The following is a 55,933-nucleotide window of genomic DNA, read 5'->3' on the forward strand; positions in this document are numbered from 1 at the left end:
CAAAGCACGTAGTGTTCATGGATTTCTAGGAGGGATTTACGCGTCCTTGTGTGCATATCAACTGATCCATAAAAATAAGCCAACAATTCAAATTATGAAGTCATCGGCTTAAGCAGGATTCGGGTTAATATACTTAATTAAGCGACATCCATGTCATCAAATATTAAGTAAATTAATATTCTTAAATCCTTTAAATACTATTTTTAAACTCAAACCTTCTGAATAAACAGCTCTCGATCAAAACGATACTGCGGGAAGAACACGCCATCTTTGGCACGTTCACCAGCACCAATCACCATCACCGGATATTGCTGATCATTCAGGTCCAGAATTTCACGAACCATTGGTTCATCGAAGCCTTCCATCATACAGCTATCAAAACCATAAGCACGTAAAGCCAGTACCAGATTTTCACATGCTAGTGCTGTGGTTTTACTTGCCCAAAGTTTCGCATCAGCAGGGCTAAATGCAGACACTGGCATTTGTTTATCGAGTGTACGTGCTACTTTGAAAGCAACTTTCTTAAAGTTACCAAAGGCATTCAAATAACCGGTCTTGTAGTTGTATGGAATGTACTTATAGTACTTTTTAATGGCTGGTGGAGCCTCAGGAAATGGAAACTCGCTGATATTCAGTTTAGCCATTTCATCTACACGGTCAGTACGTGCCACACAGACAATCAGTTCTGAAGCCGTTTTAGCAGCAAGCTGGCTCATACATGCTTTAACCAGACGTTTTTTCTTGGAGGGGTTTTGCACCACATAAAATGTCCACGGCTGCAGGTTTGAAGAGTTTGGTGCCAGCAAGGCCAAATCCAGACAGGCATCGAGAACCTCGGCAGGAATTGGCTTTTTAGTGAATTTACGTACAGAACGTCGGCTTTCGATGACCTTTCGGAAATTGTCTACATCAATATCCTGAGGTGCAGGTTCGTAGTAACGTTTCTTTTCAGGATTTGAACTATCGGTTGTTTGAGAAGTCGTTTGGGAGTTTTCATTAGTCATAAGCTAGATTCTTTCAAAAAAATAAAAGATTGAGGCAGTCTAAACTGCCTCAATTAAAAGATAAGTTTCAGAATTAGTTGAATTGTGTGAAATCAGGTTTCCGTTTTTGCATAAAGGCCTGAACAGCTTCTGTCATTTCAGGTGAACCGACACGTTTCATAAATATCTCAGCTTCATCATCAATACATTCGATAATTTCAGCCAGATTATGTTTCATTAATGCTTTGGTCTGCTTAATGGAAGCAAGTGGTAAAGCAGCCAAAGTTTGTGCCTGTTTTTCAGCAGCAGCATAGACATCTTCCTCAATGCTATTTACCAGACCTGCGCCCAATGCTTTTTCACTATTAAACCGTTGTGCCGTAAGCAATAGCTCAGCCGCTTTATGATAGCCAGCTTGTTGTACTAACAGCTTACTTGAAGCACCTTCAGGAGACAGGCCAAGACTAACAAATGGAATCTGGAACAGGGCAGTATTGTCACTATAAACCAGATCAGCATGCAGCAGAATCGTTACCCCGATCCCAATCGCAACGCCACGAACAGCTGCAATTAAAGGCTTGGAAAATTTTGCAGCAGACTTCAACAGGACAAAAGGAGGGGTATCGCCAGCCTTAGCTTGCAGAGGTGTCTGAATAAACTTCATGAAGTCCTGCATGTCATTGCCGGCACTAAAGTCTGCATCCTGACCACGTAGAATCACGACACGCACACTACTATCCTGATCTGCTTCATCCAGCGCCTGTGCGATCCATAGATATAGTTCGCCGTAAAGCGCATTTTTTGCCTCAGGGCGGTGAATGGCTAAGGTCAATACGCCATGGTCTAAATTCGCATTTAAATGCTGATGCGGTTGTTGAATACAGCTCAGTGTCATCGTACTATCCTTGCTTTATTAATATGAATTTATTGGCGCTTATTATGTCGCAAAAAATTCCCTGCGGCATAACTGATGCGTTCATAAAAGTAAGATGTGCTATGAAGTATAAATTTGATTACCTGGTGTTTATTGGTCGTTTTCAACCTTTCCATCTGGCCCATATGCAAACGATTAAAATTGCCTTGCAGCAGAGCCAGCAGGTGATTCTGGCATTAGGCTCAGCACAGCAAGAACGTAATATTAAAAATCCATTTCTGGCCACTGAACGTGAAGAAATGATCCTGTCGAATTTTTCTGAAGCAGATCAGAAACGGATTAAATTTGTCCATGTCATTGATGTCTATAATGATGAAAAATGGCAAAAACTGGTGAAATCGCTGGTGTCTGAAGTAGTTGAAGCAGAAGCAAAAGTTGGTCTAATTGGACACTTTAAAGATGAATCTTCTTATTATTTAAGTTTGTTCCCGGAATGGGAAATGGTGGAACTGGATAGCTTGGTTGGCGCTATATCCGCCACTCCTTTACGTGAAGCGTATTATCGCGGTGAAGTGGTGGAATCGGCTTTTCCTTTAGGCACCAGTGAGTTTTTACATAAATTTAAAAATAATGAGATTTATCAACAATTGGTCAACAAGTTTGAACTAAATGATAAAACAAATCTGGGCTAAAACCGTTTTAAGGTAGTGAGTTCATTTGATTGTTAAGGATGAACACAATGAATCTATTCCTGAAAAATATAGCTTATGCGGGTGCTCTATCTGCTATATGTATATCGGCTGCGTATGCTAAAAGCTGGACATTGACGCCTCAAAGTAGTGTCGGCTTTAGCATTAACTCCTTGGGTTTGAATGTGGTAAAGGGAAATTTTCAAGAGTTCAAGGCAACCATGCAGTTTGATCCCGATCGGCCACAACAGTCATCTACTGAGTTCACTATGCAGGTGGATAGCCTGGAGGTTTCCAAGCCCAGCCTTAAAAATATGATTATGGGTGAGGACCTGTTTCATGCATCGCGCTATAAAACAGTCAATTTCAAAAGTACCCAGTTTAAGCCAAATGGTACGAATCGTTATCAGGTCATGGGTCAACTCACTCTAAGAGGGGTTACTCGACCAGTAGTTTTCGATACCACTCTGACACCGAACAAGGGTAATCCTAATCTACTCGATGTGAAATCAACCACGGTAATTAATCGCTCAGATTTTGGGATGAAGAAAGCCACTGCAGGCGTGGGTGAAAAAGTTAATATTCACCTAATGGGACAGTGGAAAACCCAATAATCTGATATTCAATTTCTGTGAATTCGGCAGGACATCATAGAACTGCTTATTGAATTGGATTATTCATACATTGTTCTGCCTGTTCCAGAATGACTTTGGTTAACTGTTTTAGAGCGGGAGACTGCTGTTTCCAGTGATGCCAATATAAAGGTACATCACAACAGCATTCAGGCAGTATTTCGATCAGTGTCCCATTTTGAATCCGGTCCGCAATTTGATAGTCCGGCACCAAACCATATCCTAATCCTGAAAAAATAGCATCCGCAAAGGCGGTCGAGGAGGGGATATAGTGAAAAGGAAAACATTGCTGGTTTAAACCAAATTGAGCTAACAGTAGATGGCTATGTAAATGATCCTGATCATTATAAATTACAGCAGGTGCCTTACGCAGTGATTCCCGGTGAATGCCTTGTTTAAACCAGGAATGCACAAAAGCAGGTGTTGCGACCATTCTATAATGCATCTGCCCGATAAAATGAGCCTTACAGCCCGGCATGGCTTCACTCTCACTGCTAATGCAGGCATTGACTTGACCCTGCTCCAGAAGCTTATGAGTTTCACTTTGAACAGCGACCTGAAGATTCAAAGTGATTTTCTCTGCAAGCAGGGTGGTGTTCAGACAGGGAAATAACCAGGTCGCGAGTGAATCTGCATTTACCGCAATATGAATCGAGCTGAATTCTGCTTTATTTTGACCATTTAATTGCTGGATCAATTGCTGCTGTAACAGGCGTTGATGCTGCAAATAATTCAGTAAGGTTTGACCAGCATTGGTCACTTTACAAGGACGCTCACGTAGCACCAAAACTTGCCCCAAATCTCTTTCCAGATTTTGCACTCTTAAAGTGACTGCCGAAGCCGTTATATTTAATAATTTTGCGGCAGCATCAAAACTTTGGGTTTCTGCAACAGCCAGAAAAGCATCACAGTTTTTAGAATTAAGTGGCATAGCTTACCTAAATAAAATTTAGTCTAAATGATATTTTCTTAATTATATTTAATTGAAAAGAATAACATAGATAATGATCCCCATCTTTATAATTCCATGATATTCCAATGTTAAATGCATATATACAAGGTCTTGCAGTAGGCTTTAGCCTGATTATTGCCATTGGTGCACAAAATGCTTTTGTATTGAAGCAGGGCTTGAAACAGCAGTATGTCTTTGCGATCTGTATGTGTTGTGCCTTATCTGATGCAATATTAATTTTTGCCGGTGTTTTGGGGTTTTCACAATTGATGCTGGTCAATCCGCACTGGATCAATATGGCGAAATATCTGGGTGCAACTTTTCTGGCGATCTATGGCGCTCAGCATTTTTATCAGGCCTGGAAGAATGAGCAGCGTCTGGACACAGATCAAAAAGATGTGCCTTCTTTATATAAAGTTTTGCTGATCTGTTTGATGCTGACCTGGCTCAATCCGCATGTTTATCTGGATGCACTGGTCTTGATTGGTTCCATCTCCACCCAATATTCCAATGCGCAGATACAATTTGCCTTAGGAGCGATTAGTGCGTCCTTTGTATTCTTTTTTGGACTGGGCTATGCAGCACGTTATTTGCAACCTATTTTTCAGCGTCCAAAAGCCTGGAAAATACTGGATGTACTCATTGGCTGTGTAATGTGGTCAATTGCAGTTTCTTTAGTCAACTGAATTATTCTTTGCAGCAACTCTAAAGAAAAAGGCATGATATTTCTGATCATACCTTTTTTTGATTTTATAAAAGACCTTAAGCAGTCTGTAAAGCTTTCAAATCTTCTAAAACCTGTTCAGCATGGCCAGCAGCTTTCACCTTACGGTATTCTTTGACCAGTTTGCCATTATGGAAAATGAAGGTAGAGCGTTCAATGCCCATGACTTTCTTGCCATACATATTCTTTTCTTTAATGACATCAAAGTGTTTGCATAACACTTCCTCTTTATCACTGATCAGATTGATAGTCAGATTCTGTTTTTCAGTAAAGTTCTGGTGCGCTTTAACCGAATCACGTGATACGCCCAGAATAGTCGTATTGAGTGCATCGAACTGATCTTTTAAACAAGAGAAACCGACTGCCTGAGTAGTACAGCCAGGTGTCGAATCTTTAGGATAAAAATAGATAACCAGCCATTCTGCATTTAATTGGGCTAGATTAATTTCACCTGTAGTGGTTGAAAAAGTGTGCTCAGGTAAGCTGATCTCAGACATGGTCTCTCCAATTTTTCTAAATTTTTTCAAAAAAATAAGCCACATTATAGTGGCTTATTCTAGAAAAACATCCGTCAGGATTATTTCTTTTGAGCGGCTTTATTGGCTTCTGCAGCAAGTGAATTTAATTTACCTGCGAGCTGTGGGCCTACACAAGACTGCACATTCTGGCTTTGTTTTTTAACAAAGTCTAAAGTTGCAGGGTTTTTCTTCTGGTTAATGGTGCTTTGAATCTGCCATTTCTGAGCTTGAGTCAATTTACCTTCTGCATCTACTTCACATGTACAAAGCTTATTCACATCAGACTGAGTCAGTTTTTTGTACTTCACTGCCTGTTTGTATGGAATAGCACAGGCTTTAATTAAACCGTCACGTACATTTGAACTGCTTCCAGCATTTTTCATGGCAGTTGTGTATTCTTTTTTCATTGCCTCAAATTCTGCTTTTGCCTTAGCTTGATCATTATTTGCAAAAGATGCAGTTGAAAATAGGGCAGACAAAGAGAGTAGGCTAGTCGCAAGTAATTTGGCTTTAATATTCATAATATGGATTTATAACCTTGATCGATTTTAAAGGTAATAACGTGTCGGGTCTTCAACACCTGCATCAGCAAAACCTTGCTTGCGTAAACGACAACTGTCACATGTTCCACACGCACGTCCTTGGTCATCTGCTTGGTAGCAAGATACCGTTTGACTGTAGTCTACGCCATGTTCTAGGCCTAAGCGAATGATATTTGCTTTGGATAAATGTAACAAAGGTGTTTCAAATTTCAGGGCCTGACCTTCGACACCAACCTTGGTTGCAAGGCGTGCCATGTTGGCAAAAGCTTCGATAAATTCCGGGCGACAGTCTGGATAACCTGAATAATCCACCGCATTAATCCCGATCACAATTGCCTCAGCACCGAACACTTCTGCAGCAGCCAAAGCATAAGATAAGAAGATGGTATTTCGTGCAGGCACATAGGTTACCGGAATACCTTCCTGCAATTGGTCTGGTACCTCAATGCTATGATCAGTAAGGGCTGAGCCGCCCAGGTTACCTAAATCAATATTGATGACACGATGTTCTACACCCGAGCGTTGAGCCAGCGCACGAGCTGCATCAAGTTCTGTAGTAGAGCGTTGGCCATACATAAAACTTAGTGCGATACATTCATAGCGTGCCTGCGCCCAAGCCAGACAGGTTGTTGAATCTAATCCGCCAGATAACAATACAATGGCACGAGGGCGCATAACAAATACTCCAATATAGTAAATTTACAAAAATTAACGACCAGTTTCATCATTCCATAACAACTTGTGCAGCTGCAGCTGGAAACGAACAGGGAGATGGTCTTCTAAAATCCATTGAGCCAGATCACGTGCCAATTGTGGCAAGCGCGCAGCTCCTTTTTCAACTGCAAATGCAGGGGAGAACCAGACCGTACTGACTTTTTCATTCAACTGGTACTGTTCTACCTGCTGTTTTGACCATTCATAATCTTCACGATTACAGATCACAAACTTAATCTGGTCATGCTGAGTTAAATGATCCAGATTTGTAAGCAAATTTCGTGCAACTTCACCTGAAGTTGGTGTTTTTAAATCCAGAACTTTAGATACCCGTGCATCCACTTTAGAAACATCTAACGCACCGCTGGTTTCTAAAGAGACTTCACAGCCTAAATCTGCAAGTCGCTGCATCAGGGGCAGGGCGTTCGGCTGCGCTAATGGTTCACCACCGGTCACACACACATAAGGCGTTTTAAAATCAAGCGTGGTCTGAATGATGTTATCTAAAGATTTGCGCTCGCCACCTTCAAAAGAATAGGTAGTATCGCAATAGGTACAGCGCAGTGGACATCCGGTTAAGCGAATAAATACGGTCGGTAAACCTGCAGTATTGGCTTCACCTTGTAATGAATAGAAGATCTCCGTAATGCGTAAGCCCGCAGACGGATCAGAAACTGGAATTGCGGAAGATCGAAGCGTATTCATAACAACATTAACCACTGAAAAATAAATAACAATGTATAAAAATAAAAATCCCTACGATCATTGCTGACCGTAGAGACGAGGAGCGGTTGAAGCTCCGAGGAACACAAATGTACCCTCTAAGTTAAGACATCTTAGTCTTCGCGTAGCAGATCGTTCAGGCTAGTTTTAGCACGAGTTTTCGCATCTACTTTTTTCACGATTACAGCTGCATATAAGCTGTATTTACCGCATTTAGATGGCAGGCTGCCTGATACCACAACAGAACCAGCAGGTACGCGACCATAATGAATTTCGCCAGTTTCACGGTCATAAATCTTGGTAGATTGACCAATGAATACGCCCATTGAAATGACAGAACCTTCTTCAACGATTACGCCTTCAACGATTTCAGAACGTGCACCGATGAAACAGTTATCTTCAATAATAGTTGGATTAGCTTGAAGCGGTTCAAGAACACCACCGATCCCTACACCACCAGACAAGTGAACATTTTTACCAATTTGAGCACATGAACCTACAGTTGCCCAAGTATCAACCATCGTACCTTCATCTACATAAGCACCGATGTTCACATAAGAAGGCATCAGTACCACGTTTTTCGCCTGGAAAGAACCTTTACGCGCTACCGCCGGAGGAACAACACGTACGCCAGCAGCTTTAAACTGCTCGTCAGTCCAGTCAGAGAATTTAGTATCTACTTTGTCGTAGAAGCGAAGATCACAAGCTTCCATTGGTTTGTTATCGTTTAATTTAAATGATAACAATACCGCTTTCTTAATCCATTGATGAACAACCCATTCACCTTCGATTTTTTCAGCAACACGTAAAGTACCATTGTCCAGGCCAGCAATTACTTCCTCAACTGCTTGACGGATTTCAGCAGGACAGTCTGCTGCTGTGAAATTCGCACGGTCTTCAAACGCTTGTTCAATGATTGTTGAAAGCTGAGACATGATCTTCCTTCCAGAAAAAAATTTCCGATATTTTACACTATATTGCTCTAAAAAGATGGAAAACTAGGAAGGGTGCTGAATTAAATTCGCAAGTAAAGTGATTAGTATCCTTTTCGTATTTTAGATATGTACAAACATTGTTTAAAAAAGGCTTATCATTCAACAAGAAAAATTAATATGTATCAAAAAATAACAAAAGCTCAGCAAAACACGAATAAAAAATATTCATTGACTCCTTTATATTGAGCTCATCACGAATAACTAATGATGAAAAAAAAGTTCTTTTGAGGAGAGAAATAATGAAAGCTTTATATCAACTTTTAGCAGTATCCGTTCTAGCTGCCACAGCTGGATCTGTCATGGCTGCTGATGAAACAATTGTAACAGATGAAGGCGTAGCTGAATTCTCTTTCTTTAAACCTGCAGCTGTTCGTGCTGAAGTCGGTACTACCGGTTATGGTGGCGCGATCTCTTGGAATGCTAACCCTTATGTAGGTGTTACTTTAGGTTATAACGGTGGTGATATTTCTTGGTCAGATGATTTATCAGTTAATGGAACAAAATATGACCTGGATATGGACAATAACCTGACTTACTTAAATGCTGAAATTCGTCCTTGGGCGAACTGGTTCTATATGGCAGCAGGTGTGGCTTATATCGATAATGATTATGGTCTACGTGGTCGTCCTGGCACAGATGGGGAAATCAGAATTGATGGTTCTACATTTGGAGCAGATGTAGGTGATGTAGTAGGTAGTTTATCTTATAAAAATAATATCGCACCTTATGTAGGCCTTGGCTTCTCTCCAGCAATTACTAATCGTTGGGGGGTATTCGGTGAAATTGGTGCATATTATAACGGTAACCCAACTGTAGAATTATATAATACAGGTAGTCAGGTAGCAGAAAGTGTAAATGGCCGTCCAATTACAGATGCAATTGATGCTGAAAGAGAAAAAATTCGTACAGACAATAAATACGAATGGCTTCCAGTAGCAAAATTGGGTGTAAGCTTCCGCTTCTAAATCATAGCTGCTTAACCAAATAAAAAACGAGCTTCGGCTCGTTTTTTATTTATTAAAAGCTATTGAAAATGATAGCCCAACTTTATACCGACCACCCAAACATCGTTATCATCTACTGCGGATAAGCCCACGAACTGGGGTATAGCAGCGTTTGTATCTGTTTTAGGCTTCTGGAATTTTAAATAATACAGTCCTGTAGCAATATCCCAGTGTTTTTGAAAATTCTGAAAATAGCCCAAACCCACTCCCCAATAACCATTACTCGAATTCAAGGTAGAAGCTGGATTTCCCGTACCTGAGTCCCATAAGATTTCAAAAGAATTAATCATAGAAGAAGGCCATTGATGTGCGATTCCAAGTTTGGCTGACCATTGATCCTCCTGATAATCGATCATCTTGATATCTTTTACTTCAGGAAACTCCAAAGCGGCATAATCAATCACTGCACCGAATTTCGGTGGTTGAATGACGAAATCTTGCCAATTTACCCAGCGTAAACTCGCATAAAAAATATTCTGAGGGGGAAGTCCGCTCTGAATATCTAAATTAATAGATTGAGGTGTTTGTACTTTCGTAAAGCTTGACGACGTAGGTATACCGACTGTAATTGATTCTGTGGTTTCCAGTTGATGGTTTATGGCTGAACGATAAGTTAACGCTGTTCTAAAGAAATACTCAGGAATTTGATAGCTTATTCCAGCGAGCCAACCCCAGGCAGCATTTTGTTCAAGCTGAACGTGATAACCATTAAAGACCGAAAAAGATTCACCTACCAAACTTAGATTACCTTCTAAGGTCTGATAACTCAGTCCTGCATAGAGATTCCAGTTTCGATCAGGCTGATATCCAAGAATGGAAGTCAGATTATGACTATCAAACTCAATATCGGCTGTTTCAATCTCTGTAGGCTTACCTGCAAAAATTGGACTATATTGATATGCAACATCCACATGGAAGGGCTGATCGTAAATGAGTCCCCAAGAGATCTGTGGGTGAAGCTGTAATTTTAATGCCGCATTGGCAACCAGCTGATTATTCGCAAGTTGACCCGTGGAAAAATCCTGAATACCTAATTGTTCTAATAATTTGGTATGCTGCACCTGACCGCTGACATTGGGATTTGTCCAGGCAAATGACACTTCGGCATAATGATCCTTTTCAAAAAAGGACTGGATGGTTTGATTGGATTGCTCAAAAGCTGCTGCAAAACTTGTCCCGGAAAAAATCAGTCCACATCCCAAGAGGGAAAATCTGTAGCTCATCATTAATATAATTTATTGAATTATACTGTAATTATGCTTGATTTTTAATGAAATAATCTACTGTTAAAATTAAAAAAAGAGGCAATACGCCTCTTCAATTTAGAAAGCATAATCCATATTATTCATCTGGATAAGCCACTTTTTTAAGTGCCTTGATGTCTGCATCTGGTGAGCATAAAGAAATAAACTCATAACCATAACCACGTAATAAGTGGCCTTTACGTACGGCGATCCAGGTAGTATTTACTCCGAAAATATCGGTTTTAATCTGTTTCAGACGATAGTCACGTTCTGGATCATAAGCCAGATCATTGACAATGCCGACACCCATGTTGAGCTCGACATAAGTTTTAATCACATCGGCATCCAGAGCTGACATGACAATATCAACATCTACACCGGCTTCTTCAAAGGCTGAGTCGATTTTAGAACGGCCTGTGAAACCACCATGATAAGTAATAATCGGATAGCCAGCGAGGTCTTCAATACGTATCTGTTCTTTGCTATTTAGCGGGTGATTTTGCGGCGTAATAATACTGTGCTGCCAGTTATAATAAGGCACACTCGCCAGATTTTCTTCAGTCGTTAAGGCTTCAGTCGCAATCCCGATATCTGCTTCACCCTGAAGTAGCATTTCAGTAATTTCCATTGGACTGGCTTGTTGCAAAATCAGATGAACTTTCGGAAATTCTTTTTTGAACTGATTCACGATCGGCGGTAATACATAACGTGCTTGGGTATGCGTCGTTGCAATCGTTAATGTACCTTCATCGACCTTGTTAAAGTCATCTGCAAGACGTTTAATATTGTCTGCATCAACCAGCATACGTTCTACAATACCAAGAAGTGCCTGACCTGGTTCAGTCAGTCCTAATAGGCGTTTACCTTTACGGATAAATAGCTGTACACCAAGCTCATCTTCTAAATCTTTAATATGCTTACTGACACCTGACTGCGAAGTGTAAAGCGCGGCTGAAGCTTCAGTTAAGTTAAAATTCTGTCTAACAGTTTCTCGAATAATTCTTAATTGTTGGAAATTCATAATTCTTTACCCTATAAGAGGATGGGGCATTTTAAAGCCCCATCTTGCAGTCTTACGCGACCTGGTTTTCAAATAAATGCAGATTTAATGCACTCAACCAAACAGTTTGATCCGGACGGAATTGATGAGCGCGGGCTTCTTCTGGTGTCAGTGAAATTTCAATCAGATTGCCTTGGCGGTCATTCAATTCTGCAACGACTTTTCCTGCAATCCAGAGTTCACGAATAAACGTGGCCTGAATCGCATTCTCTTGTGGTTGGGCATGAATACGCAGTTCATCCGGGCGAGCGAAGACAATGACATTACCCTGAGCTGCCTGATTGGCGGCATCGAACTGGATACGGTCTTCACCTAGCTGAAGTATGCCGCCATTATTCTGGCCTTCGAAGCGGTTGGCTTGTCCCAGGAAGTCAAACACGAATGGTGTTTTCGGTGTTTCATACACTTCACGTGGTGAACCGATCTGTTCCACATTACCTTTGTTCATCACCACGATCTGATCAGCAACTTCTAAGGCTTCTTCCTGATCGTGAGTGACGAAAATTGAAGTAATGTGCAGTTCATCATGCAGGGTACGTAACCAGCGGCGCAGTTCTTTACGGACTTTGGCATCTAGCGCGCCGAACGGTTCATCCAGTAACAGTACACGTGGCTCAACGGCTAGTGCACGAGCCAAAGCAATACGCTGACGCTGACCACCAGAAAGCTGAGCCGGGTAACGGTCTGCTAGGAAACCTAACTGAACCAGATCAAGCAAACGAGTCACGCGTTTTTTAATTTCTGCTTCCGATGGACGAGTAGAGCGTGGACGGACACGCAGACCAAAAGCCACGTTATCGAATACGGTCATGTGACGGAACAGGGCATAGTGCTGGAATACAAAACCCACTTCACGTTCACGAACGTGAACATTGGTTGCATCCTGACCTTCCAGAATCACCTGACCACCGTCAGCAGATTCCAGACCTGCAATGATACGCAATAGGGTAGTTTTACCACAGCCTGACGGGCCGAGCAGGGCAACCAGCTGACCATCCGGGAAATCCAGAGAAATGTTTTTCAGTGCATGGAATGCACCAAAGTGTTTTTCAATATTTTTAACTTGAATACTCATGTGGGCATTCCTTAAGAAACTGTTGAATCGTCATTACGTTTGTCTTGTTTTTCCTGGCGCAGTTCGACCCAGGTTTTCAGAACCAGAGTCACAATTGCGAGGAGAGCCAGGAGCGATGACACGGCAAACGCAGCGCTAAAGGTATATTCGTTATATAGAATTTCGACGTGTAGCGGCAAAGTATTGGTTTCACCACGAATATGGCCAGAAACCACTGATACTGCACCGAACTCACCCATGGCGCGGGCATTACACAGAATTACGCCGTAAATCAGACCCCATTTGATATTTGGCAGGGTCACTTTCCAGAAGGTTTGCCAGCCAGATGCACCGAGTACAATCGCAGCTTCTTCTTCTTCAGTACCTTGCGCTTCCATTAAAGGGATCAGCTCACGTGCTACAAAAGGTACGGTAATGAAGATCGTTGCTAGAACAATCGCAGGAACGGCGTAAAGGATCTTGATGTCATTATCCATCAACCAGCCACCCATCCAGCCTTGAGTACCGAAAATCAGTACCAGCATCAAACCTGCAATAACAGGTGATACCGAGAAAGGCATATCGATAATGGTGGTTAAAATTGACTTACCAGGGAAGTTAAACTTCGCTACTGACCAGGCTGCAGCTACGCCGAATATTACATTCATTGGTACCGCGATCACAGCCGTTAGTAAAGTCAGTTTGACCGCAGATAAAGTATCTGGATGAACAAGGGCTTGCGTATATACGCCAACCCCTTGTTTAAATGCTTCAACAAAGACCAGAACCAAAGGCAGGATCAGGCAGCTTAAAAAGAAGATCAGTGCAATCGCAATCAGGGTATAACGTACCCAGGTCGGCTCACGAGTCGCATCGCGGGATTGCAGCTTTTCAGCCAGCGCATTGCTGTTGGTATTTAAACTCATCGTGCAGTTCTCCCGGTACGGCGGCTCGCCCAAGCTTGCAATAAGTTAATCAGGAAGAGCATTACAAAGGAAATGAGCAGCATCACTACAGCAATTGTGGTCGCACCTGCATAGTCATATTCTTCCAGACGGGAAATAATCATTAAGGGTGCAATTTCAGTTTCAAAAGGCTGGTTACCCGCAATGAAAATGACCGAACCATATTCACCGACACCACGTGCAAAAGCCAATGCAAAACCTGTGATCAGTGCTGGCAGTAGAATCGGGAAAATAACTTTAGTGACGATCTGAAAACGGTTCGCACCGAGTGCAGATGCTGCTTCTTCCAGTTCAGTTTCTAAATCAGAAAGAACTGGCTGTACCGTACGGACCACAAAAGGAATACCGATAAAAATCAAGGCCAGGGTAATACCGATCGGGGTATAAGCCACCTTGATGCCGATGGGATCCAGATATTGACCAATCCAGCCCGTCGGTGCATATAAAGAAGTCAGAGCAATACCGGCAACTGCAGTTGGCAGGGCAAAAGGCAGATCGACCAGTGCATCGACAATACGTTTGCCCGGAAAGCTATAACGCACCAGACACCATGCCAGTAACAGGCCAAAAACTACATTAATCAAAGCAGCGATAATGGCTGAACTAAAGCTTAGCTGTAATGATTTCAAGATACGTTCAGAGCTCAGGATTTCCCATAAGCCTTCCCAGCCAATGCCGAGTGATTTAATAAAAACGGCAGAGAGCGGGATCAGAACGATTAATGACAAATACGCTAGGGTAAAGCCTAGAGAAAGACCAAATCCTGGCAGCACTCGGGATCGCTGCGACATGATTACTCCTCAAAAGAGAGAATGCTGGTTAAAGTTAACCAGCGAAAATTAGAAAATAGAATCGGCACAAGCATAATTTGCAGGGACTAAAATGCAAATTTAAAATAATACTTGCTCTCATCAACTTTGCTGATATGGTGCATAGCCTTTTCTGAAATCAAATATTGTTCAATTTCAGGGAAAGAACCAAAACCGGAAGCAACATTGACATGGCCTACAGCTCCCAGATTAATCGGTTTGATCTTCCAGGCTTTCGCCAGAACCTGAGCATCTTCAAAACTTAGCCATGGATCATTTTCACTGATCAACAAAGTCGTTGGAGCCTGAATCTTGAGCTGCTGAAAATAGGCGCTGTAATCCATCTGGCTATCACGGGAAAAACCATTTTCCCCAAAACGTGCCGGATTGGCAGGTGCAACCAGAACCAGATTTTTGACTTTAGTATTCAGTTCAGGATACTGGGCCAGTGCTGCCACGCTGGTCAAACAGCCAAAGCTATGTGCCACAATTTGTACATCATCTGGAATGGCTTGCAGGGTTTTAACAAATTCTGCGACCCATACATCCAGTACCGGATGATTCCAGTCTTTTTGCTGCACCCGGGAGCAACGCATGAGCCGGTGTTGCAGGCAGGTTTGCCAGTGATTGTATTCACTGCCACCTACACCGGGAACAATAAGCGTATGAGTCATGTCGATGCTCCTGTATGAAATCAGCTTAAATTATTTTTTGCGCTGTTAGCTTTAACGATCTGGTCAAAAACACCACCATTTTCAAAGTGGGCTTTCTGTACTTTATCCCAGCCACCAAACTCCTGATCAATAGTCACCAGTTTTAATGGCTTAAAGACTTGGCTATATTTCGCCAGTATTTTTTCATTACGTGGGCGATAGAAGTTACGTGCTGAGATTTCCTGACCCAGTGGTGAGTAAAGGAAGTTTAAATAACCTTGTGCCAAGTATTTGTTGCCTTTTTTATTGGCATTCTTTTCAACAATCGCCACGGGTGGCTCAGCCAGAATTGACAGGGAAGGAGTCACAATTTCAAACTTGCCCGGTTGTTCACGAAGGGCTAAATGTGCTTCATTTTCCCAAGCCAGTAATACGTCACCGATGCCACGTTCAGCAAAAGTGGTAGTTGAACCACGCGCACCTGAATCAAGTACTTTGGTTTGTTTATAGATTTTACGAACAAATTCTTGTGCAGTTTTGTCGTTACCGCCCGGTAAGTGTTTTGCATATGCCCAAGCTGCTAAATAGTTCCAGCGTGCACCGCCTGAGGTTTTAGGATTTGGTGTGATAATCGCTACACCCGGTTTTACCAGATCACCCCAATCCTTGATGCCCTTTGGATTTCCTTTACGTACCAGGAATACAATAGTAGAAGTATATGGTGTTGAGTTTTGTGGTAATTTTTTCTGCCAGTCTGCAGGTAACAGTTTGGCTTTTTCAACCAGTACATCAATGTCAGCGGCTAATGCCAAAGTTACGACATCGGCATCCAGACCATCAATCACGGCACGTGCCTGTTTACCTGAACCGCCATGTGACTGTTTAAAGTTGATGCTTTGGCCAGTACGGCTTTTCCAGTATTTACCAAATTCTTTGTTGACGTCTTCATAGAGTTCACGCGTCGGATCATAAGAGACATTCAGAAAGTCGCGCGCTGCAGCAGAAAATGAAGTTGCTGAAATAACAGCAGCCAGAACCCCTAGTTTTAGTTTTGTTGAAATGCTCATGTGAACCTCAAACTCTTACACGTTTTGTAACATGAGTGAAGAATAAACCTATTCTTTATGCATAAAAAATAATTAAAAATGAATTTTATATGAAAATATAAGATAAAAGATTTTATAAGTATTTGAAACAACAATAGCCTTATTCAATAAGGCCATTGCATAGACATTTATTATTACGATTTTGTGCTATTTGCCTTTACGATCTGATCAAAGATACCGCCATTGGCAAAGTGTTTTTTCTGTACCTTGTCCCAGCCACCAAACTCTTTATCAATGGTCACCAGCTTCAGCGATTTAAAGACATTGCTGTATTGTTTTAATACTGCCGCATTACGTGGACGGTAGAAATTCTTTGCAGCAACCGTTTGACCCGCAGGTGAGTACAGGTAGTTCAAATAAGCTTTAGCCAGATTTTCATTGCCATCTTTTTTAGCATTCTTTTCAACGATTGCCACTGGTGGCTCAGCCAGAATCGACAAAGAAGGGGTGATGATTTCAAACTTGCCTGGCTGTTCACGAATGGCTAAATGTGCTTCATTTTCCCAAGCCAGCAATACATCACCGATACCACGTTCAGCGAAAGTCGTTGTTGAACCACGTGCACCTGAGTCGAGTACTTTAGTTTGTTTGTAGATCTGGCGAACAAAGTCTTGAGCTTTAGTATCATTACCGCCTGGCTGATGTTTCGCCCAAGCCCAAGCTGCTAAATAGTTCCAGCGCGCGCCACCAGAAGTTTTCGGATTTGGCGTAATGATTTCTACGCCCGGTTTCACCAGATCGCCCCAGTCTTTGATGCCTTTAGGATTACCTTTTTTCACCAGGAAAACGATGGTTGAGGTATAAGGTGTCGAGTTTTGCGGGAATTTTTTCTGCCAGTCTTTTGGTAGCAAGCCGCGTGCTGCAATCTCATCGATATCTGCAGCTAGAGCCAAAGTCACGACGTCCGCATCCAGACCATCAATGACAGCACGTGCCTGTTTGCCTGAACCGCCATGTGACTGTTTAAAGTTCACATCCTGACCAGTAGATTTTTTCCAGTAAGCACTGAATTCTTTATTAAAGTTATCGTACAATTCGCGAGTTGGATCATAAGACACGTTTAGGAAGTCTTTTGCAGATACGCTAAAAGCGGTTGCTGAAATAAGTGCTGTCAATACCCCAGTTTTTAATTTACGGATGTTCATATTTGCCTCAAATGTTTCTTTGTTTTGTTGGATGGGGCAAGAATAGCTGGAGATTTTTTGCATAAAAAATAATTAAAAACGAATTTTATGTGAGTAAAACAGATATATAGACAGAGCTTATATTTCATCGCTTTATCCGTCACCAGAGAGGCCTTAAAAGCATGCTGTATTTAAAAAATGCTCAACCCGTCAAAGATATAGATGTGCTGGATCGTGCCTTTCATTATGGTGATGGCTGCTTTACTACCGCGCGCATCCGTCGAAATCGGATCGAGTTAGCAGACCGTCATCTAGCCCGTTTAAGGATGAGCCAGCAAAAAATAAGTTTGCAGGCTGATCTGGACCTGATTGAAAAAAGTTTGCAAGCGTTATTGAAATCAGAAGATGAATTGAACGGCACCTTAAAGATTGTACTGAGTCGTGGTATAGGACAGCGTGGTTATAGCCTGCCAGAGCATCCGGCAGATCTTTGGGTGTTCTATTATCCGAAAACTGTACAGGACTTCAGTTATGAGCAGATTCAGACAGGTGTATTGCAACAGGCTATTGGTCTCAATATGCCAAATCTGGTGGGGCTAAAAACCTTAAACCGTCTGGAACAGGTGTTGCTTAAACAGGAAGCGGATCTGCATGGCTGGCCGGAAGCACTGGTAACTGATGTGCAGGGCACGATTGTTGAAGGGGTGAGCAGTAATTGCTTCATTCGTATAAACAATACATGGATTACACCAGAACTTCGTTATAATGGCGTCTTCGGTGTGATGCGTGCAGAAATTTTGCAACGTATGCATGATCAGGGCATTATCTGTCAGCAGCGTGATGTGGAAATGGATGAAATTCCCCATATCGACAGCCTGTTTTTCTGCAATGCGCTCAGTCCGATGAAAATTGCCACTCAATTTGAGCAGCGTGCTTTAAATGTAGATGCTTGTATTGAACTTTTTAACCGTCTTCGATTGAATCAGATGCCTTATTAATATGTCAGCTTCCAAGTCTAAAACCAAAAAGAAAAATAATGCCAAACGCCCTGGTTTCATGAAAGGGATAGTTTTATTTCTAATCGGGATACTCTTGGTTCTAGGGTTGATCCTGAAAGCTAGCCTATGGAAAGATTATCCTGTAGAAGGTCAAAAACAGTTACTGGCAATTAGTAACGGTGAAACCTATTCTGGATTTATTGATCGGCTGGCCAAAGAAAATTATGTCAGCTTTCCGATTATTTTAAAGCTGTATCAGCGCATCATGATTCATGACACCATGAAGGCGGGTGTTTATGAAATTCCTCAAGGTATGAGTATCCGTGCAGTGCTGGACATGATTTCCAATGCAGAAAATGCTCAGATGAACCGGATTCTGGTCATCGAAGGCACGACCTTTAAACAGCTGATTGATGCCTTAAAGAAAGATGATCTGGTGACTAAAGAAGTGGTGAATTTGCCAACCGATCAATTGCTCAAAGAACTTAATATTCCATTCAATCATCCTGAAGGTCTGTTCGCTCCAGATACCTATTTCTTTGCCAAAGGCGAAACGGATCGCAAGATTCTGACTGATCTTTATCAGCGCCAGATGAAGTCTCTGGATCAGGCTTGGGAAAAACGTGCTTCAGATCTGCCATATCAGAATAAATATGAAGCGCTGATCATGGCATCGATCATTGAAAAAGAAACCAGTCTGGATAGCGAGTTACAACAGGTGTCTGGCGTATTTGTGCGCCGTTTGAAAATTGGCATGCGTCTACAGACAGATCCAACCGTGATTTATGGTATGGGTGAGAATTACAAAGGTAATATCACCCGTCAGGATTTGCGCACTCCAACACCATATAATACCTATACTATGGCTGGCTTACCACCAACACCGATTGCCTTGCCAAGCAAAAAGGCCATTGAAGCAGCGATGCATCCGGACAATTCACAAAATATTTATTTTGTTGCAACGGGTAATGGTGGGCATAAATTCAGCAGCAGTCTGCAAGACCACAATAGAGCAGTGCAAGAATATCTCTCTGTTTTACGTTCAAAAAATAAGGAATGAGCATGTTTATCAGCTTTGAAGGCACTGAGGGTGTAGGGAAAACCACACTCATTCGTCGTATCTATGATGATTTTATTGCTCAAGGTAAAGAGGTCGTGCTGACCCGCGAACCGGGCGGTACGCCAATGGCAGAACAGATCCGTTCACTGTTGTTGGCCGTAAACCATGAAGAAGCGATGTGCCATGATACAGAGTTATTGTTGATGTATGCGGCACGAGCCCAGCATCTGGCACAAGTGATTTTACCCGCTTTAAATGCTGGAAAAATTGTCTTATGTGATCGCTTCAGTGATGCCAGTTTTGCCTATCAATGTGCAGGACGTGGACTCAGTGAAGACAAGCTGAATCTGTTAAATCAAAATTTTGTGGAACGTATGCCAGATATTACGTTCTGGCTGGATGCACCGATTGAACTGGGTATGAATCGCGCTCGTGCCCGAGGTGCGCTGGATCGGTTTGAGCAAGAGAAAGTTACTTTCTTTGAGAAAGTTCGCGCTGGATATGCAACACTATGCCAGCGTCATCCAGAGCGGATTAAATGTCTGGATGCAACTCAAACACCGGATCAGGTGTTTGAACAGGCGCTGTCTTATTTAAAATAATTTTATTCTAAAGATATTTTTGGCATACTTTTCTCTAGTTATTTCAAGGAAGAATCTTCTATATTGGAATAAATCAGGAAGATAAAACATGATGAAAAGTACAAGAGAAGAAATCATCCAATTTTTACAGCAGGAATTTCCGCAGAGCCTGGAAAAGTGTCAGATCGAAGCTGTAGTGCCTGAGGGTGCAACCATACTGTATCGAGTCAGTGAACAGGAACTGCGCCCCGGTGGTACGGTATCTGGCCCTACTATGATGACCTTGGCTGATCTGGCTTTATATATCGCGATCCTTGGCGAGATTGGACTGGTTGGCCTAGCAGTGACCACGAACTTGAATATTAATTTTTTGCGTAAACCTTCAGGCGGAGTCGATCTGCGAGGGGAAAGTAAATTGATGAAAGTGGGGAAGGCGCTCATTGTGGGAGAAGTTTGGATTTATTCGATTGATCAGGAAGAGCCGGTTGCCCATGTGACAGCGACCTATTCGGTTCCACCACGTAAAGAACCCATACACTCCTTAAAATGCTGATTAACTCATACAAATCATATGCTTTATTTAAATCCGGATTATTCTAAAAACTTAAAAAAATCACAGCCAAAGAAAAGGCAGATAACATTTAAAAATATGATCTGCCTTATTTATATCTTTAAGCATTCACCAAAGGAGTTTCTACTTCAAAACTTGGTGGAATTAGTACAGTTTTACGTAGTTCAGGCAGCAATTCTGGATAATCCAGGGTGAAATGCAGGCCACGGGATTCTTTACGTTGCATGGCACAACGCACAATCATCTCTGAAACGAGTACCAGATTACGCAGCTCGATCAAGTTTTTGCTCACCTGATAATCCTGATAATACTCGGTAATTTCTTTTTTCAACATCTCAATCCGGTGCAGGGCACGTTCTAGACGTTTAGTCGTGCGGACGATACCGACATAGTTCCACATGGTCTGACGCAGCTCGTCCCAGTTTTGCAGAATAACCACATCTTCATCAGGATTGGTCACCTGAGAATCATCCCATTCTGGTACTTCAGGGATAGCTTGATCTGCCTTGAAATTTTCCTGAATATGTTTGGCAGCACTCATGCCATATACAAAACATTCTAAAAGTGAGTTACTGGCCATGCGGTTAGCACCATGTAAGCCAGTATAGGACGTTTCACCAATGGCATAGAGCCCGACAATATCAGTCTGGCTATTTTCATCTACGACCACACCACCACAGGTATAATGCGCAGCAGGAACCACAGGAATCATTTCCTTAGTGATGTCGATGCCAAGCTCTAGCAGACGTGCATACAGGGTCGGGAAATGTTCCTTGATGAAGCCTTCATCTTTATGGGTAATGTCCAGCCAGACATGACGAATGCCCAGACGTTTAATCTCATAGTCAATTGCACGCGCCACAATATCACGTGGTGCCAGTTCTGCTCGCTCATCAAAGCGCAGCATAAAACGCTCACCATCAGGTAGGCGTAAATACGCGCCTTCACCACGCATAGCTTCTGTAATCAGGAATGAACGGGCTTGTGGATGATATAAACAGGTCGGATGGAACTGGTTGAATTCCATATTGGCAACCCGGCAACCGGCACGATAAGCCATCGCAATCCCATCACCGGTCGCGATATCAGGGTTCGAGGTATAAAGATAGGCTTTCATCGCACCGCCACAAGCCAGAGCAGTAAATGGAGCTAAGAAAGTGTGGACCTGCGCACTTTCTTCATTAAGTGCATATAAACCTAAGGCGCGATTTTTACCATCTAAGCCCAGTTTTTGTGAACAGATCAGATCAATCGCAATATAATTTTCAAAGATGGTAATATTTTCTTTTTCCTGAGCACGCTGTACCAACGTGGTAGAAATGGCACGCCCAGTCGCATCAGCTGCATGAATGATTCGGCGCTGTGAATGGCCGCCTTCACGGGTCAAATGTAATTGTTCCTGCTCATCCAGAGTAAATTGGACGCCGTGTTTCAGCAGAAAATCCACCGAAGGCTTACCACCTTCCACCGTCTGCTTCACCGCATCCATTTCACACAGATGTACACCTGCAATCATGGTGTCATCAATATGCTGTTCAATCGAGTCTGTCTCATCCAGTACTGCTGCAACGCCGCCTTGTGCATAATAGGTACTGGCATCGGTCAGGGTGGATTTGGCAAGAACTGCAATATTAAAATGTTCAGGCAAAGAAAGTGCTAGACTAAGACCGGCACCACCACTGCCCACAATGATCACGTCAAAATGATGGGTAAGGGGAAAATTAGACATGTCCATCAGCTAATTGAAAAAAGTCCGTTAATCAGAGCGCTTTTTTGTACAAAAGGCAAGCGTTTAAGTGCTCATTTATTGATGAAAAAAATTAATAAAAGCTTTAACTTAATGCTTTAGAAAAATTAAAGGTTGCCAACATTCAAGCTTTCGAACATATTGTTACTTAAAATATATGAAGTTTGTGATAAAACCTATTTACATAAATTTATCAACAATTTGGGTGAATAATTTATATGAAAATTCTGGATTTAAAAAAAGGATTATTTGCAGCGACTGTTACCATGAGTGCTGCTCAGTTACAGGCAGTAACACCCGTCGATTTTTCTAACCTGGTTGATCAGGTCAGTCCGGCAGTTGTCAGTGTGAGTGTTGTCAAGAAAATGAGCGAAGAAGAGCTCTTGCAACAACAGGTTCCTGAAATTTTACGCCGTTTCTTTGGTAATCAGGTGATTATTCCGCAGCCACGTGTACCGCAGGAAAAAACCGGATATGGGAGTGCCTTCTTCATTAGTAAGGATGGCTATCTGCTGACCAATCACCACGTAGTTGAAGATGCGTCTAAGGTGACAATTACCTTGAATGATCGTCGGGAAATTGATGCGACAGTCGTAGGAAGCGACGAGCGTACTGACGTCGCTTTATTGAAAGTCAATGGTTCAGGTTTCCCGGAACTGCGTACTGGTGATGTCGATAAATTACGTGTAGGTGAGCCTGTACTAGCAATCGGTTCGCCTTTTGGTTTTGACTACTCCGCTTCTGCCGGCATTGTCAGTGCCAAGATGCGTAATATGATGGGCGAAACCGCAGTCCCATTTATTCAGACTGATGTGGCCCTGAATCCAGGTAACTCGGGTGGACCACTATTTAATCAGCGTGGTGAAGTGGTGGGGGTGAACTCACGAATCTTCAGTGGTACTGGCGGTTATATGGGTCTGTCATTTTCGATTCCCATTGATGTCGCTATGGAAGTCGCTGACCAGCTGAAACGCGATGGTAAGGTGACCCGTTCTTATCTGGGTGTAAGCCTGCAAGATATCGACCGTACTTTGGCTGAATCTTATAAATTATCTAAGCCAGAAGGTTCTTTAATTACTCAGGTGGCACCAAACTCGCCTGCGGCTAAAGCGGGTCTGCAAGCCGGTGATGTGATTTTAAAATACAATGGTACTGATATTTCACGCACTAGCCAGTTGCTGAACTATTTGAACCGTTCTGCGCCTAAACAGCAGATCCAGTTAGAAGTATTACGTGATGATAAACGTCGTAGTATCAATGCAACACTAACGACTGCACCAGATGAAACGCCAGCCAAAGCAGGTAACCAGGCTCAGCCAAATAAAGGTCCGGTATTAGGCGTTACTATTCGTGAATTAAGCCCGGCTGAAAAAGAGCGTTTAGAGATTAAGGGTGGTGTAGTCATTCAGGATGTTCGTAGAGACGGGATCGCAGCTCAGGCACGGATTATGCCCAATGATGTCGTAACTCAAATCAATGGTAAAGCAATCTTGAACAGTAACCAGTTTGTGGAAGCTGTGGCAGATCTAAAAAAAGGCAGTGTTGCCCGTGTCGGTCTGATTCGTCAGGGTCAACGTGCCATTGTCGGGATGCGCATTTCATAAAATAAATGAATCTTCAATAAAAGACCGCTTGTATAGGCGGTTTTTTATTCTTCGCAATTTACCCGAGGCATAATTTCTGTAGACTCTGTACATAGAAAAAATTGCGATAAAGGATTAGAGAAAAGTGACCGGTATTTTTGACCAAGTTTTGAAGGTACAACCTGAACATATTGATCGTCTAGGACATGTGAATAACGTAGTTTATGTGCAGTGGATGCAGGATGTGGCCTCGGCGCATATCGAGCAATTAGGACTCGGTTTAAATGAATATTTGCAACTTAAACATGCCATGGTTGCAGTTGAACATCATGTCCAGTATCGCAAAGCGGCATTTGAAGGGGATGAACTGATTTTAAGAACCTGGTTAAGTGATCTAAATGCCTTGTATTCATTCAGACAGTATGCATTTTATCGTCCGCAGGATCAGAATGTCCTATTTACCGGTAGCACGCAGTGGGCCTGTATCGAAATTGCGTCGGGTCGACCGAAGCGTATGTCGCCAAGTTTTACCCAAGCTTATCAGCCTCTCTCAGACAGTATTAACCCTTATGATTTTTCTACTTTATATTTGAGTGAAGAAGCAAAGGCGATAAGAGAAGAATCAATCTAATAAGGTGATGATATCGAGATTGAATAGAGAGTAGCTACCAAATAGGAGGCAACCCATTTAACAAGCTGTTTTCTTGAAAAAAAGCTGAGGAAAAGAAAATAAAACATAAAGCGGTTACGTATTTAAGATAGGCGAGAGAGAAGAAAGATAATTCTTTTTCTGTATCTCCATTCTGCTATAATCCTCGGCAATTTCTATTCGGCTTTTGTTATGCAATGACTTTTTAAATTGCATGACGCGTTTTTTTCTCAAGGTAGCCCATGGCGCAAGCTAAAAAATCTGTTGATATTAAAAACATTCGTAACTTCTCGATTATTGCGCATATTGACCACGGTAAATCGACTCTGGCAGATCGTTTTATTCAAACTTGTGGTGGTTTGCAGGATCGTGAAATGCAGGCTCAAGTTCTTGATTCTATGGAACTTGAACGCGAACGTGGGATTACCATCAAAGCGGCTTCGGTCACCTTGTACTATACCCATCCAAATGGCCAAGAGTATCAGTTGAACTTCATTGATACCCCGGGACACGTGGATTTCTCTTATGAAGTTTCACGTTCTTTGGCGGCCTGTGAAGGTGCACTACTGGTGGTAGATGCAGCACAAGGTGTAGAAGCGCAGTCTGTTGCAAACTGCTATACCGCGATTGAGCAGGGTCTGGAAGTTTTACCAGTACTGAACAAAATTGACTTGCCACAAGCTGAACCCGAACGTGTAATTCAGGAAATTGAAGATATTATCGGGATTGAAGCGACTGAAGCACCGACCTGTTCAGCAAAAACTGGCCTAGGTATTGAAGGTGTGCTTGAAACGCTGGTGAATGTCATTCCTGCACCAACAGGTGAACGTGATGCACCGCTGCAAGCGTTGATTATTGACTCATGGTTCGATAACTACCTGGGCGTAGTATCTCTGGTTCGTGTGAAACAGGGTCGTGTTCGCAAGGGCGACAAGATGTTGGTGAAATCGACTGGTCAGACACATATCATCACTTCAGTCGGTATTTTCAATCCGAAGCATACTGAAACCGATATCCTTGAAGCGGGTGAAGTTGGTTTCGTGATTGCCGGTATTAAAGACATTTTTGGCGCACCAGTGGGTGATACCATTACACTGGCAACTACTCCAGAAGTTCCAACATTACCTGGTTTCAAAAAAGTAAAACCACAGGTATATGCGGGCCTGTTCCCAATCGATTCCAGTGATTTTGAACCTTTCCGTGAAGCATTGCATAAACTGCAAATCAATGACTCTGCGCTGTTCTTTGAACCAGAAAGTTCTGATGCTCTAGGCTTCGGTTTCCGCTGTGGTTTCTTAGGTATGCTGCACATGGAGATCGTACAGGAGCGTCTAGAACGTGAATACGATCTGGATTTGATCTCTTCAGCACCAACGGTAATTTATGAAGCAGTGATGAAAAATGGCAATACCATTTACATCGATAGCCCGTCAAAAATGCCAGATGGTTCAACTGTTGAAGACCTGCGTGAACCAATTGCAGAATGTCATATTCTGGTACCACAGGAATACCTGGGTAATGTCATGACCCTATGTATTGAGCGCCGTGGCGTACAAAAAGACATGAAGTTCATGGCGAACCAGGTATCTGTTACTTTTGAAATTCCAATGGCCGAAGTGGTGATGGATTTCTTTGATAAATTGAAATCTTGTTCACGTGGTTTTGCGTCACTGGATTACAACTTTGTGCGTTTTGAAAGTTCATCACTGGTGAAAGTGGATGTCCTGATCAATGGTGAAAAAGTCGATGCACTCGCAATGATTTGCCACCGTCAGGATGCACGTCATCGTGGGATCGCACTGGTTGAAAAAATGAAAGATCTGATTCCTCGTCAGATGTTTGATGTGGCAATTCAGGCGGCCATTGGTGCGCAAATTATTGCCCGTTCTACCGTAAAAGCAATGCGTAAAAACGTATTGGCAAAATGTTATGGTGGTGACGTATCACGTAAGAAGAAACTTCTTGCAAAACAGAAAGAAGGTAAGAAACGTATGAAACAGGTGGGTAGTGTTGAAATTCCACAAGAAGCGTTCTTAGCTGTACTGAAAGTCGAACGCTAATACTATAAGGATAATAAGCCCATGGATTTTGATTTTAATTTGATTCTTGTTCCTGCGACCTTATTTTTCGTCGCGGTCTGGTTGCTGGATAAATTTGTTCTGAAACAACGACAGACCAAAGGCAAGGGCAATGAAAACTTCATTATTACTTGGGCTTATGATTTCTGGCCGGTTTTGGCCGTCGTTTTAGTATTGCGTTCTTTCCTGTACGAACCTTTCAATATTCCATCAGATTCTATGGTTCCAACACTGGAAACCGGTGATTTTATCCTGGTCAATAAGTTTGACTATGGCGTGAAATTACCGATTGTAAATACAAAAATTCTGGATACAGGTAGCCCGGAACGTGGTGATGTCGTGGTCTTCCGCTATCCGCCACAACCAACGATTAGCTATATTAAGCGTGTAATTGGTTTGCCAGGTGATCATATTGTTTATGATCATGGCCAGTTAACTATTAATGGTGAAAAAGTAGCAAAAGTTCCAGTAGAATTCAGTCGTGAAAAAGATCGCCTGGACACGCCAAATTCGATTTATCATAAAGAAACCATTGGCGAACATACTTTCACTATGCGTGAGCTGGAAGGAGTCAATGTAGCTCGTCAGGCTCCATTCCTTAACTATATAGAAAATGGTAAGTTTTCAGCGGAAAATGGTTTATATTGGGAAGTGAAAGTACCAGAAGGTCATTACTTTGCGATGGGGGATAATCGCGATCAAAGTGCTGACAGTCGTTTCTGGGGCTTTGTTCCGGAAGAAAACTTAACAGGTCGCGCATTCTATATCTGGATGCATAAAGAACCTGGCTTTAAACTGCCATCGTTTAGTCGAAACGGAATAATCGATTAATTATTTCAGTTAGGAAAATAAAAAATGAAACATCAACAAGGTGCTTCGTATATTGGAATTTTATTTGCAATCGTGGGGTTTGCTTTTCTTGCCAAAGTGGCGATTGCAGTTTGGGGGCCATACTTTGATGATCGTATGGTGGACAATCAGATTGAGGAACTTTTAAAGAGTTCTCCGACAAATATTGCGCCAGAAAAATTTCGTCAGCAGATGGGTCAGCGTTTAGAAATGAACAATATTCGCGATCTGAAGTTTGATGAAATTGCTAAAGTAACTAACACTGATGGTTTACAGGTGCACAAGAATTATGAAATTCGCAAGAATTTTATATTGAATATAGATTTAGTGATGAAGTTTGAGAAAGATTTTGATCAAAGCACAGTCAAAACTAAATGATGAGCGTCTTGCCAAACGGATCGGCTATCAGTTTAAACAAGCTGATCTGTTAAAACTGGCACTGACCCATCGTTCAGTCAGTCATAAACACAACTATGAACGCCTAGAATTTCTAGGCGATTCTCTTTTAGGGATGATCATAGCCAATTATCTCTTTACTGCTTACCCGCAGGAAAATGAGGGCCGTCTGACGCGTATGCGTGCGACTCTTGTCCGACAGGAAGCGTTAGGGAAAATTGCCAATGATCTAAAATTGAGTCAGAACCTGATTCTCAGTACGGGTGAGCTGAAATCGGGTGGTCATCATCGTGAGTCTATACTTGCGGATACGGTCGAAGCCATCATTGGTGCGATCTATGTGGATTGCGGTGATCTCACTGTACTACAGGCGATTGTGCTAAAATGGTACGAACCATATTTAGACAATATTGAGCCGACTGACCAGCTGAAAGACCCTAAATCACGCCTACAGGAATATTTACAAGCACGTAAAAAACCTCTCCCAGTTTACGAGGTTGTAGATATTCAGGGTGATGCCCCGAACCAGCATTTCAAAGTGGAATGCCAGGTAGAAGGCTTGCCGGTCATGGCCGGTGAAGGTTCAAGCCGACGATTCGCTGAACAGGCGGTTGCGGCAGATATTTTAAAACATTTGGAGCATAAGTCTTAATGACTACTCATTCCGATCACATTGATGCTGATCACGAGTCGCAAAGCGACAGCAATGACTTGATTAGTCAATTTTTCAGTGCACAGGGTACTGAAATTCCTTCTGATTATCGTAGCGGTTTCGTGGCGATTGTCGGACGTCCAAACGTGGGTAAATCAACCTTGATGAACCACTTACTGGGCCAGAAACTTTCAATTACTTCACGTAAACCACAAACCACACGTCATAAAATCGTAGGGATTGATTCACGTGAAAAGTCTCAGGCGGTATTTGTTGATACACCGGGGATGCATAAAAAAGAAGTGCGTGCCATCAATAAAATGATGAACCGAGCTGCGCACTCTGCACTGCGTGACGTGAACCTGGTGCTGTTTGTTGTTGATGCACAGAAATGGACCCAGAACGACGAGCTTGTTCTGGAAAAATTAAAAAATGCGGATATGCCAGTGATTCTGGTGATCAACAAGCTGGACACGTTCGAGAACAAGAATGAGGCTTTACCGCTGATTCGTGAACGTGCCAAACTGATGAACTTTGCTGAAATCGTACCGGTGTCTGCACTTCGTGGTGCAAACCTCGAACACTTACGCGATACGATTGCCAAGTATCTGCCATTCCAGCCACCACTGTATTCACTGGATCAGCTTACCGATCGTTCAGAACGTTTCCTAGCCTCTGAAATTATCCGTGAAAAGATCATGCGTCAGTTAGGCGAAGAACTGCCATACGATTTAACTGTTCAGATAGAATCTTTCAAAACTGAAGAGCCGACCCTGAATGAAAAAACAGGTCGTATGAAGCCGGCATGTACTTATATTGATGCCACTATTTTCGTTGATCGTGCTGGCCAAAAGGCTATTGTGATTGGTGAAAAAGGTTCCAAGCTGAAAAAAATCGGTATGGACGCACGTGTCGATATGGAAAAAATGTTCGAGCAGAAAATCATGCTAACGCTTTGGGTGAAAGTCAAAGGCGGCTGGTCTGATGATGAGCGGGCATTGAAAAGTCTAGGTTATAGCGACATTTAAATTGGATAGGAACGGATCATGATGAAATTTCTGGCAGTTGTTGCATGTGTTTTATTCTTGCAAGGCTGTATTCATAAAGTAGTGACCGTTCCTGCCAAAGTTGCCTATAAAACCACAAAGTACGCGGTCAAAGGGACCGCGGCTGTTGTGGGTGCCGCCATTCCTGATGGGGATGACGAAGAAGACGAGAAAAACTCAAAAAAGAATAAAGATTAAAGAAGCAGCCTATGCGTAATGAAGTGCTGCATGGATACCTGATTCATCATCGTAAATATCGCGATCGCAGTCATATTGTGCATTTATTTACCCAGGAATATGGCCGTATCGACGGGATACTGAGACAAAATCCTCCACCCCAATATCAACCCATCAGCTTGTTAGCTTCAGGCAAATCTGAACTGAAAAACTTCACCAAATTAGAAATTGTTAATCAGCCGATCTTTTTTTTCGGTGATGCTTTCTTTTCTGGCTTTTATCTGAATGAAATCCTGTTGCGTTTATGTCCGCTTGAAGTGCAAATGCCGCTGACCTTTGCCAAATATGGCGAAACGTTGAATGCCTTGCAAAAACTCTCCGATCAGGAAAATCCCAATACTTATTTAAAACAGGTTCTGCGTCAGTTTGAACATATCTTATTAGAAGAACTGGGCTATGAACTGGATTTTTCAGTCGATGCCAATCAGGCACAAATCAATCCCGTGCAACATTACTATTTTCAGTTGAATGAAGGTTTTATGCCTTCGGCCAAGGCTATGCGCTCAACCATGTCGGGCCAGCAGATTTTAACAATGCAGCACTATGAAAATGGTAGGGATTTTAATCCAGAACAGTTACAATTACTGACGAAGCTATATCGACAGGTGATCACTGCTTTACTCGGTGACCGACCACTGAAAAGTCGACAACTGTGGATCCAAAATTCTCAATCTCAATCTCAATCGTAGTTAGGAAAATAGTATGGCTGCATTACTTGGTGTCAATATTGACCATGTCGCAACTTTAAGACAAGCACGTGGTACGACGTACCCAGACCCAGTCAATGCTGCATTGATCTGTGAGCAGGCCGGTGCAGAGGGAATTACCCTGCATTTGCGCGAAGACCGTCGACATATTCAGGATGAAGATGTACGTCGTATGCGTCCGGTATTAACTACCCATATGAACCTGGAAATGGCCGTAACTGATGAAATGGTGGCGATTGCTAAAGAAATCCAGCCGCAGCATGTCTGCTTTGTACCAGAAAAGCGTCAGGAAGTGACGACTGAAGGTGGTCTGGATGTCGTTGGTCATTTTGAAGATGTGAAAAAAGCCACCCAGGAACTGTCTGCGATTGGCTGTGACGTGTCGCTATTTATTGATGCAGACATTGCCCAGATTGATGCGGCAGTCGCTTGTGGCGCACCTACAATTGAGCTTCATACAGGTGCTTATGCCGATGCTGACACGCCAGAAGCACAGCAAGTTGAGCTGGATCGCATTATCAAAGGGGCAGAGTATGCGGCTTCTAAAGGTCTGGTGGTCAATGCAGGTCACGGTCTGAACCTGGATAATGTCACTCCAATTGCTGCGATTCCTCAAATTCATGAATTAAATATTGGTCACTCGATTATTGCAGATGCAGTTTTTGTTGGACTGGCGCAAGCTGTACAACAAATGAAGGCTGCAATTAAAGCTGCGCGTTAAGATTGCAAAAGATATATGTCAAATATTGATTATGATGAACTGATGAAGCCTGTCATTGGCTTCTTAGGTTGTGAAACACCAAAAGCCTGGCTCGATGAGGCATTACAGAATCTGGAAATTCTGATGCAGGATCATGCCAACTGTGAGAAGAAAGCAGCCAGTACAGCAATAAACCTGATGTTCCGCTATAGCTTCTTTGTAGATTTACAGGTGAAACTGGCGCAACTGGTACGGGAAGAAATGCTGCACTATGAGCAGGTGCTGGAATTCATGAATAAGCGTGGCCAGCAATGGATTGGACTCAGTGCAGGACGTTATGCAGGTGGCTTACGCAAAGAAATCCGTACCTATGAGCCAGAGGCGCTGATTGATGTGCTGGTGATTGGTGCTTTTGTAGAAGCACGTTCTTGTGAGCGATTCTATGCGCTTGCGCCGCTGGTGGATGATGAGCTAGGACGTTATTACCGTTACTTGCTTAAATCTGAATCTCGCCATTTTGAGGACTACTTGGCCTTAGCTTTAGATGTGGCTAAAACTGCAAAACTGAAAAATCCACAAGAAGATATTCAAAGCCGAATTGAGCATATCCGTGAAGTAGAAAAGAATCTGATTCTTAGTCCAGATGAAATGTTCCGTTTCCACAGTGGTGTGCCTGCAAAAGCAGCTTAAAAAGCTACTCAATTAAGACATCAAAAAAGATCCTCCAAATCGGGGGATTTTTTTATAAATATAAGATTCGCTACCTAGCTTATTTATCTATTGAAAGGATTTAAAATAGCCTAAGCATTTTATAATTTGATTAGAAGGAAAAACTTGAAGTGCAAGATAGCAAAAGCTGTCGTCAATTTTAGAATAACGGCTTATAACAGCACATTTGATTAAACGAGAATATAAGCCAATCTAACTAGGTAAATAAAAGGGCAGAGTAAGAATATATAAGAGAAAAGAAGAATCGAATCATTTTATAAATGAAATTTCAGGCAATAAAAAAGCCCAAGTCTTAAATGCTTGGGATTTCTTGAATTTGGCTCTCCCACCTGGGCTCGAACCAGGGACCTGCGGATTAACAGTCCGTCGCTCTACCGACTGAGCTATGGGAGAATCTGAATGCGATTATAGAGAGATTTTGCAAAGGGTCAAGCAAAAACTGTCATATTTATTACAAATTGTACTTATCTGATTTTAATTTAAACGATTGCATTAAATTCTTAAAAAATGCTTGTCAGAACAAATTTCACTTGCTAGATTGAAAACATAAAGTCGTTTGACCAAATGGTCAAACAGTGTGGATTTAAACCTACTTGCCAGCACAAAAATGGCTAAACCGGAGAAAGCGAATGAATACGCTCACTATCCCTCAAATCTTCTCTCAACTGTCTTTTTATCAAGATCATTATCTCGATATTATTCAAGATTCAGCTCAATACTTTACCCCTGTGGCTGGTGCAGAAATCCGTTTATGGCCCTTAGCGACCAAACAATTGTATCTGGGTGACTTGCTGCAATTATGGTTTGCAGAAAAGTGGCTGGTCGAACAAGAACGCCAATTTAGCTTTGAGATCTTTCTGAACACGCCTGAAACTCGGCAAAAAGAACTTTATATTTATGCGCTTACTGGCAATCTTCTGACTGGGTCGAACCAGTCTAAAGTGTGGCAGGCTTCTGCTAAAGAAACTCAGGTGCTGAGTGTATCGAATGTTTCTAAGCATTATTTTGAATATCGGGCTTTGACTCAGCCGAAGCTGGTAAAAGCACCGCAAGGGAAATGGGGCGTACTTTAAGCCTTAAACACGTTAATGGTCGGAATTGCGAAAAATCATACAGGTTGCTGTGGCATGGGCATAAATACGACCTTCGTCATCCAGAATTTGACCTTCGGAAATACCTAGGTTTTTACTGAGATTAATTGATTTTCCGATCGCTTTTAGTTCTTGGTTGTGAGGAATTGGACGGCACATTTTTACATTCAGATCAATTGTGCCATAACCGACACCGGCTTCAAGTAAAGTATGAATCGCGCAGCCTGTTACCGTATCTAAAACAGTTGCAGCAAAACCGCCATGTACACCTCCCATAGGATTCAGATGGCGTTCATCTGCTTTTACAACAAAGGTCACATGTCCCGGTTCGACTTCGCCAGCAGACATGGGAATGGTGGTTGCCATAGAAGGCATAGACAGATTGCCCTTAAGCATCTTTTGCATAATCTGCAAACCTGAAAGATTCTTGAGATCCATAGCTTGTCCTTATTATTTTAAATACTGGATTTGAATGACAAGTTTAGGCAGATGGTGCTTCGATCAGCAATAAAAAATTGTATGAGGAAATGTACAAAGCCTTTTACTTATGATGAATCCGGTAAAATGATTAAAAATAATAATACCGAGGAAGAATAATCATGAAAGCGAGATATTTATGCGGTGCGACTCGATTTGAAGTGCAGCTTAGAAATCATGAAGTGGCTGCCTGTCATTGCTCCATGTGTCGCCGCCAGACAAGTGGGCCTCTCATGTCGATTGATATAGAAAATATTCACTTTATTGATCAGCAGCATTTATCTGTTGCGAGTACTTCTGAATGGGCAGAGCGTGGTTTTTGCAATGCTTGCGGTACTTTTATTTTCTGGCGGAACAAAGACCATTCCTTTGCCAATATTAATGTATTTACTTTAGAGTAACTTCCAGAGGATCTGGATTTCAATTTAGAAATTTATATAGATCATCAGCCAGCATTTTATTCATTTAACAATCAAACCAAAAAAATGACAGAAGCTGAAGTCATTGCCATGTTTCAGCAACCTGATTCTTGAAATAAATATAATCAGATAAAGGAAGAGTAAGTCTCATAATTTGATCTGATGAAAATAATCTTTTTAAAACTAAGAATACTATATAAGTGCATATATCTCATTAAAAAATACTGATCAGCAGGTTCATATTTCAAATAGCATCCTGCTTTTCATGTCATGATCATTCTTTCTTTTGATTAAATTGTTAAATTGGAACGAAAAAAACTCATAGTTTCTGAGCTCAATAAATTATTATTTTCTATAAGCGAACTAAAGATAGAAACTAAACTTTTCTATAAAAATCAATAAATATAAAGATTTATGGCACAAGGATTGTATGTGATTTCCACTGTATATCTCAGTTTTAAATAATTCAGTTTAAAAATAAAACCCGAGAAAAGAATTAAGAATAGAGTGATTTTGCAATGAAACAGTTTTTGCATCTTTGGGTACCGATTTTTTTGAGTAATAGCATCATAATGTTGGCCGGAATATTTGACATGATTTTCCTGTCTCATTACTCACCGCAACATGTGGCTGCTATGGCTGTGTGTTTATCTATTTATTCTTTATTATTTGTTTCGGGGACGGGGATTTTGCAGGGTATGATGCAGGAACTTGCTGAAGCATATGGGCGACGTGCTTTTGATAATATTCAAAAAATTCTGAAACAGAGCATCCTTATTGTCATCGTCCTGTCTGTATTTGCAGGATGGCTATTAACTCATGCAGATCCTTTGCTACATTTGTTAAAAGCAGATAGTGCATTACAGGCTTTGATTCAACCTTGTTTATGGTTACTGGCTTGGACGCTTCCAGCACATTTGTTAGTACGTATTTTATATATTTTAACGCAAGCCTGTGGTGAGGCGAAGCGTGTGTTCTATGCCAATATTTTTTATCTGATATTCAAAGTGAGTTTGGCCTATTGCCTGATTTTTGGGATTCAGGGTTATGTACCTGCCTATGGGGTTAAGGGAGCTTTCATTGCTCATCTGACTGTTCAATGGGCACTATTAGTGGTGTATTACCTGATATTTCTAGAAAAGCAGTTGCGTGTGCACTGGTCCGGACAATTCTTCCATTTTAAGACTTTGCTAAAAATCTTAAGAATCGGCTTACCCTCAGCAATTGTCGTATTTATTGATGTCTTTACAATTAGTGCGATTGCATTATTGATCTTGCCTTTGGGGGAGATAATAGTGAATGCGCATCAAGTAGCGATGGGTTTGGCTGGCCTGCTGTTTATGGTGCCATTTTCGATGAGCTCTGCTTTTAGCATTCTGGTCTCTACCAGGATTGGTGCAAATCAAGTGCAATCTGCCTGGGATTTAACTTTTAAAGCGTTACGTGTGGTGGTCGCAAGCGCAATTGTTTTGGCGATCTTGATCGCAATTTTTCAAAAACCGATTGTGACGCTATTTAGTGATAATAAGGATGTGCTTGCGGTGAGTCTGGCATTGATGTTCTTATTGTGCTGGATGCATATTTTTGATGCGATTCTGGTGATTAGCGTCAATATGCTGCGCTGCTGGAAAGTGGTGGTCTTCCCCATGTTTATCTTTAGTGGAGTACTGCTATTAGGTGGATTGGGTGGAGGTTGGTATTTGGCTTATCATCCAGTATTGCTCTTCAATTTCAACCTGGATGTTTCAGGAATAAGTGGTTTCTGGTGGATGCTGGCTATTTCCTATACCTTTGCCGCATTGATGTGCTTGCTTTGCTTGGGACTTAAATACCGTAAGCATCTACAAACTGCATAAAAAAACCCGCGATGATCGCGGGTTTTTTTTATCTAATCAATTAGATTATTTCGCAGCTTTTTCAGCTTCGATAGAAGCAATTGCTTCATCAACGCCTTCGATAGAATCAGCAGCTTTTTTGATACGTGCAAGCGCATCAACTAATACTTCGTCAGCAGTTGCGTAAGAGATACGCATGAAACCACCTAGACCGAATGCATCACCAGGAACGACTGCAACACCAGTTTCTTCCAGTAACCAAGCAGAGAATTCTGTGCAAGAGTTCAGGCCTTTCGCACGAATCAATGGTTTGATGTTTGCGTATGCATAGAATGCACCATCAGCAGGTAGGCAAGAAATACCTTTAATGTCATTCAAGCCATTCACAACCAGGTCATGACGACGTTTGAATGCTTCAACCATTGGTACAAGAACGTCTTGAGGACCATTCAATGCAGCTTCTGCAGCAACTTGTGAAATAGAAGTTGGGTTAGAAGTTGACTGAGACTGGATTTTTTTCATCGCACCGATCAGTTTAGCAGGGCCCGCTGCATAGCCGATACGCCAGCCTGTCATTGCATATGCTTTAGACACACCGTTTAATACGATAGTGCGGTCGTAAAGGTCTGGGGCAACAGTTGCGATGTTGTAGAATTCATCTTCCCAGCGGATTGGTTCGTACATGTCATCAGATGCGATGAATACTTCTGGGTATTTACGCAGTACTGCAGCTAAAGCTTCTAATTCAGCTTTAGTGTAGATCATGCCAGTCGGGTTAGAAGGGCTGTTTAATACCACTAGACGAGTTTTGTCAGTGATCGCAGCTTCTAATTGCTCAGGAGTAATTTTAAAACGTTGTTCTTCACCACATTTCACGATTACTGGTGTACCTTCAGCAATGATCACCATATCTGGATAGCTTACCCAGAATGGAGCAGGGATGATCACTTCATCACCTTTGTTTAACAAAGCAAGTGCCAAGTTAAAGAAAGACTGTTTACCACCACAAGAAACCAGGATTTGGTTTGCTTGATAGTCAAGGTTATTGTCACGTTTTAATTTAGCAATAATTGCTTTTTTAAGACCTGGCGTACCATCAACAGCGGTGTATTTGGTGAAACCGTTGTTAATTGCTGCAATTGCTGCATCTTTGATGTGTTGAGGGGTATCAAAATCTGGCTCACCTGCGCCCAAACCAATAACGTTGTGACCAGCAGCTTTCAGTTCAGCAGCCTTATTTGTCACAGCAAGCGTAGGGGACGGTTTGATGGCATTCACACGATCAGAGAGACGTACGTCCACGGCAGTATTCCTTCTTATAGGGATTAAAAAATAAAAAGCACATTATCTTAGCCTAAAATGGTGCACATTGGGCAAAAGAATTTGGAAAAATATACGAAAAAAATGCTGAATCAGTGCAACCTTATCTTGAACATCGATAGGTAGTTTAGATAGACATGAACTAAGAATATGCTTTGAGGATGAGAATAATAGGGGAAATATAAACTAAAAATGGCCACTTTAAAGTGGCCATTTATGTGAGAAAGTGTTGTTGTTATGCACTAAAACGTGACAAATCTTCTTCAGGACGGGCAGTCAGCACTTCAATGCCATTTTTTGTTACCAAAAGAGTGTGCTCATATTGAGCCGATAATTTATGGTCTTTAGTGACCACAGTCCATTTATCACCCAGCAGTTTGGTTTGCCAAACACCGGCATTCACCATTGGTTCAATCGTAAAAGTCATACCTTCTTCAAGAACCATACCGGTATCTGGTTGACCATAGTGCAGAACTTGTGGTTCATCATGGAAAGTCGTACCGATGCCATGGCCACAGTATTCACGGACAACGCTAAAGCGTTCAGATTCAACATATTTTTGAATCGCATGACCAATGTCACCAATAGTAGCACCTGGTTTCACCACAGCCATACCACGATACATGGCTTCTTGAGCGACTTTGCACAGACGGTTTGCCAGGATTGAAGTTTCACCACCCACGATGTACATCATATTGGTATCCCCATGGAAACCATCTTTGATGACAGTGACGTCAATGTTTAAAATATCGCCTTTTTTCAGGATCTTGTTTTCAGATGGGATCCCGTGACAGACCACATGGTTTACAGATGTACAGATTGTATGCTGGAAAGCAGGGCGGCCAGGCGCTGCACCATAACCTAAACATGCAGGAATGGCATTCTGCACATTTACAATATAGTCATGACAAATCGTATCCAATTCCAGTGTCGTTACGCCGGGTTTGATATGCGGTTTGATCATATCCAACACTTCTGCAGCCAGTCGTCCAGCGATACGCATCTTTTCGATATCTTCAGCGGATTTGATTAAACGACGGGGAGCTTGATAAGTAGTGTTCATGATCTCTAAAAACTTTTGGAAATTTGTATGTGACTATGGTATAAATAGCCGCCCATTTTATCAAATGCTTTTTCGTGAATATATTTGCGAGGCTGATTGAATGGTGTATTAAAAATCCGCACATATATCGTCACATTACTCTGGGTGCCCGCAAGGGTGGAGAATGCGGATATATGGAGGCCTAACCCAAACTTTAAGGTAAAGAAAATGGCAGATTACAACGTAAGCATGCGCGACCTTCTACAAGCTGGCGCGCACTTTGGTCACCAAACTCGTTTCTGGAACCCAAAAATGCGTCAATACATCTTTGGCGCGCGTAACAAAATTCACATCATCAACCTTGAGCACACTGTTCCTGCGTTAAATGATGCTTTGAACTTCGCTAACCAATTGGCTAGCAAAAAGAACAAAGTTTTGTTCGTTGGTACTAAACGTGCTGCTTCTGCAATCATCCGTGAACAAGCTCAACGCGCTGGTCAACCATACGTAGATCACCGTTGGTTAGGTGGTATGTTGACGAACTGGAAAACTCTTCGCCAATCTATCAACCGTTTGAAAGACCTTCAAACTCAATCTCAAGACGGTACTTTCGCTAAACTTACTAAACGTGAAGCTTTAGAACGTAGCCGTGAGATGGAAAAACTTGAACGTGCTTTAGGCGGCGTTAAAAACATGGGTGGTTTACCTGACGCATTATTCGTAATCGACGTTGATCACGAAGCGATTGCAATTAAAGAAGCTAAAAACCTTGGTATTCCTGTAATCGGTATCGTTGATACTAACTCTAACCCAGACAACGTAGACTACGTTATTCCGGGTAACGACGATGCGATCCGTGCAGTAACACTTTATGCTTCTGCTATGGCTGATGCGATTCTTGCTGGTAAAGAATATGCTCAATCACAAGCAAATGCACAAGCTAAAGCAGAAGAAGCTCCTGCTTCTGAGGCTTAATGCGTTAGACGCTAGCTTGTCATTTTTGCGACACGTGATGGTGGCAAAGTAAGCGTTATGTATGCAGGCGGCCCATGAGAATCCTCTGGGCCGTTTCTGTTCTAAAAAGAATTCATTTTCTACCGAATTTAGGAGATAAACATGACTGCAGTTACAGCAAGCATGGTTAAAGAACTGCGTGATCGTACTGGTCTAGCAATGATGGAATGTAAAAAAGCTTTGACAGAAGCTGGTGGTGACATCGAATTAGCGATCGACAACCTTCGTAAATCTGGTCAAGCAAAAGCAGCTAAAAAAGCTGGTAACATTGCTGCTGACGGCGCGATCACAATTGCTCAAGAAGGCAACAAAGCAATCCTTCTAGAAGTAAACTGCCAAACTGACTTCGTTGCTAAAGACGAAAACTTTGCTGGTTTCTCTGCGAAAGTTGCTGCTGCTGCACTTGCTGCAAACGAAACTGACGCTGCTAAAATCGCTGAACTTAAACTTGAAGATGGCGCTACTGTAGAAGAAGCTCGTATTGCGCTAGTTCAAAAAATCGGTGAAAACATTCAAGTACGTCGTGCGAAAATTGTTGAAGGTGAAAACCTTGCTGTTTACAAACACGGTCTTCGTATCGGTGTTGTTGTATCTTACTCAGGTGATGCTGAAACTGGTAAAGGCTTGGCAATGCACATTGCTGCATTCAACCCGGTTGCTGTAAATGCTGAACAAGTTCCTGCTGACCTTATCGCGAAAGAAAAAGAAATCGCTGAAGCAAAAGCACTTGAATCTGGCAAACCAGCAAACATCGTTGAGAAAATGGTTGTAGGTTCTGTTGAGAAATACCTGAACGAAGTTGTTCTTGAGCGTCAACAATACGTAATCGACAACGACAAGAAAGTTGCTGAAGTTCTTAAAGCGACTGGTACTACTGTTGCTAACTTCGTTCGTTTCGAAGTGGGTGAAGGTATCGAGAAAAAAGCTGAGCTTTCTTTCGCTGAAGAAGTTGCTGCTGCTCAGGCTGCTGCAAAATAATTCGGTAACGAATTAGAAAAAAGCCCCGAATGGGGCTTTTTTTATGACTAAATAAAGAATGATCAAGGAGGAATTATGGCAAATAAAACCGATATGGGGATCGGGGCTGTCATTGCACTTTTGGTGGCTGCTTATTTAGGTCTGGATTTAGCAGAATCTAAACAACAGGCCAATACTTTTGTACCTTCAGCAGAAGTTGCGATTCAAGAGCAGACTAATGTTCAAAAAAGTACGCATAAGCTTTCTGATGATACCCAGCGCATAAAGCAAGCTTACCAGCAAAGACAAAGTGATCTTCAGGTTCAGGCGAGTGGTAAGGTGGTAGCGTTATTAAAAGATGATAATGAAGGTTCCCGCCATCAGAAATTTATTCTGGAGTTATCCACTGGTCAAACTGTATTGGTTGCGCACAATATTGATCTGGCACCACGCATCCAGAATATTCAAAAAGGGGATCAGGTTGTGTTTTTTGGTGAGTATGAATATAGCGAAAAAGGCGGGGTGATTCATTGGACCCATCATGATCCATCCAATAAGCACATCAGCGGTTGGTTAAAACACCAAGGAAAAACCTATCAATAAGGGAATTTTCCTTGATTTTATAAATGTAATGATATTACATACGCTTTAAGCGCACTGTATTGCCTCAGATTGACGAGATTTCCATTTAGGTAGGACTTTGCCTAAATAGGCATCCATGCACCATAACGGGCCAATGAGAAGGAATTGAAGGTCTTTGAAGAAAGAAGGCTTTTTACCTTCGACTTTGTGTCCATAAAATTGCCCAATCCAGGCAAAAACAAACAAGGCAATAAAGAAGCCGATCCCTACAGGCAAGACCCAGATGAACCAGGCCATCATCAGTGTTAGAGCTGCCATTGCCACAGCCAGTACGATATCTAAACGTGCATAAAACACAAAAGCCAGAACCAGGAGCAGGGCAGTTAGTAAAGCGCTAAAGTGCGCCATGATGCCAATAATGGAAAAATAGATGGTAGGCACGCAGACCCAATGGATCAGTTTGTTGGTTTTATTTTGATGACTTTCACTATATTCATCTAACCATTCGGATATTGTTTTCATTCTATCGCTCCCATCCATGAACGTACTGTTATTTTCAAAATATAAAACAGTTTGAGGGGATGGTCAAAGTGAAATCGATAGTGGGTGAGTAAAGGAGAGGAGGCCTATATCTGAATGGAATAATATCGACAGTATTAAGGATAAAAGTAGTTCGAATTCTTGCTCTACATCACCAAATAAAAAAGCCACATGACTGTGGCTTTTGAGTTAAATGTAGAGCGGTCAAATCTTATGAGTTTGGACCATCTACACGCTCAATATTAACATGTGCAGTACCAGCATTGGTAATACCAAGCTGTTTAGCAGCGCCGTAAGATAAATCTAGAACACGGTTGCCATGGAATGGACCACGGTCATTCACCTTCACGACAACACTCTTACCATTGTTTTTGTTAGTCACGCGGATAAAGCAGTTTAATGGCAGGCTACGGTGTGCAGCAGTCATTGCATTCATATCGAATGTTTCACCACTGGCAGTTTTACGGCCATGGAACTGACGACCATACCAAGATGCTGTACCTGTCTGACTGAATTTACGAACTGTGTTTGAAGCAACATTGTTCAGTTTCTCAATCACTGAAGGCTCTTCTGCAGGAATTGCAATTTTTGCTGCAATGGTTTGACGACGAACTTTATCGCCAGAACGCTCAGTGATTGAAAGGCTGTTCAAATTTGTGAAATTTGAATTGAAGCTTTGAGCTTCTTTGTTTAATACACGCGCTGCAAGACGCGAATTGTCATGATCATTATTGAATGATGATGACTGAACCATATCTGCTTGCGATTGCGTTAGAGTAACGGTCGCGGCGATGGCCATAAAATACTTCAAAAAAGAAGAATGCATTGAATCAACTCCTAACAGCATGTTTCATTAGATTGGGCCTAAGTAGCTGATAACCCTATAAACATGCCTGATATTTAACTTATGCAACTACATTTAACGAATTGGATAATATTCATGCTGGCAACTGGCTGTCTAGTGTTTAATTAAAATAGTTAAAAAAAGTACGCAAAATAAACAATGACTGATTAAAAAATAATCAATATTGTAACAAGGCGTAAAAAATGCCTAAAAAATAGGCATTTTGTTTAATAAAAATCTTGACTTTAATGGTTGGTAGGAAATTTTACTGTTATCGGCTCGTAATTTCTGTACCTAAAAGCCACAATGCAGTGGCATACATACGACTACGATTGTACGTGGTAATCACTTGAAAATTCGGATAAGTAATATAGTAAATCGGTCCGTAATTTTCTTGTAATTGAATAACATTGACCATATCAAGATCATCAATACGAACAATCGGATTCATCGGACTGATCCCTTGGGTTTTGATTACTCCATAAGGCGTTGGCTGAGTCAGATCTTTTGCGATGACAGAATCAGGATTCGAGCCGGTATAACGGGCAGGGAAAGCTATTGGCTGATCACGTTGCCAGCCATTTTGAGCCAGATAGTTTGCAATTGAACCAATCGCATCTACCGCAGAATTGCGCAGATCGATATGGCCATTGCCATCATAGTCGACCCCATACTTTGGAATATTACTTGGCATAAACTGCGGATAGCCCACAGCACCTGCATAAGAACCCACGATCGAGGATGCTGACACACCATCTTTATATGACCATGCGATCAATGCCGCCAGTTCATCCTGGAAGTATTGCGCACGACGTTCATAACCAAAGCCAAGAGTTGCCAGTGCATCACGGGTCACAAATGAACCCTTGTTGCTGCCAAAACCGGTCTCTACCCCCAAAATCCCCAAAATGATCGATTGTGGTACACCAAACTGCTGCTCAGCGCGATTTAGTGTTGCAGCATATTGCTGCTTGAAACGTACACCACGTTGAATCGTGCCTTCAGACAGAAAATTGGTCTTATAGGCATACCAAGGCTTACTTTCACCTGGACGATTCATGATATTGATAATATTTGGAAGATTTTTTGCTCCCGTCATTGCACTGTCTACTTGCTGAGCACTTAGACCATAGGTCTGCATAGTGTTCTGCTTGAAACTGGCATAAGAGGGATGATATTGAAAATCGTTGGCCAGGCTTAAACTACTGAGTCCGAATGCACTGACAAGGATCGAAAGCTGCTTCAATTTTTTATAAAAATTCGATTTCAACATCTTGGTATGATTTCCAATTTTTTGATAGGTTTGTGGCTATGTCATTTGAATCGTGCCATGAAAAAGATCAATTCACTTTTCTCAATTTTCTGGCATTAGAGGCAATATTAAAGATAACATTCTGATGAATAAGAGTCATATAAACTCCCTTAAAAACAGGAAAGGGTTGGTTGTTTTTTCAGCATTTTGTATTTTAGTTCACAATAACTGTAACAAGCTATTTCTTAAGCCACAAAAAAGCCTGACCGAAGTCAGGCTTAATCTGCATTATTTGAATAAATATGCGGCTTTATTCAGTAAAGAATAGGGTGTCGTGATATTCTGCCATTGCCTGAAGTTCATCCTTATTTAAATTCAGGATGATTTTATCTGCTGCAATATTAATCGCTTTGATTACCGCTGAAGCACCAATATCAGCAGCCTTGCGTTTAATCATGCCTAAATCTAAGGTTTTATTAAAGTCGACCATGAAATGACGTACAGTCGCTTCACCAAACTGTTTGTACAGATTGCTGAGACTCTGCTTATCGACACTTTGGCCAGCTTTTAATTCTGCATAATGGTGTTTTAGATTGGTGACCAGATTGGCATCCAGTGATTCACCAATACGGAAATTTCCTTCCAGATCTTTAAACAGGCTGCGTTCAGAAAAAGCAATCGACTCCTTGACGACTTCATTTGGTGCTTTACTCAGTAACTGTTTCAGTAACACTGCCACAGTAGACTTGATATAGCCTGCCAGTTTTTCTGCCGTATCGCGTTTTTCGCTTGCAGGAAAACGGCGTACCAGTTCCGTGAGAATTGCATCAATAATTTCATCATTAATCATTAATGCAGTTTTATCCCGCAGTGGATAAAGCGGTTCACTCGAGTTTTTATTTTTCTGTGCAGTCTGAATTGTATTTAATAGTTCTGCAGAAGGAATAAAACCAAAAAAAGGCATTCTTAAACCTCAATGTTTTTTATTGTCGCGCTAAACGAATAGGGCGAGGCATCCATGTGGAATCCGATACACGACAAGGGTTGATATCCAATCCACCACGGCGTGTATAGGTCGCATATACCATCAGCTTTTCCGGTTTCAGATTTTGCCAGATATCGGCAAACATCTGTTCCACACATTGTTCGTGAAAACCGTTGTGCTGACGATACGAAATAATATAAGCCAAAATACTCTTATAACAAGGTTTTTTGCCCTGATAGCGTATAAATACTGTACCCCAGTCCGGTTGTCCAGTGACTGGGCAGTTACTTCTTAATAAATGTGAATAGAGTTGTACTTCGATATTTTCATCGCTGTACTGATCTAAAGACAATAAAGAAGCATCTGGATGATTTTCCAGGCGTTCCGGAGTCAGGTCATCAATACAGATACCTTCAGGCTTGGAAATTTCAAGTTCATCAACATGGAAAAGATCCAGTGTGATTTCAGCACCGGCAGCTTTTGAGAGGTCTTTTTCTACAGTTGCAATAAAGGCCTCTTTTGAATCAAACTTGGCAAAGTTCAGGCTATTGAAATAGAGCTTTAAAGACTTTGATTCAATGAGATTTGGGGAAGATGCTGGCAGGGTAATTCGACCAATAGCCACTTGAGGTATGCCGGCAGAATTTAACCATGAAATTTCAAAAACATGCCACCAGTCTTTGCCTTGCTGAATAGCTTCAATATGGGCATATTTTTCACGGGCAGGCGCACGAGAAATCGGGAACAAAATATCGGGTTGATACTCTGTTGGGTAGTTGGTGTCTTTACCAAGGAGAGAATGTTCTACACTCATTATTCACGCATTCCTGAACCACGAGACAATAAATAGTAAGCAATACCGTAAAGCACGGCACACCAGAAAGTAATCACGACCAATGAAACGGAAACATTGACATCACTATGACCTAAAATGCCGAAACGGAACGCATTGACCATATACACGATCGGGTTAACTAAAGAGAGATTTTGCCAGAACGGACTTAAGGCTGAAATCGCATAAAATACACCGCCTAAATAGGTCAGTGGTGTAAGTACAAAAGTCGGGATGATCGAGATATCATCAAAAGATTTGGCATAGACAGCATTAATAAAACCGCCTAGAGAGAATAATAGCGAGGTAATGAGTACTGTATATATAGTCACAAACCAGTTAGTAATATAAAGGTCTGCAAAAAACAGGCTCATGGCACTGACAATAATGGCAACAAACAGACCACGAATTACACCACCCAATACATAGCCCCATAAAATGGCATGTAAAGGTACCGGGCTCATAATTAGCTCTTCAATGCTTTTCTGAAATTTTGAGCTAAAGAAGCTGGAAGAAACGTTGGCATAACTATTAGTAATCACCGCCATCATAATCAGACCAGGGACAATAAACTCCATATAACTATAGCCGCCCATTTCCCCAATACGTGAACCGACCAGATTACCGAAGATCACGAAATATAGACTCATGGTAATGGCAGGTGGCAGCAGAGTTTGTGGCCAGATCCGCATAAAACGGCGAACTTCTTTATGAACGATGGTATATAAGGCAACGCCGAGCTGATTTATATTCATTGTACAGCTCCATCCAGATTTTTCTCGACCATTTTCACAAATAGTTCTTCTAAGCGGTTTGACTTGTTACGCATACTGCGTACCTGAATGTTTTGTGATTCCAGTAACTGGAACAGATCATTCATACTGTGTGCTTTATCCAGTGTCACTTCTAGGGTCATTGGATCAACTAAATTAAATTTCACACCAATAATTTCAATATTTAATGGCTCAATAGGCGCAGCCAGATCGAAGATAAAGGATTCTTCATTGAGCTGATTCAGGAAGTTCTTCATAGTGGTATCTTCTTTGATCACACCACGATCGATAATCGCAATTTGACGACACAACATCTCTGCTTCTTCCAGATAATGAGTCGTTAAAATAATAGAAGTACCATTACCGTTCATTTCATTAAGAAAATCCCACATGGAACGACGCAATTCGATATCCACACCGGCTGTTGGTTCATCCAGAATCAATAATTTTGGTTCATGCATCATCGCACGAGCGATCATCAGGCGACGTTTCATACCCCCTGAAAGCATACGAGCTTGAGTAGAGCGTTTTTCCCAAAGACCCAGTTTATTTAAATATTCTTCAGCACGCGCTTGGGCAATTTTTTTAGGAATACCGTAATAACCGGCTTGAGTGACCAGAATATCAAAGGTTTTTTCAAACTGGGCGAAGTTAAATTCTTGGGGTACCACGCCTAAACATTGTTTGGCTTCAGAAGGGTGGGTATCCAGATTGTGACCAAAAATTTCAACGGTTCCAGAAGTTTTTCTTGTTAATGAACTGATAATACCAATAGTAGTGGACTTGCCCGCGCCATTAGGTCCTAACAGGGCATAGAATTCACCTTCAGGTACAGTTAAGTTAATTCCTTTAAGTGCCTGAAAACCATTTCCATAGGTCTTCGACAAATCCCTTAATGTCAGCGCATCAGTCATAGAGATCTCAAATGGTGAAAAGTTGAGATATTGTGAGTGATCTTGCAGAATAAACCAAGTCATTCACATGGAATTCTCTGTTGCTGTTTTGGCACACTGTATAAAGGATAGGCATAAAAATAACGAAGTTATAGATAGTTGCTTTACCTTATGCGAATTTTTGTTATGATGTGCGCATTCCAAAAAGCTGCGGCCATAGCTCAACTGGATAGAGTACAGGTCTCCGAAGCCTGTGGCGTGGGTTCGAGTCCCGCTGGCCGCACCATCATTTTATAAGTTCACTTTCCTCATTAGATTAAAAAATCAATTTCAGATCTATAAAATAAATTATGGATTCTCTTCCTCTTCATCCTGATGTTTTTGACGTATTTGATCTCTTTTAACCTGAGGGTCTTGATCCACGCCTAACTGACCGCGTTGAATCTCTCGATCCTGTTTCTCTTGCGGATCTAATTCCTCTTCTGGGAATTCTTCATTCAACTCTTCATCTGGTTTAACCATCGGGAATTACCTCTTGTTGAGAATATATATGAATAAGTCGCCTTGGTCCTTTAATTCTATAAAAGTGGGTGAATTACATTGTTGTATTTATAGTTTGTTTAATCTCATAAATTGTTGTTCCTATAAATAGATGTACTGAGTAGTTTTTCTATCAAAAAATTAGTATCTTATGCTCACAATAAAAATGAGATATAGATATGAAAAAATTATTATTCATTGGGTTAATGATTGGGGCTTCTTCAGTTGCTGGAGCGAATACACCTTTAGCTATTCAATATGGTAATCCTGCTGCAATAGATAAAGCAGTTATTACGACTACACCTTATTATGCTCAAGAAAACCTAATAAGTCAGTACTCTTTAGCTTTTGGCTACGCCGGTTCAAAAATAGGATCAGACAGTTTTTTGGGTACTGAATCATTCGATGGGCTGTTTATTAATGGTGAGTATCAATCCCATTCGACTACCAGCTTATGGGCCGAATACAAATTTCAAAGTTCAGATATTGATTACAATCAAGTTGCAGTGGGGATAAAAAATAAATTTCTGGAAAATGATCAGCTTTATTCAGCAGTTTTTATAGGTCTGGGAATGAGCTGGGTAGATGAAAGCGAAACAGATGCAGATCTTGGTCGAATCGATCTTGAATTGGATTATTTTACAATTCCTGTTGCATTGGAGGTCGGTTATAAAGTTGCTCCTGAAGCAGATTTATTTGGATCTTTTGGTTATCAATGGATGTTTAACCGTGATGCCAAGATTTGTATGAATGGCGCATGTGTCTCTGGTAAGAGTGATGATCTGGACTTAAATGGGGTTACTTATCAATTTGGTTTTCGCTATTACTTTTAGTGGCTAATCAATCGCCTTAATAGCGAACTCTTTTACTTAAGACTTGAAATTGTATTTAGATGAAATTATTCATTTTTCACATAAATAAAGAATATTTTTTATTGAAATTTAAATAGATAGGATGTAGAGATAGAAAAGAATAGAATTGTTTATAGTGCTCTATTGAGCCAGCCAAAATATTTTAATCTGCTTTTGAAAAAGCACAATTTAAATATTGTATAAGTCTTCTTTTAGAAGTGTAAAAGCGTATTGTAGGTAAAAAAAATCCTGCTATATTGAACTCATGGTAGGTTATAAAACGAAACGACGCTACCAATAAGTTGGACGGATCAATGACAGTTAGTTGAGTTCGAACTTCGGTTCAGGCAATAGATCTAGCACTAGCCATCCAACACAGAGCCCGCAGCGATGCGGGCTTTTTAATGCAAAATTTTAAGCGTGAGTTATTAATAATTTTGACTCTTTTATTTGTATGGCACATTCTTCATTAGCGACAATATATAGTCAATAAAAGGTGCTCGCTAAAAAATCTTACATATTCGTTTGAAAGCCTTTCAAATAACTATGTTATAAGAATTCAGACAAGCAAATTTAATAATGCCAATAAAGGGAGGTATGACGATGACAAAAGATTTAATTGAAGTGCAAGTCAAAAACCAGTATGGCAAAATTCTGAATGTAAAAGCATTACTACGTGCTGGCGCTCAGCATAGTGATCCGTCCCAGCGTTTGGAACAGCAAGTCGAATATATTGTCGTGGATGATGAAATTATCCGGCCAACGATTGAACTGTTATTTGCCAGTGAGCAGACCGACTGTATCTATCGTGTTTTAGAACCTAAATAAGGATCCGGGATTCATTATGCTGCTTTGCGACCCTTAAAAAAAGATATAGCTCATCCAATGATGAGCTTGATTTTGATATCTTAGTTCAGCTTCTTTATAAATAGTTTGATGCAGAATAAAAACTGATAAATTTAATTCAAAGAGATTGGATAAATTCCTATCATTTCTCAGTTTCTTAATTTTTTATGTTATATAGCATCAAGCTATCTACATAGATGATCTAAATGAACTTCTTCAAAAATACGCTCTGAGAAAAGCATTATTTCAGAAAACTTTTAATGTGACATTTACATCATAACGGTCAAACTCGTCCAGAATCTGATGAAGTGTTTGCTGTCCGAGTTCATCTGCAGGCCTAATATGTACTTCCTGATTGGTCGCGCTGTCAAAACATTCAATGGTTTGAATTAGCCAATGATGTTCGATTGAACTCTTTTGAATTAATACCCGTCGTGGCTGTAATGCGTCACTGATCTGGCGGGGCAGTACATAAGTAATCGCAAGTTGTATAGTGTCCAATTCTTCAGCTGGACTCAAAAAAGTGATTACCCAATTGCCCACTTTACTGAGCTGCATGGGATTATCAAAGGCATCGAATTCAAGATAGTATTGCATGGGAAAAAAGAGGATTAATTTATATTATTTCCTATATGCGCCTGTTTAGAGGTATGTTCTATCACGCTAAAGTATAAGAACAGTTAGGCGTGAGAAAGGATTAAATATTAAATTATTAAAAATCAATAAATTAATATTGATTTGCATCTATTTTTATTCTGAATAGCGATTAGTTAAGAGCTTTAAAGACTAAGGTAGTCATCTATAAAATACTTTGTTTCACTTGCTGAATAAAACAAAACATGATTAGTTAAAAATCCCTCTCAATATTTAAAGAGGGACGAAAAAATTTAATTTACAGCGTAAGGATCGCCGTATTTTCCAATGCTTTGCGTAGATAAGGATCTAAGTCATCCTGGCGAAGGAGCCACTGAACATAGTCAGCAGGAAGATCGGCAATCGCAGTACCACGGTGCTTACCAAAATTGATGGTTTGTGGAATACGCGCATCTTCAGATGCCTCATAGAGTTCTTCAATACTGCTGATTTTCAGGTGATGCACAATATGCATCAGGATATTTGCTGTCAAAATGATATCCATATCGGCGCGATGGGCTTTACGGATCATTTCCCGGGCGCGTTCGCTGCCTTTGGTAATCATATAGATTAATGCAGAGATATTATGCGCTTCAGCCTCTGGCCAAACTCGGCGGGCGAGAGCAAGGGTGCAAATTGCTTTAATATTCGATGAATCGACGCCACATTTTTCTAAGGCACGAATATCATAATCAATATTATGGCCAATGATATAAGTGGTTTCTTGCGGGAGTTCAAAGCTGCTGTAATGCGGTTGTCCTTCCAAATCGGACTGCAGAATATGATGTACGGCCATTGCGGCAAAGGAAATCGGTTCGTCGCATGAATAAAGCTGATCAAACAAGCGACTTTTATCCAGACTGATTTTATGGTCTATGATCTCTACAGGCGCATAGGCAATTTCAATGGGTTGACCATTCAAGGTATGGGTTTCAGTATCGAGAATGATAGCCTGCATGACGAGAATATGCCTGAAAAAAAGTGGATATCAAAATCTAACATTATTGTTTCGATCCTGACAATTGAAATGCCGGATTTCAACTTTAATTGCAGACTTTTTGACTGATATAGAATATTTGTAATCTACACTTATAAATAAAAGTTTTCAAAGTTTCTGTAAATATTTCCAAAACTTAAATTTATCGTGTTGGAATGGTCATAAATTAAATCGCTATTTATTAGAAAAATAACAAAATAATCTCTTGTATTTAATGAAATAACTTGGGAAATTATTGTCTAGTTTTATCAACTGATAAAGATAAAACTATAAAAATTATGAGAGATAATAATTAAGACAAGGATAAGATCGATGAAACGTCATGTATTGACTGGTTCTCTACTCGCGCTAAGCGTAGCTTTAACTGCCTGTAATGATAGCGATGATGATCGTTATTATGAATCCAAACCCGCTATTCCCGTAAATAATATTGACAATCCAGTCGTAACCACACCTGTAGCCTATACCAAAACAGATCTGACTGCTGTTGCCGATGAGAGCGTGGTCATGACCTATAAGATGTTAGGTATTAATAATAAGGAAACCCAAGCGACGGCACTGCTTTTCACTCCAAAAGGAACGCCTCCTGCAAAAGGTTGGCCGATAGTGGCATGGGCACATGGTACGACGGGTGTGGCCGATCAGTGTGCACCAAGTCGCAATGAAATAAATTCTTATATCAAAAATATGATTGCCGGATTCCTTCAAGCGGGATATGTGGTCGTTGCGCCTGATTATGAAGGTTTGGGTGAGCCGGGTGGAAAAGAACTTCATCCTTTCCTTAACCTTAAGAGTGAAGCTTATTCGATTACCGATGCTGTCGTCGCAGCAAAAGACTATTTAGGTTCGGATGCCTCTAATCAGTGGATGGCTGTCGGTCATTCTCAAGGTGGTCAAGCGGCTTTAGGCGCTGCCCAATATGCAGCACGTGCTTCTCAAATGACTTATAAAGGTACGGTAGCTTTAGCACCTGCTTCTAATTTCAGTCTGATTCTGGCAGGGGGAGAGGCTCAAGCTGGACAAGAACCAGATCTGAATAAAAAGATTCAAACTCTAGCCTCTTTAGATACTTTTACCGCGCTGATCGTCGCGGGATTGCGTAATCCGAATCCAAATCTGCAATATATTCAGGTCTTTAAAACACCAACAGACGAGATTGCCAAGAATGCCGAAACAGATTGTTATGATGTATTAGGCAACAAATTCGGTACGGCAATGGGAGCTTATGCCCAAACCAATGGGAATCTGGAAGAATATCCGCGTACTCAAGCTAATTTTATGAGTATTCCAGTAGTGAAGAATTTCCTGGATAAAGACTCTCAGCCTTTACAGGTTAAAGTGTCTACACCTGTGATTATTTATCAGGGAGAGGCGGATTCTACTGTTCCAAAGGCTGCAACAGATGTTTTAGTGAGCTTAGCGAATCAGAAACAAACCTCGGTACGATATATTACAGACGGTTCATGGGATCATGGTAGTGTCTATGCACTGAATATCGCTAATATTATTTCAGATGTAAAATCTCTAATGCCAATTCAATAACTTATTTTTATCTCTATAGCTCATGTTTTTTTAAGCATGAGCTATTTTTATTGCAAACTGAATAAAGTTCATGATCGAAATTGGCAAAGTTCATGTTACAATACGCGCCAATCTTAGCACGGCTTAAAAGCCCTAATTTAATAGGACCTCGCTAATGTTTGCCAATATCTCTATTGCTGAATTTGATCCAGAAATCGCTCAAGCAATCTCTAACGAAGATGCTCGCCAAGAAGCGCACATCGAGTTGATCGCTTCTGAAAACTATTGCTCACCAGCAGTAATGGAAGCTCAAGGATCAAAACTCACTAACAAATATGCAGAAGGCTACCCAGGCAAACGCTACTATGGCGGTTGTGAATATGTAGATGTCATTGAACAATTGGCAATTGACCGTGCTAAAGAATTATTTGGTGCTGATTATGCTAACGTTCAGCCACATGCTGGTTCTCAAGCAAACTCTGCAGTTTATTTAGCGCTGCTTAACCCAGGCGACACAGTATTGGGTATGAGCTTGGCTCACGGTGGTCACTTGACTCACGGTGCGAAAGTAAGCTTCTCAGGTAAAACTTATAATGCAATTCAATACGGTCTGAATCCAGAAACTGGTGAGATCGATTATGAAGAAGTTGAACGTCTAGCTGTAGAACACAAACCACGTATGATCGTAGCTGGTTTCTCTGCATACAGCCAAATCGTAGATTGGCAACGTTTCCGTGACATCGCGGATAAAGTTGGCGCTTACCTGTTTGTAGATATGGCTCACGTTGCTGGTCTGGTTGCTGCTGGCGTTTACCCAAGCCCAGTTCAAATTGCTGACGTAACAACAACAACAACTCACAAAACTCTTCGTGGTCCTCGTTCAGGTCTGATCCTTGCAAAAGCAAACGAAGAAATCGAGAAAAAACTTCAATCAGCTGTATTCCCAGGTAACCAAGGTGGTCCTCTGGTTCACGCGGTTGCTGCTAAAGCAATCTGCTTCAAAGAAGCAATGGCACCTGAATACAAAGCATACCAACAACAAGTGGTTAAGAATGCTCAAGCAATGGCTGAAGTTCTAATCGAACGCGGTTACGATGTTGTATCTGGCGGCACTAAAAACCACCTGTTCTTGTTGTCTCTGATCAAACAAGACATCACTGGTAAAGATGCTGACGCTTGGTTGGGTGCTGCACACATCACTGTGAACAAAAACTCTGTACCAAATGATCCACGTTCTCCATTCGTGACTTCAGGTATCCGTATCGGTACACCTGCTGTAACGACTCGTGGTTTCGGTGAATCAGAAGTTCGTGAACTTGCTGGTTGGATCGCTGATATCCTTGATGCTAAAGGCGATGAAGCTGTGATCGCTGCGGTTAAAGAAAAAGTTGCTGCTGTTTGTGCTAAATTCCCTGTTTACGCAAAATAAGCCTAACTTGAGAAAAGCCCCCTCAAGGGGGCTTTTTTATTGGGTGATATTTTTTCTGACTCATCTTCTGCTGCTAGCTTTTACGATGAGTTAAAAGGGAAGATAAGATCAAAGCTTAATCAATCCTATATAGAAAATACTTATCCTTTTATAAAACAAAGTTGAGAAATACAGATCCTATAAATCTGATTTCGAAAAGAGTATTGAGTTTTTCTAAAACTGGTTACATTCTTTGAAAAACAGCTTTATAAGTTGAGTTAAGACACAATTTTTTTAGCAGCTAAAAATAGATTTTTTATATTTGAACTTAATTTAATCTGATTAACCACTTAGAACCTAGATTCATTCGCTTTTTAAAGACTATTCAATCATTCATTAAACAAGGTAGTAAGAATGGCTAAACCAAAAATTATTTTATCTGAACAGGATGTGGAGCGTCTCGAAACCATGCTTGAAAATCAGGACAAGCTCAGTGAGACCATGCTTCAACTGGAAGATGAACTGGCTCGTGCTGAAGTGGTCAAGCCAGAGGACATGCCAAGCAATGTGGTGACCATGCATGCGCGTGCATTGCTGACGATTGCACCATCAACGGAGCCTGTAGAAATCACCTTAGTCTACCCGCATGAGTTTAAAGGTGAAAAAGGGCAAGTGAATGTCGTAGCACCGATTGGAACTGCAATCTTGGGCTTGGCAGAAGGACAGACCATTGAATGGCCACAACCTGATGGTCAGTTGATGAAAGTCACGATTGAAAAAGTGCTGTATCAGCCGGAACGAGAAGGTGACTATCTATAATTTTTTAGTTAATTCGCCAATATAAAAAGGCCCCTATAATCGGGGCTTTTTAATATCCATGTTTTAATGCTTTGTGAGTTTATCCAGATAACCCATAATAAATGCAGAAATCACAAAAGTCAGATGCATAATGATGTACCACATGATTTTGTCATTCTCGACGTTGCGGGCATCCATAAAAATACGCAGTAAATGAATCGAAGAAATAGCTACGATGGAAGCCGCAACTTTGAGTTTAAGCGAATTGGCATCCATAGTGCCGAGCCAGTTCAGGCGGGTTTTATTTTCATCGATTTTGAGTTGTGAAACAAAATTTTCATAACCTGAAAACATCACCATCACAATAAGTCCACCAACCATGGTCATATCAACCAGGGAGAGAATTACCAAGATCAGGTCAGCTTCAGTATATTCAAAGATATGCGGCAGGACATGAATCACTTCCTGAAAGAATTTTAAAGCCAGCAATAATAAAGCGAATGATAAACCAAAATAGACAGGAGCTAAGATCCAGCGTGCGGCATACATCGTATTATGAAAAAAACGTTCCATTTTATTCTCAGGTTACCTACTTTATTGTTGATCTTGATCATAAATAATTCATGCTTAAAATTCGAGAATTATTTATGTTTTATAATGCTTTATAAGTATTCTTAAGTTTAAAAAAAGCTTAATTAAGACCATAAATTAACTTGGCATTTATTGTGCTTATCCTTATTTGGTTGATTATTAGCCTATTTGAGGCTGATGGGAAAGGTTATAGAGAGCAACAGTAGGCTAGAAGCAAAATGATTCATACAAGAAATGACTGTATGCCAAACTTAATTCCAACAATATCTTCAACGTATATAAAGAAAATTCTATGGCTTGAAGCATTCCTTTGCAAAATGCTACATGTTATGTTGAATGAAAAGACGTACTATAAAAATCGAATTCATTGAGTTTAAAGGGCCATGTCACAGATAGATGTTTTGATTCCAATCCAAGACATTGCAGTAGAGCAGAGCGAGATTCTAAGTATCAAGCGCAACGAACTTGTGCCTTTACTCCACGATCAATACAAGCTGAATCATTATGCGGACTCACTTATTCAGGCGCAGTCCGTACTATTAAATGGGGTAGATCCGCATCTGATCCAACAACTGAGCCAGACGATTGAACAGCTGATTCACATGCTGGCTCAATCAAAAAAATATTTAAAAAAACGTAAATTTAATGCCTTGCAGAAATGGCTGGGTATTGATCTGGACTATGGCTCAAGTCAGGTTGAATACTATAAAAAACTGGACTATTTACTGGATCAGGCAGATCACCTTAGCCGTAAGTTGCAAATTGAAATCCAGAAATCCCAATCGCGATTCCAGCAGCTGATCGGTTTACGTGAGCAAATGGCCAAGCATATTGTGGCAGCAGAAGAATTTTTATCTGAATATCCGCAGTTTGTAAGGAATCAGCATCCACTGGATAATTTTTCTGAGCGGCTGTCAAAAAAGGTGCATACCTTAAGAACCTTG

61 protein-coding genes, 2 tRNA genes and 2 pseudogenes (1 of these 65 cut by a window edge) are annotated in these 55,933 nt (G+C 41.3%); 33 read left to right on the forward strand and 32 right to left on the reverse strand.

The window, feature by feature from the left end; translation table 11 throughout:
- A pseudogene (locus FTV12_RS06670) lies at positions 1-112 on the forward strand (IS982 family transposase); the annotation flags it as partial.
- Positions 113-209: 97 nt separating this feature from the next.
- Here the strand turns inward: FTV12_RS06670 and FTV12_RS06675 are convergent.
- Together FTV12_RS06675 and FTV12_RS06680 are read right to left on the reverse strand one after the other, a co-directional pair.
- Positions 210-1,004 (reverse strand): nitroreductase family protein, encoded by a 795-nt coding sequence (locus FTV12_RS06675; RefSeq protein WP_166138362.1) that lies wholly within the window; start codon positions 1,002-1,004, stop codon positions 210-212.
- Between the two features lie 73 nt (positions 1,005-1,077).
- The gene (locus tag FTV12_RS06680; RefSeq protein ID WP_180033798.1) at positions 1,078-1,878 is read right to left on the reverse strand and encodes an enoyl-CoA hydratase; all 801 of its coding nucleotides are present in this window, start codon (positions 1,876-1,878) and stop codon (positions 1,078-1,080) included.
- A 101-nt stretch (positions 1,879-1,979) separates the two neighbouring features.
- Here FTV12_RS06680 and FTV12_RS06685 point away from each other — a divergent pair, with 101 nt between their 5' ends.
- Positions 1,980-2,549: a nicotinate-nicotinamide nucleotide adenylyltransferase gene (locus FTV12_RS06685; RefSeq protein WP_004784571.1), complete on the forward strand. Its 570-nt coding sequence runs from the start codon at positions 1,980-1,982 to the stop codon at positions 2,547-2,549.
- Positions 2,550-2,596: 47 nt separating this feature from the next.
- The gene (locus FTV12_RS06690) at positions 2,597-3,160 is read left to right on the forward strand and encodes a YceI family protein (RefSeq protein WP_180033799.1); all 564 of its coding nucleotides are present in this window, start codon (positions 2,597-2,599) and stop codon (positions 3,158-3,160) included.
- Positions 3,161-3,206: 46 nt separating this feature from the next.
- On the opposite strand, the gene FTV12_RS06695 is transcribed toward FTV12_RS06690, so the two are convergent.
- Entirely contained in the window at positions 3,207-4,109 is a 903-nt protein-coding gene (locus FTV12_RS06695; protein WP_180033800.1) for a LysR family transcriptional regulator ArgP, read from the reverse strand.
- Between the two features lie 107 nt (positions 4,110-4,216).
- Between FTV12_RS06695 and FTV12_RS06700 the strand changes: the two genes are divergently transcribed.
- Complete coding sequence (locus tag FTV12_RS06700; RefSeq protein WP_166138351.1) at positions 4,217-4,816, forward strand: LysE/ArgO family amino acid transporter; 600 nt, start codon at positions 4,217-4,219, stop codon at positions 4,814-4,816.
- Positions 4,817-4,892: 76 nt separating this feature from the next.
- Here FTV12_RS06700 and FTV12_RS06705 read toward each other — a convergent pair whose 3' ends face one another.
- The 5 genes from FTV12_RS06705 to dapD form a co-directional block, all read right to left on the reverse strand.
- Positions 4,893-5,351, reverse strand: a complete 459-nt coding sequence (locus FTV12_RS06705; protein ID WP_180033801.1) for a peroxiredoxin — start codon at positions 5,349-5,351, stop codon at positions 4,893-4,895.
- Positions 5,352-5,431: 80 nt separating this feature from the next.
- Positions 5,432-5,893, reverse strand: a complete 462-nt coding sequence (locus FTV12_RS06710; protein WP_034171206.1) for a hypothetical protein — start codon at positions 5,891-5,893, stop codon at positions 5,432-5,434.
- A gap of 27 nt (positions 5,894-5,920) precedes the next feature.
- Positions 5,921-6,589, reverse strand: coding sequence for a 7-cyano-7-deazaguanine synthase QueC (gene queC / locus FTV12_RS06715; protein ID WP_034704975.1), 669 nt, complete (start codon positions 6,587-6,589; stop codon positions 5,921-5,923).
- A gap of 33 nt (positions 6,590-6,622) precedes the next feature.
- A complete protein-coding gene (queE, locus tag FTV12_RS06720) occupies positions 6,623-7,333 on the reverse strand; it encodes a 7-carboxy-7-deazaguanine synthase QueE (protein WP_180033802.1) in 711 nt (236 codons plus the stop codon).
- Between the two features lie 131 nt (positions 7,334-7,464).
- The gene (dapD, locus tag FTV12_RS06725; protein ID WP_004784553.1) at positions 7,465-8,286 is read right to left on the reverse strand and encodes a 2,3,4,5-tetrahydropyridine-2,6-dicarboxylate N-succinyltransferase; all 822 of its coding nucleotides are present in this window, start codon (positions 8,284-8,286) and stop codon (positions 7,465-7,467) included.
- A gap of 299 nt (positions 8,287-8,585) precedes the next feature.
- Between dapD and carO the strand changes: the two genes are divergently transcribed.
- Positions 8,586-9,311: an ornithine uptake porin CarO gene (carO, locus tag FTV12_RS06730; RefSeq protein WP_180033803.1), complete on the forward strand. Its 726-nt coding sequence runs from the start codon at positions 8,586-8,588 to the stop codon at positions 9,309-9,311.
- Between the two features lie 59 nt (positions 9,312-9,370).
- Here the strand turns inward: carO and FTV12_RS06735 are convergent, their stop codons facing one another.
- The 8 genes from FTV12_RS06735 to FTV12_RS06770 all read right to left on the reverse strand — a co-directional run bounded on the left by FTV12_RS06735 (position 9,371) and on the right by FTV12_RS06770 (position 17,386).
- Complete coding sequence (locus tag FTV12_RS06735) at positions 9,371-10,573, reverse strand: outer membrane protein transport protein (protein ID WP_373687225.1); 1,203 nt, start codon at positions 10,571-10,573, stop codon at positions 9,371-9,373.
- Between the two features lie 118 nt (positions 10,574-10,691).
- Positions 10,692-11,615 (reverse strand): CysB family HTH-type transcriptional regulator, encoded by a 924-nt coding sequence (locus tag FTV12_RS06740; protein ID WP_179992692.1) that lies wholly within the window; start codon positions 11,613-11,615, stop codon positions 10,692-10,694.
- A 52-nt stretch (positions 11,616-11,667) separates the two neighbouring features.
- Positions 11,668-12,729 (reverse strand): sulfate/molybdate ABC transporter ATP-binding protein, encoded by a 1,062-nt coding sequence (locus FTV12_RS06745; RefSeq protein WP_180033805.1) that lies wholly within the window; start codon positions 12,727-12,729, stop codon positions 11,668-11,670.
- Positions 12,730-12,740: 11 nt separating this feature from the next.
- The gene (gene cysW, locus FTV12_RS06750; RefSeq protein ID WP_004784540.1) at positions 12,741-13,634 is read right to left on the reverse strand and encodes a sulfate ABC transporter permease subunit CysW; all 894 of its coding nucleotides are present in this window, start codon (positions 13,632-13,634) and stop codon (positions 12,741-12,743) included.
- A complete protein-coding gene (gene cysT / locus FTV12_RS06755) occupies positions 13,631-14,464 on the reverse strand; it encodes a sulfate ABC transporter permease subunit CysT (protein WP_004784537.1) in 834 nt (277 codons plus the stop codon). The genes cysW and cysT overlap by 4 nt, the downstream gene beginning before the upstream one ends.
- 86 nt (positions 14,465-14,550) lie before the next feature.
- Positions 14,551-15,156 carry an alpha/beta hydrolase gene (locus FTV12_RS06760; RefSeq protein ID WP_166138339.1) on the reverse strand — a complete coding sequence of 202 codons (606 nt, stop codon included), beginning with the start codon at positions 15,154-15,156 and terminating at the stop codon, positions 14,551-14,553.
- 20 nt (positions 15,157-15,176) lie between these two features.
- Positions 15,177-16,202: a sulfate ABC transporter substrate-binding protein gene (locus tag FTV12_RS06765; protein WP_166138336.1), complete on the reverse strand. Its 1,026-nt coding sequence runs from the start codon at positions 16,200-16,202 to the stop codon at positions 15,177-15,179.
- Positions 16,203-16,375: 173 nt separating this feature from the next.
- The gene (locus FTV12_RS06770) at positions 16,376-17,386 is read right to left on the reverse strand and encodes a sulfate ABC transporter substrate-binding protein (protein ID WP_180033806.1); all 1,011 of its coding nucleotides are present in this window, start codon (positions 17,384-17,386) and stop codon (positions 16,376-16,378) included.
- 161 nt (positions 17,387-17,547) lie between these two features.
- On the opposite strand from FTV12_RS06770, the gene pabC reads away from it, so the two are divergent.
- The 4 genes from pabC (at position 17,548) to FTV12_RS06790 (ending at position 20,557) form a co-directional block, all read left to right on the forward strand.
- On the forward strand, positions 17,548-18,363 hold the full coding sequence (gene pabC, locus FTV12_RS06775) for an aminodeoxychorismate lyase (RefSeq protein WP_166138330.1): 816 nt from the start codon (positions 17,548-17,550) through the stop codon (positions 18,361-18,363).
- A gap of 1 nt (position 18,364) precedes the next feature.
- Positions 18,365-19,423, forward strand: a complete 1,059-nt coding sequence (gene mltG / locus FTV12_RS06780; protein WP_166138328.1) for an endolytic transglycosylase MltG — start codon at positions 18,365-18,367, stop codon at positions 19,421-19,423.
- Between the two features lie 2 nt (positions 19,424-19,425).
- The gene (tmk, locus tag FTV12_RS06785; RefSeq protein ID WP_125279347.1) at positions 19,426-20,025 is read left to right on the forward strand and encodes a dTMP kinase; all 600 of its coding nucleotides are present in this window, start codon (positions 19,426-19,428) and stop codon (positions 20,023-20,025) included.
- A gap of 91 nt (positions 20,026-20,116) precedes the next feature.
- Complete coding sequence (locus FTV12_RS06790) at positions 20,117-20,557, forward strand: PaaI family thioesterase (protein WP_171521877.1); 441 nt, start codon at positions 20,117-20,119, stop codon at positions 20,555-20,557.
- Positions 20,558-20,675: 118 nt separating this feature from the next.
- Here the strand turns inward: FTV12_RS06790 and nadB are convergent, their stop codons facing one another.
- The gene (gene nadB, locus FTV12_RS06795; protein ID WP_166138322.1) at positions 20,676-22,304 is read right to left on the reverse strand and encodes an L-aspartate oxidase; all 1,629 of its coding nucleotides are present in this window, start codon (positions 22,302-22,304) and stop codon (positions 20,676-20,678) included.
- A 236-nt stretch (positions 22,305-22,540) separates the two neighbouring features.
- Between nadB and FTV12_RS06800 the strand changes: the two genes are divergently transcribed.
- From FTV12_RS06800 to FTV12_RS06850, 11 genes are all read left to right on the forward strand, one after another.
- Positions 22,541-23,926, forward strand: coding sequence for a Do family serine endopeptidase (locus FTV12_RS06800; protein WP_125279350.1), 1,386 nt, complete (start codon positions 22,541-22,543; stop codon positions 23,924-23,926).
- Between the two features lie 124 nt (positions 23,927-24,050).
- The gene (locus FTV12_RS06805) at positions 24,051-24,536 is read left to right on the forward strand and encodes a thioesterase family protein (protein WP_166138319.1); all 486 of its coding nucleotides are present in this window, start codon (positions 24,051-24,053) and stop codon (positions 24,534-24,536) included.
- Between the two features lie 260 nt (positions 24,537-24,796).
- Positions 24,797-26,614, forward strand: coding sequence for a translation elongation factor 4 (lepA, locus tag FTV12_RS06810; protein ID WP_004784519.1), 1,818 nt, complete (start codon positions 24,797-24,799; stop codon positions 26,612-26,614).
- Between the two features lie 21 nt (positions 26,615-26,635).
- A complete protein-coding gene (lepB, locus tag FTV12_RS06815; RefSeq protein WP_004784518.1) occupies positions 26,636-27,463 on the forward strand; it encodes a signal peptidase I in 828 nt (275 codons plus the stop codon).
- 24 nt (positions 27,464-27,487) lie between these two features.
- Positions 27,488-27,859 (forward strand): DUF4845 domain-containing protein, encoded by a 372-nt coding sequence (locus tag FTV12_RS06820; RefSeq protein WP_166138315.1) that lies wholly within the window; start codon positions 27,488-27,490, stop codon positions 27,857-27,859.
- Positions 27,831-28,529, forward strand: coding sequence for a ribonuclease III (gene rnc / locus FTV12_RS06825; protein ID WP_004784515.1), 699 nt, complete (start codon positions 27,831-27,833; stop codon positions 28,527-28,529). The genes FTV12_RS06820 and rnc overlap by 29 nt, the downstream gene beginning before the upstream one ends.
- Positions 28,529-29,557 (forward strand): GTPase Era, encoded by a 1,029-nt coding sequence (gene era, locus FTV12_RS06830; RefSeq protein WP_004784513.1) that lies wholly within the window; start codon positions 28,529-28,531, stop codon positions 29,555-29,557. The genes rnc and era overlap by 1 nt, the downstream gene beginning before the upstream one ends.
- 18 nt (positions 29,558-29,575) lie before the next feature.
- Positions 29,576-29,773, forward strand: coding sequence for an NF038104 family lipoprotein (locus FTV12_RS06835; protein WP_166138311.1), 198 nt, complete (start codon positions 29,576-29,578; stop codon positions 29,771-29,773).
- 11 nt (positions 29,774-29,784) lie between these two features.
- Positions 29,785-30,501, forward strand: coding sequence for a DNA repair protein RecO (locus FTV12_RS06840; RefSeq protein ID WP_166138308.1), 717 nt, complete (start codon positions 29,785-29,787; stop codon positions 30,499-30,501).
- A gap of 13 nt (positions 30,502-30,514) precedes the next feature.
- On the forward strand, positions 30,515-31,240 hold the full coding sequence (pdxJ, locus tag FTV12_RS06845) for a pyridoxine 5'-phosphate synthase (protein ID WP_034171229.1): 726 nt from the start codon (positions 30,515-30,517) through the stop codon (positions 31,238-31,240).
- Between the two features lie 15 nt (positions 31,241-31,255).
- Positions 31,256-31,909 carry a tRNA-(ms[2]io[6]A)-hydroxylase gene (locus FTV12_RS06850; RefSeq protein WP_166138305.1) on the forward strand — a complete coding sequence of 218 codons (654 nt, stop codon included), beginning with the start codon at positions 31,256-31,258 and terminating at the stop codon, positions 31,907-31,909.
- Positions 31,910-32,265: 356 nt separating this feature from the next.
- Here the strand turns inward: FTV12_RS06850 and FTV12_RS06855 are convergent.
- Positions 32,266-32,341 (reverse strand) — tRNA-Asn (locus FTV12_RS06855).
- A 236-nt stretch (positions 32,342-32,577) separates the two neighbouring features.
- On the opposite strand from FTV12_RS06855, the gene FTV12_RS06860 reads away from it, so the two are divergent.
- A complete protein-coding gene (locus tag FTV12_RS06860; RefSeq protein WP_166138302.1) occupies positions 32,578-33,021 on the forward strand; it encodes a hypothetical protein in 444 nt (147 codons plus the stop codon).
- Between the two features lie 12 nt (positions 33,022-33,033).
- On the opposite strand, the gene FTV12_RS06865 is transcribed toward FTV12_RS06860, so the two are convergent.
- On the reverse strand, positions 33,034-33,477 hold the full coding sequence (locus FTV12_RS06865) for a PaaI family thioesterase (RefSeq protein WP_166138298.1): 444 nt from the start codon (positions 33,475-33,477) through the stop codon (positions 33,034-33,036).
- A gap of 161 nt (positions 33,478-33,638) precedes the next feature.
- On the opposite strand from FTV12_RS06865, the pseudogene FTV12_RS06870 reads away from it, so the two are divergent.
- Both FTV12_RS06870 and FTV12_RS06875 read left to right on the forward strand, forming a co-directional pair.
- A pseudogene (locus FTV12_RS06870) lies at positions 33,639-34,049 on the forward strand (GFA family protein).
- A 404-nt stretch (positions 34,050-34,453) separates the two neighbouring features.
- Positions 34,454-35,791, forward strand: coding sequence for an MATE family efflux transporter (locus tag FTV12_RS06875; protein ID WP_180033807.1), 1,338 nt, complete (start codon positions 34,454-34,456; stop codon positions 35,789-35,791).
- A 45-nt stretch (positions 35,792-35,836) separates the two neighbouring features.
- Here FTV12_RS06875 and FTV12_RS06880 read toward each other — a convergent pair whose 3' ends face one another.
- Together FTV12_RS06880 and map are read right to left on the reverse strand one after the other, a co-directional pair.
- Entirely contained in the window at positions 35,837-37,072 is a 1,236-nt protein-coding gene (locus FTV12_RS06880) for a pyridoxal phosphate-dependent aminotransferase (protein WP_005236666.1), read from the reverse strand.
- Positions 37,073-37,325: 253 nt separating this feature from the next.
- A complete protein-coding gene (map, locus tag FTV12_RS06885; RefSeq protein ID WP_004784494.1) occupies positions 37,326-38,153 on the reverse strand; it encodes a type I methionyl aminopeptidase in 828 nt (275 codons plus the stop codon).
- Positions 38,154-38,360: 207 nt separating this feature from the next.
- Between map and rpsB the strand changes: the two genes are divergently transcribed.
- From rpsB to FTV12_RS06900, 3 genes are all read left to right on the forward strand, one after another.
- Positions 38,361-39,107: a 30S ribosomal protein S2 gene (gene rpsB, locus FTV12_RS06890; RefSeq protein WP_004784492.1), complete on the forward strand. Its 747-nt coding sequence runs from the start codon at positions 38,361-38,363 to the stop codon at positions 39,105-39,107.
- A gap of 141 nt (positions 39,108-39,248) precedes the next feature.
- Positions 39,249-40,124, forward strand: a complete 876-nt coding sequence (tsf, locus tag FTV12_RS06895) for a translation elongation factor Ts (RefSeq protein WP_004784491.1) — start codon at positions 39,249-39,251, stop codon at positions 40,122-40,124.
- Between the two features lie 75 nt (positions 40,125-40,199).
- A complete protein-coding gene (locus tag FTV12_RS06900; protein WP_166138291.1) occupies positions 40,200-40,706 on the forward strand; it encodes a DUF3465 domain-containing protein in 507 nt (168 codons plus the stop codon).
- A gap of 45 nt (positions 40,707-40,751) precedes the next feature.
- On the opposite strand, the gene FTV12_RS06905 is transcribed toward FTV12_RS06900, so the two are convergent.
- The 7 genes from FTV12_RS06905 to FTV12_RS06935 all read right to left on the reverse strand — a co-directional run bounded on the left by FTV12_RS06905 (position 40,752) and on the right by FTV12_RS06935 (position 46,825).
- Positions 40,752-41,207 (reverse strand): DUF962 domain-containing protein, encoded by a 456-nt coding sequence (locus FTV12_RS06905; RefSeq protein ID WP_005236656.1) that lies wholly within the window; start codon positions 41,205-41,207, stop codon positions 40,752-40,754.
- 229 nt (positions 41,208-41,436) lie between these two features.
- On the reverse strand, positions 41,437-42,051 hold the full coding sequence (locus FTV12_RS06910) for a septal ring lytic transglycosylase RlpA family protein (RefSeq protein WP_004784482.1): 615 nt from the start codon (positions 42,049-42,051) through the stop codon (positions 41,437-41,439).
- A gap of 289 nt (positions 42,052-42,340) precedes the next feature.
- Positions 42,341-43,342, reverse strand: a complete 1,002-nt coding sequence (gene mltB, locus FTV12_RS06915) for a lytic murein transglycosylase B (protein ID WP_166138288.1) — start codon at positions 43,340-43,342, stop codon at positions 42,341-42,343.
- 289 nt (positions 43,343-43,631) lie between these two features.
- On the reverse strand, positions 43,632-44,285 hold the full coding sequence (locus tag FTV12_RS06920) for a hypothetical protein (RefSeq protein WP_166138285.1): 654 nt from the start codon (positions 44,283-44,285) through the stop codon (positions 43,632-43,634).
- 19 nt (positions 44,286-44,304) lie between these two features.
- Positions 44,305-45,120, reverse strand: a complete 816-nt coding sequence (gene queF, locus FTV12_RS06925) for an NADPH-dependent 7-cyano-7-deazaguanine reductase QueF (RefSeq protein ID WP_166138282.1) — start codon at positions 45,118-45,120, stop codon at positions 44,305-44,307.
- On the reverse strand, positions 45,120-45,893 hold the full coding sequence (locus FTV12_RS06930) for an ABC transporter permease (protein ID WP_159124083.1): 774 nt from the start codon (positions 45,891-45,893) through the stop codon (positions 45,120-45,122). Before FTV12_RS06930 ends, queF begins: the two co-directional genes overlap by 1 nt.
- Positions 45,890-46,825, reverse strand: coding sequence for an ABC transporter ATP-binding protein (locus tag FTV12_RS06935; protein WP_166138279.1), 936 nt, complete (start codon positions 46,823-46,825; stop codon positions 45,890-45,892). The genes FTV12_RS06930 and FTV12_RS06935 overlap by 4 nt, the downstream gene beginning before the upstream one ends.
- A 189-nt stretch (positions 46,826-47,014) precedes the next feature.
- On the opposite strand from FTV12_RS06935, the gene FTV12_RS06940 reads away from it, so the two are divergent.
- Positions 47,015-47,090: transfer RNA gene (locus FTV12_RS06940), tRNA-Arg, on the forward strand.
- 62 nt (positions 47,091-47,152) lie between these two features.
- Here the strand turns inward: FTV12_RS06940 and FTV12_RS06945 are convergent.
- Complete coding sequence (locus tag FTV12_RS06945; RefSeq protein WP_166138277.1) at positions 47,153-47,326, reverse strand: hypothetical protein; 174 nt, start codon at positions 47,324-47,326, stop codon at positions 47,153-47,155.
- A 197-nt stretch (positions 47,327-47,523) separates the two neighbouring features.
- Here FTV12_RS06945 and FTV12_RS06950 point away from each other — a divergent pair, with 197 nt between their 5' ends.
- Both FTV12_RS06950 and FTV12_RS06955 read left to right on the forward strand, forming a co-directional pair.
- Positions 47,524-48,177: a hypothetical protein gene (locus tag FTV12_RS06950; RefSeq protein ID WP_180033808.1), complete on the forward strand. Its 654-nt coding sequence runs from the start codon at positions 47,524-47,526 to the stop codon at positions 48,175-48,177.
- Positions 48,178-48,798: 621 nt separating this feature from the next.
- The gene (locus tag FTV12_RS06955) at positions 48,799-49,023 is read left to right on the forward strand and encodes a hypothetical protein (protein ID WP_159124508.1); all 225 of its coding nucleotides are present in this window, start codon (positions 48,799-48,801) and stop codon (positions 49,021-49,023) included.
- A 264-nt stretch (positions 49,024-49,287) separates the two neighbouring features.
- On the opposite strand, the gene FTV12_RS06960 is transcribed toward FTV12_RS06955, so the two are convergent.
- Entirely contained in the window at positions 49,288-49,638 is a 351-nt protein-coding gene (locus FTV12_RS06960) for a hypothetical protein (RefSeq protein WP_166135969.1), read from the reverse strand.
- Between the two features lie 295 nt (positions 49,639-49,933).
- The gene (locus FTV12_RS06965) at positions 49,934-50,632 is read right to left on the reverse strand and encodes a putative quorum-sensing-regulated virulence factor (protein WP_180033809.1); all 699 of its coding nucleotides are present in this window, start codon (positions 50,630-50,632) and stop codon (positions 49,934-49,936) included.
- Between the two features lie 351 nt (positions 50,633-50,983).
- Between FTV12_RS06965 and FTV12_RS06970 the strand changes: the two genes are divergently transcribed.
- From FTV12_RS06970 to rnk, 3 genes are all read left to right on the forward strand, one after another.
- A complete protein-coding gene (locus FTV12_RS06970) occupies positions 50,984-52,213 on the forward strand; it encodes an alpha/beta fold hydrolase (protein ID WP_180033810.1) in 1,230 nt (409 codons plus the stop codon).
- 154 nt (positions 52,214-52,367) lie between these two features.
- A complete protein-coding gene (gene glyA, locus FTV12_RS06975) occupies positions 52,368-53,621 on the forward strand; it encodes a serine hydroxymethyltransferase (protein WP_004784306.1) in 1,254 nt (417 codons plus the stop codon).
- A gap of 393 nt (positions 53,622-54,014) precedes the next feature.
- Entirely contained in the window at positions 54,015-54,419 is a 405-nt protein-coding gene (gene rnk, locus FTV12_RS06980; RefSeq protein ID WP_034171243.1) for a nucleoside diphosphate kinase regulator, read from the forward strand.
- A 63-nt stretch (positions 54,420-54,482) separates the two neighbouring features.
- Here rnk and FTV12_RS06985 read toward each other — a convergent pair whose 3' ends face one another.
- Positions 54,483-54,971 (reverse strand): TIGR00645 family protein, encoded by a 489-nt coding sequence (locus tag FTV12_RS06985; protein WP_005236522.1) that lies wholly within the window; start codon positions 54,969-54,971, stop codon positions 54,483-54,485.
- A gap of 401 nt (positions 54,972-55,372) precedes the next feature.
- On the opposite strand from FTV12_RS06985, the gene FTV12_RS06990 reads away from it, so the two are divergent.
- A protein-coding gene (locus FTV12_RS06990; protein ID WP_180033811.1) for a tellurium resistance protein crosses the window boundary here: on the forward strand, positions 55,373-55,933 show its 5' portion. It continues 231 nt past the right edge of the window; the window shows 561 of its 792 coding nt (coding positions 1-561); its start codon is at positions 55,373-55,375; the stop codon falls past the right edge of the window.

Origin of the sequence: Acinetobacter sp. YH12233, from assembly GCF_013417725.1 — a bacterium.
Classification (GTDB): Bacteria; Pseudomonadota; Gammaproteobacteria; order Pseudomonadales; family Moraxellaceae; genus Acinetobacter.

What these genes read in the sequence shown, in the direction of transcription:
- rpsB (WP_004784492.1), top strand. Translation starts at nt 38,361, where the DNA reads ATGGCAGATTACAACGTAAGCATGCGCGACCTTCTACAAGCTGGCGCG.
- queF (WP_166138282.1), bottom strand. Translation starts at nt 45,120, where the DNA reads ATGAGTGTAGAACATTCTCTCCTTGGTAAAGACACCAACTACCCAACA.
- cysT (WP_004784537.1), bottom strand. Translation starts at nt 14,464, where the DNA reads ATGTCGCAGCGATCCCGAGTGCTGCCAGGATTTGGTCTTTCTCTAGGC.
- FTV12_RS06860 (WP_166138302.1), top strand. Translation starts at nt 32,578, where the DNA reads ATGAATACGCTCACTATCCCTCAAATCTTCTCTCAACTGTCTTTTTAT.
- FTV12_RS06690 (WP_180033799.1), top strand. Translation starts at nt 2,597, where the DNA reads ATGAATCTATTCCTGAAAAATATAGCTTATGCGGGTGCTCTATCTGCT.
- cysW (WP_004784540.1), bottom strand. Translation starts at nt 13,634, where the DNA reads ATGAGTTTAAATACCAACAGCAATGCGCTGGCTGAAAAGCTGCAATCC.
- FTV12_RS06760 (WP_166138339.1), bottom strand. Translation starts at nt 15,156, where the DNA reads ATGACTCATACGCTTATTGTTCCCGGTGTAGGTGGCAGTGAATACAAT.
- FTV12_RS06920 (WP_166138285.1), bottom strand. Translation starts at nt 44,285, where the DNA reads ATGCCTTTTTTTGGTTTTATTCCTTCTGCAGAACTATTAAATACAATT.
- FTV12_RS06695 (WP_180033800.1), bottom strand. Translation starts at nt 4,109, where the DNA reads ATGCCACTTAATTCTAAAAACTGTGATGCTTTTCTGGCTGTTGCAGAA.
- FTV12_RS06765 (WP_166138336.1), bottom strand. Translation starts at nt 16,202, where the DNA reads ATGAGCATTTCAACAAAACTAAAACTAGGGGTTCTGGCTGCTGTTATT.
- FTV12_RS06840 (WP_166138308.1), top strand. Translation starts at nt 29,785, where the DNA reads ATGCGTAATGAAGTGCTGCATGGATACCTGATTCATCATCGTAAATAT.
- rnk (WP_034171243.1), top strand. Translation starts at nt 54,015, where the DNA reads ATGGCTAAACCAAAAATTATTTTATCTGAACAGGATGTGGAGCGTCTC.
- FTV12_RS06705 (WP_180033801.1), bottom strand. Translation starts at nt 5,351, where the DNA reads ATGTCTGAGATCAGCTTACCTGAGCACACTTTTTCAACCACTACAGGT.
- era (WP_004784513.1), top strand. Translation starts at nt 28,529, where the DNA reads ATGACTACTCATTCCGATCACATTGATGCTGATCACGAGTCGCAAAGC.
- lepB (WP_004784518.1), top strand. Translation starts at nt 26,636, where the DNA reads ATGGATTTTGATTTTAATTTGATTCTTGTTCCTGCGACCTTATTTTTC.
- tsf (WP_004784491.1), top strand. Translation starts at nt 39,249, where the DNA reads ATGACTGCAGTTACAGCAAGCATGGTTAAAGAACTGCGTGATCGTACT.
- FTV12_RS06745 (WP_180033805.1), bottom strand. Translation starts at nt 12,729, where the DNA reads ATGAGTATTCAAGTTAAAAATATTGAAAAACACTTTGGTGCATTCCAT.
- FTV12_RS06710 (WP_034171206.1), bottom strand. Translation starts at nt 5,893, where the DNA reads ATGAATATTAAAGCCAAATTACTTGCGACTAGCCTACTCTCTTTGTCT.
- FTV12_RS06820 (WP_166138315.1), top strand. Translation starts at nt 27,488, where the DNA reads ATGAAACATCAACAAGGTGCTTCGTATATTGGAATTTTATTTGCAATC.
- FTV12_RS06700 (WP_166138351.1), top strand. Translation starts at nt 4,217, where the DNA reads ATGTTAAATGCATATATACAAGGTCTTGCAGTAGGCTTTAGCCTGATT.
- FTV12_RS06900 (WP_166138291.1), top strand. Translation starts at nt 40,200, where the DNA reads ATGGCAAATAAAACCGATATGGGGATCGGGGCTGTCATTGCACTTTTG.
- FTV12_RS06735 (WP_373687225.1), bottom strand. Translation starts at nt 10,573, where the DNA reads ATGAGCTACAGATTTTCCCTCTTGGGATGTGGACTGATTTTTTCCGGG.
- FTV12_RS06970 (WP_180033810.1), top strand. Translation starts at nt 50,984, where the DNA reads ATGAAACGTCATGTATTGACTGGTTCTCTACTCGCGCTAAGCGTAGCT.
- FTV12_RS06905 (WP_005236656.1), bottom strand. Translation starts at nt 41,207, where the DNA reads ATGAAAACAATATCCGAATGGTTAGATGAATATAGTGAAAGTCATCAA.
- FTV12_RS06965 (WP_180033809.1), bottom strand. Translation starts at nt 50,632, where the DNA reads ATGCAGGCTATCATTCTCGATACTGAAACCCATACCTTGAATGGTCAA.
- FTV12_RS06740 (WP_179992692.1), bottom strand. Translation starts at nt 11,615, where the DNA reads ATGAATTTCCAACAATTAAGAATTATTCGAGAAACTGTTAGACAGAAT.
- FTV12_RS06910 (WP_004784482.1), bottom strand. Translation starts at nt 42,051, where the DNA reads ATGCATTCTTCTTTTTTGAAGTATTTTATGGCCATCGCCGCGACCGTT.
- FTV12_RS06865 (WP_166138298.1), bottom strand. Translation starts at nt 33,477, where the DNA reads ATGGATCTCAAGAATCTTTCAGGTTTGCAGATTATGCAAAAGATGCTT.
- FTV12_RS06935 (WP_166138279.1), bottom strand. Translation starts at nt 46,825, where the DNA reads ATGACTGATGCGCTGACATTAAGGGATTTGTCGAAGACCTATGGAAAT.
- FTV12_RS06675 (WP_166138362.1), bottom strand. Translation starts at nt 1,004, where the DNA reads ATGACTAATGAAAACTCCCAAACGACTTCTCAAACAACCGATAGTTCA.
- carO (WP_180033803.1), top strand. Translation starts at nt 8,586, where the DNA reads ATGAAAGCTTTATATCAACTTTTAGCAGTATCCGTTCTAGCTGCCACA.
- FTV12_RS06685 (WP_004784571.1), top strand. Translation starts at nt 1,980, where the DNA reads ATGAAGTATAAATTTGATTACCTGGTGTTTATTGGTCGTTTTCAACCT.
- FTV12_RS06800 (WP_125279350.1), top strand. Translation starts at nt 22,541, where the DNA reads ATGAAAATTCTGGATTTAAAAAAAGGATTATTTGCAGCGACTGTTACC.
- FTV12_RS06790 (WP_171521877.1), top strand. Translation starts at nt 20,117, where the DNA reads ATGAAAAGTACAAGAGAAGAAATCATCCAATTTTTACAGCAGGAATTT.
- dapD (WP_004784553.1), bottom strand. Translation starts at nt 8,286, where the DNA reads ATGTCTCAGCTTTCAACAATCATTGAACAAGCGTTTGAAGACCGTGCG.
- mltG (WP_166138328.1), top strand. Translation starts at nt 18,365, where the DNA reads ATGTCAGCTTCCAAGTCTAAAACCAAAAAGAAAAATAATGCCAAACGC.
- FTV12_RS06945 (WP_166138277.1), bottom strand. Translation starts at nt 47,326, where the DNA reads ATGGTTAAACCAGATGAAGAGTTGAATGAAGAATTCCCAGAAGAGGAA.
- queC (WP_034704975.1), bottom strand. Translation starts at nt 6,589, where the DNA reads ATGCGCCCTCGTGCCATTGTATTGTTATCTGGCGGATTAGATTCAACA.
- FTV12_RS06950 (WP_180033808.1), top strand. Translation starts at nt 47,524, where the DNA reads ATGAAAAAATTATTATTCATTGGGTTAATGATTGGGGCTTCTTCAGTT.
- tmk (WP_125279347.1), top strand. Translation starts at nt 19,426, where the DNA reads ATGTTTATCAGCTTTGAAGGCACTGAGGGTGTAGGGAAAACCACACTC.
- nadB (WP_166138322.1), bottom strand. Translation starts at nt 22,304, where the DNA reads ATGTCTAATTTTCCCCTTACCCATCATTTTGACGTGATCATTGTGGGC.
- FTV12_RS06680 (WP_180033798.1), bottom strand. Translation starts at nt 1,878, where the DNA reads ATGACACTGAGCTGTATTCAACAACCGCATCAGCATTTAAATGCGAAT.
- FTV12_RS06955 (WP_159124508.1), top strand. Translation starts at nt 48,799, where the DNA reads ATGACAAAAGATTTAATTGAAGTGCAAGTCAAAAACCAGTATGGCAAA.
- glyA (WP_004784306.1), top strand. Translation starts at nt 52,368, where the DNA reads ATGTTTGCCAATATCTCTATTGCTGAATTTGATCCAGAAATCGCTCAA.
- FTV12_RS06960 (WP_166135969.1), bottom strand. Translation starts at nt 49,638, where the DNA reads ATGCAATACTATCTTGAATTCGATGCCTTTGATAATCCCATGCAGCTC.
- pabC (WP_166138330.1), top strand. Translation starts at nt 17,548, where the DNA reads ATGCTGTATTTAAAAAATGCTCAACCCGTCAAAGATATAGATGTGCTG.
- FTV12_RS06875 (WP_180033807.1), top strand. Translation starts at nt 34,454, where the DNA reads ATGAAACAGTTTTTGCATCTTTGGGTACCGATTTTTTTGAGTAATAGC.
- queE (WP_180033802.1), bottom strand. Translation starts at nt 7,333, where the DNA reads ATGAATACGCTTCGATCTTCCGCAATTCCAGTTTCTGATCCGTCTGCG.
- pdxJ (WP_034171229.1), top strand. Translation starts at nt 30,515, where the DNA reads ATGGCTGCATTACTTGGTGTCAATATTGACCATGTCGCAACTTTAAGA.
- FTV12_RS06835 (WP_166138311.1), top strand. Translation starts at nt 29,576, where the DNA reads ATGATGAAATTTCTGGCAGTTGTTGCATGTGTTTTATTCTTGCAAGGC.
- FTV12_RS06930 (WP_159124083.1), bottom strand. Translation starts at nt 45,893, where the DNA reads ATGAATATAAATCAGCTCGGCGTTGCCTTATATACCATCGTTCATAAA.
- FTV12_RS06770 (WP_180033806.1), bottom strand. Translation starts at nt 17,386, where the DNA reads ATGAACATCCGTAAATTAAAAACTGGGGTATTGACAGCACTTATTTCA.
- map (WP_004784494.1), bottom strand. Translation starts at nt 38,153, where the DNA reads ATGAACACTACTTATCAAGCTCCCCGTCGTTTAATCAAATCCGCTGAA.
- FTV12_RS06850 (WP_166138305.1), top strand. Translation starts at nt 31,256, where the DNA reads ATGTCAAATATTGATTATGATGAACTGATGAAGCCTGTCATTGGCTTC.
- lepA (WP_004784519.1), top strand. Translation starts at nt 24,797, where the DNA reads ATGGCGCAAGCTAAAAAATCTGTTGATATTAAAAACATTCGTAACTTC.
- mltB (WP_166138288.1), bottom strand. Translation starts at nt 43,342, where the DNA reads ATGTTGAAATCGAATTTTTATAAAAAATTGAAGCAGCTTTCGATCCTT.
- FTV12_RS06985 (WP_005236522.1), bottom strand. Translation starts at nt 54,971, where the DNA reads ATGGAACGTTTTTTTCATAATACGATGTATGCCGCACGCTGGATCTTA.